Raw genomic sequence first — 57,671 nt, forward strand, 5'->3', positions numbered from 1 at the left:
AACAATCTACGATATTTTGTTCCCAATTCGATATTGATGGATGGTATGAAAAGCTGGGAGACGGCACCTTGGCAGAAGCCATTCTAGACCGTATTGTCCATGATTCGTATGACATTTTTCTTGATGGAAAAGTATCCATGCGGGAACGTTTTGGCGTTCAACAAGAAAAGGAACAGGAAGAGAGCAACGCTCTCTTGTAGAAACAATAATGAAAAACGGGTGAAACCACAAAAATACTGGTTTCACCCGTTTTTTGAAAGTGGTAAAAAGCACCGCATAAAGTGGTACATTTATCCGCAAAAGGTGGTAAAAAAGATGGCATAAGTGGTAAAAGTCGTCCGCCGTACTCACCCGGGAATGAAACGACCCGCGCTCAATTCTCGGTCTTCATCTCCAACACGCTGGACTGGATGGAAAATCAATAAAAGAAACCCGGTATAAAACGAATAAAAGACGGAGCGGACATTCATCCCGCTCCGTCTTTTAACGATGTACTTTATTCTACCATGCTTCTTCTCCGTCAGCTTCGTCATCTCCGTCATCCTGGCGTTCTTTCAGTAAATCTATCGCAGACTCCAGATACATCACATAAGCTCCTTCTTCTTCCTCTTCCACATTGCCTGGAATAAGGCGCTGCAGCCGTTCAAAATTATCGATAATCATGTAGCGGTCCACGTTGCGGCTGGTGAGGACATTATCAAGCCATTCGGTATAGTTCAGGAAGAATTCAATATTATCCATCTCGTATGTCGCTTCGAGGTTATCGAGATGGTACGCATTTTCCTGCTGCAGTCTCTCCAGCTCCTGTTCACTTTCCTGTTCTTCAAGGTCCTCCAAAAGATTCGGAAACGCATCGTATATTTCACCAACGACTTCGCGTATAATCGTTTCTCTTGCCATATCATTCACTAGTTCGTCACAACCTTCCACGTCTTGTGTTTATTCAATGTAACATATGTACCGGAGGAAGTGTAAGAAACCAGTGCGCTGTGATATGATCGTGAAAAAATGGAGGGGGAATGGGTAAATGTTTTTATACCAGATGAATGAAAGCACCACATTGAAAATGCTCGATAGGAACGATACCGAGGCATTGTTTTCTTTAACCCGGAAATATGCTGAAGAGTTGAAAACATGGCTGCCCTGGGTGGAGCATACAACAACCCCAGCCGACACGAAAGCCTTTATCCGTTCGGCGATGCAGCAGTTCGCGGACGGGAACGGCTGGCAGGCGGGGATTTGGTATGATGGTGAGTTGGCGGGGGTTATTGGTTTTCATTATATCGATGAGGTCAACCGGGCAGCGAGCATTGGTTACTGGATAGCCCCGCCCTTTGAAAAACGCGGCCTGGTCACGACATCGTGCCGGGCGTTACTGGCGCATGCGTTCGATGAGCTGGATCTGCACCGGGTTGAAATCAAAGCCGCAAAAGCCAATGAGAAAAGCCGCGCTGTCCCCGCCCGCCTTGGGTTTCAGGAGGAAGGACGGCTCCGGGGAGCGGAGCGGGTGAACGGGACGTATCTTGACGTTATCGTCTACAGCATGCTGCAGGAAGAATGGAAAAGAAGGGGATGAGGGAATTACCATTCCAATATTCCCTCATCCATCCGCTTGACGCCCCGAATGGATGTTAAGTCTTCCACGAGCTGCAGCATGGCCCGGTCTTTCTCCTTGGCTTCAATCATGACATCCACGTCCCGCCCGCACCGTTTCAGCGCCTGCAGAAACGGCTGGACAAATGAGGGGTCGACGAAGTCCGCGTGGCTTCGGAATTCCTCGTCCGACCTGGGTGAGGAAAGATGAATTTTCGGTGGTACATTCCGGTTTTCCCACGTGGCGAAAAAACGGGGAAGAATGTCGTAGAGTGATTCTTCCATCGTTTTATTAGCCTCATAGTGATGATAATCAAACATCATGGGGAGGTTCTGGGTTTCGCATATATTCAGCACTTCAGAGGCTGTATACGTTTTATCATCGTTTTCGAGAGTCATCTGTTCTTTCACGGCGGCAGGCACCTTCTTGATGTTTTCGTGGAAGCGGTCGACTGCGGTCTTTTTATGCCCGTACGCCCCGCCGACATGAAGATTGATATAAGCTTCATCCGAAAGGCCCATCGCTTCCAGCACACGGTAATGATAATTCATGTCAGTCACAGCGTTGTCGGTCACCTGACCTTTATCGCTTGTGAACAGAGTGAACTGGTTTGGATGAAAGCTGGTGCGCAGCTGATGGGTTTTGACCAGTCTTCCGATTTCTTCATAAAGATCCCGGAACGGCGTGATATAATCCCATTCCACTTCCGGATGGGTCGCCAGCGGCACTAGAGATGACGAGAAACGGTAAAGCGGAATACGGTGGGCGATATTGAAATGAAGGGCCCGGATCGTATTCTCAAGATTGCTGCGGGTGATGCGTTGGAGTTTCTCCGTCCGGTCCGGCTCCTTCATGGAAGACCAGTTTTTGTAAGTCATCGTTCCGGCAGGAGAGGCGTTCCAGAGTGATAACGCATGGGATACATAACCAAATCGTAAAATCATTGCAGGGCTCCTTTTGTGAAAGAGTAAGATCTTCGTATGTTTAACAATAGTGCTGGCATACCCGAAGCGGTGTCCTTGAAAACGTAAGATTCGCGCCGCTGTAAACACATTACGGGGAAACGGCCGGCCTTTGGTTTCTACCCGGAATTCTTATCGAAAGTCCTGTGACAACAGCGCAAAAGATAAGAGAAACCACCGCGACCTTATGGAGCTGATCGATCGTCATAGCTCCGGTGAAAAAGATGCCGAGAACGCTGGAAGACAGAATGGCACCGAGGTAACGGCTCGTCTGGAAAAGACCCGAGGCGGAGCCTGTATCTTCGGCACGAACTTGTTCAAACAGTGCCCGCTGCATGGAGATATTGTTAAAACCGCTGCTCATACCAAGTATGATCATTATCGCAATCAGCCATCCAAGCGGAGAGTGATTATGGAACGTGAGCATCAAGACCGTACCTGCGGTCAGTGTGCCCGCGCCCAGAAGAAGCGGAACCTTGGCACCAAAACGGTCAACGAGTTTTCCGGTAAGCGGAGCGATAATGATTCCCATGCCGGCGAGAGAAAGCATAACAAGTCCCGTCTTTTGTTCGTCCAATCCGCGGACCTGCTGCAGGTAGGCAGGAAGCCCGAAGAAGTACGTGTAATAGACAAGGCTGATGCAGATAAACTGAGCATAAACCAGCGTAGTGTTGTAGTTTTTCTTTAAGGTAAGAACATCGATAAAAGGCTCCTGTTTTCGTTTTTCATACAGATAAAATACAACCGCCGTCACAGCGCTGATCCCAAACATAAACCAGGCGGGGTCCTTTTCAAGCGAAAGCAGGCCGAGAATCAAGGTGACTATGGCTGCGGCGAAAAGCCCTATCCCTGAAAAATCAATACGGCGGAGGTCGATGCGTCCGCTTCTGGTGTTCGGCAGAATAAACAGGGACAAGCTGAAAGAGACGATGATAAAAGGGAAGTTAATCAAAAATATGGCATGCCAGTCCCACCAGGAGAGGAGAAAGCCTCCGATGGAAGGACCGAATGCAGCAGATGTCGTTGCAAACAGTGACAGCCCCGCCAGTGCTTTCCCCTGGCCTTGTGTCACATGCCCCCGTATCATCAACATGGCGCTTGGGTAAAGCGTGGAACTACCCAGTGCCTGAAGAGCCCGACATATGAGCAGAAACATCAGATTCGGCGAAAAAACAGCAAGCAGGGAAGCCAATGCAGAAATGGCCAGACCGCTTAAAAATAACCGTTTTGCTCCGAACATATCCCCGAGCTTTCCCATGACCGGCTGGGCGGCGGCGCTTGTTAAGTAAAAAATGGAGACGAGCCAGGAAGCCGCCGCAAAAGTAAGCGAAAACTCGTCCTGGAGCCGGGTTAATGCGACCGAAATCATGGAGGAGTTTAATGGATTTAAGAGAGTGCCCAGGCCGATTGTGACGACAAGGAGCCAGGGTCTTTTTATCGCGTTAGTCATGATAAGACCACCTGATTTATATGAAAGTGCCCCTATTCTATCATATGTGCAGGGACGGTACTGTAGTCAAACGGTAGTTTTAACTCATAAGGACATGGTAATGGAAAGGTAGAAAGACAAACAAAGGAAGATATTCATTGAGCAGGCAGGTTACAGAAATAACGGCATAGAATTCTAAGAATGGTGATGCTGATCTTATCATTATTGTAAAAGTTGTGAGGAAGAGGTGGTGGAAGTGCCGAAATGCCAAACCTGCGGTGAAACATGGAACTGGAAGGAGTCTTATTTCTATGAGCACGGGAAGTCCTGTCCGTATTGCGGAACGAAGCAGTATGCCGACCGGCAGAGCCGAAACATGCAGATGATGCTCCTCCTTCTCATCACGCTTCCTGTACTGCTTCCTGCCTTTCTGGACTTGTCCCTGCCGGTTACGTTCAGCGTCCTTCTTGGTGCCTTTCTTCTCTGCAGCGCGGTGTACCCGTTTTTGCTGCGGTTGAGCAGTAAAGAGGAGGGGACAAAGAGATGACACAAAGAAACAAAGGTATCATAAAATGGAGCGCCGCCGCAGCAGGAATCACTGCCTATGCATTCATTGTTCTTCTTATGGCTGGTTTTTTCACGGAAGCCGCCAAGCTCGAAGCTGGAGCCCCGGTTTATGACTCGGCCGAACAGGCGGTAGAAGCCCATGTAGAAGAGGATGATATCAGAAAAAGCACTGCCTGGATAAAAACACCGGGAGGAGAGTATCTTATGGTCTCCGAAGTACGGGAGCATGCTTTCAGAATGGGGAAGGTGAGGGAATCGGAAGGGAAGTTTCAACCTGCTGTATTGTCGTCTTCCATTTCTCTTTTGGCAGCAGACGGCAGCTTGCTAAAAGGCACAGCAAGCGCAGAAATTCTCCGTGGAGGTTCTTCTTCCGGCGCATACACGCTGCAAATCGGCATGGATCAACCGCATAAGCTACCGGACAGTAAGTTTGGATTTGATGTACTGGATGAAGAAGGGACCAGTTTGGTGGAATCGGTGCAATTTGTGGATGGGACGAGACAATAGCCTGTGGCACACGCTTCAAGCATAGATATTGGGGAAAACGACAATTCTTATTTAATATTTATTATAAAAAGTGTTATGATAAGAAAAAGATAAGCATGATGTTAAGCGTGTGATCGAAAGGAGACTATAATGGCTATTAACGTACAGGCGGAACCAACGCCGAATCCGAATGCGATGAAGTTTACCGCGGACCGGAATTTGTTTGAAAAAAGCACGTCGCTGAAAAAAGGTGACGACACCGAACATGAACTCGCTCAGGCGTTACTGGAACTCGACGGCGTGGATAATATTTTCGGCGTCAACGATTTTGTAACGGTGAATAAAACGATGGATGCCGATTGGGATGACCTGACTCCGAAAGTGGAACAGGTTTTTGCGGAAGCGGAATAAGTAATCGTCAGTATTGCCCCGGCCTGTCTGGATGACAGCAGACCGGGGCTCTTTTTATGGACAATTTCAGAATGAAACTGTCCATAACCTGCGGGATTTGGGACAAAATCAGTGCACAGAGCTGGGAAAGTGTCTATAACTTTATTTTACCGGACAATTAGGAAGAAAAAATGTCTACAAAACGGATATACCGGACATTTTCCGCCCGGAACTGTCCATTATCCCACTGCCTCCCCGGCCGTGTATCTATAACCGTTTATTCACCGTGAAATTTTCTTCGATCAACAGCCAGTTCTGCGGGAACTCCCAGCCGAGCACCCAGTAAAACATGCCGCGCAGCCCGTATTCTTTGATCATATTGAATTTCGCCTGCACGGTGCGCGCATCTTCAAACCAAACTTCATGCTGTGCGCCTGTTTCGTCATAATAGGTGAAATACGGGGACTGCGCGGTCTCGTCAAAGGAGATGGCTGCATTATACCGAAGCGCGAGCTGCAGTGCCTGCTGATGGTCGATTGCTTCGGCCTGCGTTTCCCCCTGCACAAACGGAAGGGTCCAGTCATAGCCGTAGAGCGGCATGCCGAGCATGATTTTATCCGACGGGATAAGGGTGAGGGCGTACTCAATGACGCGCTGCACCTGATCTACCGGGGCGACAGCGCGTGGCGGCCCGCCGGAATACCCCCATTCGTACGTCATAAGAAAAACAAAATCCGCCAGTTCCCCGTGTACAGCGTAGTCGTGTCCTTCGTATAGATCACCGGTCATGCCGGGCTCCACTTTCGGCGCAAGCGCACTGGAGAGAAGGTAGCCGTATTCATCAAGCCGCACGCGGGCCTCGCGCATCATCTCATTATACGCTTCCCTGTTCTCTGCTCCTACATATTCGAGATCAAAATCAATGCCGAGGAATCCTTTTTCCTGCATGATCTCGAGCGCTTCGTCAAGCAGACGGTTCCGGCGCTCCTCATCCTGGAGAACCGCCGAGGCAAGTTCTGTACTGAACGCGCCGTCCTCAATATTTGTGATAACCATTAAGGGGACCACTCTGTTTTCGTACGCCGTATTAATAATAGCCTGGTCGTCCATCGGAGTCAGTGTGCCATCGCGGTTCATCTGATAACTGAACAGCTGCAGATAAGTGAGGTATTCGCCGGCTTCATTAACGACGCTCGTTGATTCATCCCCTGTAATGTCAGGGTTCAGGTAAGCGCCGACGTCCACCACCGGCTTCATCGGAACAGGGCGGTCGATGTACAACGGAAAACCAACCGGGAGTACAGCCGATAACGGCAGGTTGTTCAGACGCAGGATGAAATCGAACGGGACCCCGTAGCGCTGGCTGATCTCCCAGACACTCTCCCCGGGCATGACCCAGTGCAGCCGGCCTTCAAAAGGGATGACGAGCGTCTGCCCCACAACAAGGCGCGATGCTTCCGGGATCTGGTTGGCATCTCTTATGGTTTCAAACGGCACATTATACATCTGTCCGATTCCCCATAATGACTCGCCGGGCTGGACAACATGAATCTGCATGACTTGAATCTCCTTTCCCGAACTCTTTCTCCTCTTTGCATCTTATTCTTGTTACAGAAAAAAATAACCCGCTCCAGCACAAGGTGCCGAAGCGGGCATACATTTTCACCTGCCGTTTTCCTGAGGCTTCCATTTAAACGTCTTGTCCCTGCTTTTTCTTATACACTTCCCGGGCTATTGTTTCGAGTAAGTAGATGACCGGCATCTGGGTCGTAATGTTGGATCCGTGATGGACTTCTTCTGTGACGTAATAAGGGATTGTAAGATCAGCCATGGAGGCAATGGTGGAATGTTTCGTATTGGTAATGGCGATAACTTTGCTGCCTTTTTCTTTTAGTTGATGAATGTGGGTGGTTGTATAACGATTTTCTCCAGAAACGGATAGAGCTATGGTGACACTGCGTTCCAGAACACGGGTGTGTATCGGATAGTAGGGGTCTTTAATGTATACCGAAAACGTCCCGAGGCTGGAAAAATAACGTGCCCCGTATTCCGCGAGGATACCGGAACTGCCAATGCCGATAAATAATACATGATCGGCAGGCTGAATAATGTCTGCTGCTTTGTGAATGTTTTCATCCAGGTTTCCAGCCAATGTTCGTTCGAAAAATTCACTGACGGCGTGCTTGGAATCTTTGACGGTGGCGGCTTCCGTGTTCTCAAGATGCAGTTTAAGCTTTACTTTGAATTCCGAAAAGCCTTCGCATCCGTTTTTACGGCAGAACCGGAGGATGGTTGTTGTGGAAACATGGGTAGCCTCCGCCAATTCCCGGATCCGCATGTAGGCTGCTTTTTCCATATTTTTTGTGATGTATTGATACAACGAGGTTTCCAGCTCGTTGTATGAGGCAATTTCTTCATTCGTAAACATGCGCCATCCTCCTTCTTCTATATGTGTATCATATCATAATACAGATAAAAAAACATGACGTTACGTAAATAAAACAGGAGAAGACTTTACTATATCAATTGTATCACATAAAATAATACAGGTAGAACAAATAAGGAGAGATGAATGTGACTTCACCTGTTGTAGAAGTAAACAACGTAAATAAAGTATATGGAGGCCGTGCAGAAGCTTCCTACCAGGCACTCGACAATGTTTCATTTTCCATACAGGAAGGAGAGTTTGTCGGTGTGATGGGAGCTTCCGGATCTGGTAAAACAACCCTTCTTCAAGCTATTGCTGCACTGGACCGGGTATCGAGCGGGCAAATTACGATTGCCGGGACCAATGTAACAGACATGAAAGAAAAAGAGCTCACCGATTTCCGGGCCCGCAGGCTTGGGTTTATTTTTCAGGATTTCAATCTGCTCGAAAATATGACAGTCTATGAAAATATTGCACTGCCGCTGTTTCTTCAGAATCAAAAAGGAAAAAGCGTACGGGAAAGTGTATACCGTGCCGCAGAGATGCTTGGAATGGAAGACACCTTGTCGAAATACCCGGCGATGATTTCAGGAGGCCAGAAGCAGCGAGCCGCAGCAGCAAGAGCACTTGTTCATCATCCCAGTATGATTCTTGCCGACGAGCCGACCGGTGCGCTTGATTCCGGAAATGCCAAGGGCCTTCTTGAAACATTGCAGCACTTAAACGAAACATACGATGTCACAACGATGATGGTCACTCATGATGCGTTCAGTGCCAGCTATTGTGAACGGATTTTATTCCTTGAAGACGGACGTTTGTACAAAGAAATGCAGAGAACCGGGTCACGGGAAGAATTTTTTAAACAAATACTCGATGAGCAGGCCGAAGCCGGAAAGAACAAACTGTAGGAAAAGGAGGGAACCGAATTGCTTGTCAAATTAGCCTGGAATGGCATGAAGTCAAAGCGGAAAGATTATATTATTCTTCTGACAGGGCTGGTCATGTCGATTGCCATCTTTTACATGTTTCAGACACTTGCGTTAAATAAGGATTTCACCAGTGATAATGCCATGATTTCTTCCATGCAGCTTGTCTTTCACGTTGGTTCGTTTCTGCTTGCTGTCATCACCTTTTTCTACCTTTTATATACGAACACCTTTTTGCTCTCCCTGCGGCAGCGGGAATACGGTATGTTTCTACTTCTCGGGGCAAAAAAATCCCATCTGAAGCGGCTGATGTTTCTGGAGAATCTATTGATTGGAACGGCGGCTCTTGTGGTAGGTATTGCCGCCGGGACGGTGCTCTCGGGAATCACAGCAGGAATGGTGATGGGGCAGCTGGGTGAGGATCTTGAAGGGTACCATTCGTTTTACCTTCCGTCTCTTGTTGTCACACTGTTGTTTTTCCTGCTGTTGTTTGTCGTGACGGCGGTGTGGAATCATATCAAACTCTCAAAAGTGCAGGTACTGGAGCTTGTTCACGCTGACACAACCTCCGATCGCATGCCCTCGCGGCCGAAAGTGAATATCGTTATGATGGCTGCTGGTATTATCAGCCTGACGGGAGGATGGCTGTCGTTGATTTTTATGGAACAGCTGAGGGAGAAAGGTATACTTTCCGCTGCCATCCTGACGACACTCGGAACCTATCTCCTGTTTTCATCGTTGCTGCCGGTGCTTTTGAAAGCTGTGAAAGAAAAAGGGGCGTGGAAGGAGAAGGGGATCCGCGCATTCACTCTCTCGCAGCTCACGTTCCGGGTGCAGAACCTGAAGAAATTCCTTGCAACGGCCGCGATGCTTATCGCCCTTGGTGCCGGAGCGATTTCCGGGGGAATGGCTTTTAAAAATAACGCCCCGGTGTTTGCAGAACAGGCCGGTTTCTATGATGCTGTTGTACACAACGCGGGACCGGAAGAAGAGGAGATTCTGGACGATATCACGTTTACCGATGCCCAGCAGTACCGGTACAAGAAGGCCGGAGATTACACGTTTTATCTGAAAGAAGACCTTGAAAATCAGCCCCCTAAGATGCGGACATCGTCAGGCGGGGTAAAAATACTGGACAATGGACTTCCTGAAGACCGGGAGTCCCTGGCTGACGTGAAAGCAGCCAGAGACCCGGGATCGGAGTGGACGAGGTTTCTGCAGAGCAGCTTCGCACGTGATTACTCGAAAAAACCGCTTATTGTGAACCGTTCGCTGTATGAAAGTATCGACGCGGAAGAAGAGGTCGTTTTTGCCGGAAAATCAGATGACTTCATGGCTTACCACGATGAATTTGCAGCGCTTGACCAGATCAAAGAACAAAAAATGGAAGCAGCGGAGGGAGAGCACTACTACTCGCAAAGTAAATACGGGATGTATGAAAGTTATCAGACCCTTGCCACCGGCACAGTCTTTATGGGATTTTTCCTTGGCACGGCATTTCTTGCGATGATGGCAAGCTGCCTGATGTTCAAAGTACTCTCTGGTGCGGCTGGTGATGTACCGAGGTACCGGATGCTTCAGAATATCGGAGTTTCCCGTGATCTTCTAAAGCGCTCTGTGGCAGCAGAATTGTTTATCATCTTCTTGATCCCGGCTGTTCTCGGCCTGGCTCACGTCCTTATCGGCATGAACATGTTCTCGTTCATTCTGCTTGAGCCGTACTACCGGATCTGGGTGTCGCTGCTCGTGTTCATCGTGTTGTATTTCCTTTATTACGGGCTGACGGTCAAAATGTATCAGGGTATGGTGCTGCCGCAGCGAAAGTGATGAGAAAACGTTCTGCTGCTGCGGATACCTGAGCAGGTTCACCTAAAAAACACATTGTTTTTTATAAGTAACTAATTACAACGCGTGTGAAACAGCACAGAATCCCGAAACGGCCTATGACGTCTATCTCCTCCATGATTAAATAAGGGTGGAGGTGTTACACGATGAGCAAAGGAATCAAAATTGCCACCATCGGCGGAGGATCAAGCTATACGCCGGAGCTGGTGGAAGGATTTATCAGACATTACGATGAGCTTCCGGTACGGGAACTGTGGCTCGTTGACGTAGAAGTAGGACAGGAAAAACTCGAGATTGTCGGAAATCTTGCCAAACGCATGATAGAAAAAGCAGGACTGCCGATCGATGTCCATTTGACTCTTGACCGCACGGAGGCGCTTCGCGATGCGGACTTTGTAACCACGCAGCTGCGTGTCGGTATGCTGGATGCACGGGCCAAAGATGAACGAATTCCGATGAAGTACGGTGTGCTCGGCCAGGAAACAAACGGTGCCGGTGGTCTGTTCAAAGGGCTTCGTACGATTCCGGTTATCCTGGACATCTGCCGGGACATGGAAGAACTGTGCCCGGACGCCTGGCTGATCAACTTCACAAACCCGGCGGGAATGGTGACCGAGGCCGTGCTGCGGTATTCGTCCATCACCAAAGTCGTCGGCCTCTGTAACGTTCCGATCGGAATGGAAATGGGAATCGCAGGGCTGCTTGATGTGGATCATTCCAGAGTACGGATCGACTTCGCCGGACTGAACCATATGGTATACGGGCTGAATGTCTTTCTGGACGGGGAAAGTGTGAAGGACCGCGTGATTGAGCTGTTGAGCCAGCCGGGGCAGAGCAGTTTCGTGAAAAATATCGACGGTATGAAATGGGAGCCTGAATTCCTGCGTGCGCTGAATGTTCTCACATGCCCGTATCACAACTACTATTACAAAACCGACGAAATGATTGCAAAAGACACCAAAAAAGCGGAAGAAGAAGGAACGCGGGCGGAAGTGGTACAGAAGCTGGAGTCCGAGCTGTTCGAACTTTACAAAGATCCGGATTTGTCGGTCAAACCGCCGCAGCTTGAAGACCGCGGCGGAGCGTATTACTCCGACGCCGCCGTACGCCTGATTACGTCTATTCACACAGACCGCGGCGATATCCAGCCTGTCAACGTCGTAAATAACGGGGCGATTGCCGGTATTCCGGACGAATCCGCGGTGGAAGTGAGCTGCATGATCACAAAAGAAGGGCCGAAACCGCTGAACATCGGAGAACTGCCGGTGCAGGTACAGGGTCTGGTACAGCAGATCAAATCGTTTGAACGGATCGCCGCCGAAGCCGCAGTGACAGGCGATTACGAAAAAGCTGTGCTGGCGCTTGCGATCAATCCGCTGACACCGTCCGATACAATGGCTAAGCAGATCGTGGATGATATGATGGAAGCCCATAAACCATGGCTGCCACAGTTTTTCCAGAAAGCAGAAGTATAATCCTACCGGTTGAGAGGGGGCTGTGTCCAAAGGGACAGTTCCCTTTTTTATGAAAGAGAATGCAGCGGCAGGCAGCAGCGATTGACGGCACTCGTGGACTCTACTGCTGAAAAGAGAAGAGCCAGTGTACACGGATTATGGTTTGATGGACACTACACAGTTCAAAACGAAAGATAGTGGACACGGTCGTAAATCAATGGATACTATCTGTTGCTGCAGCAGGTCTTAGTGTCCACCGGTCCCATTTCCCTGGACACTAAATATGCTGCCCGTCTAGTGTCCACGGAACTGCACCGGTCCGAAACAACCTCAGCCCGATTTTTTCATAAAGCGGGGAGTGGTGAAGGAACATATCTTTTGATAAAGTTAAATAGGATAAAATGATGGACAAGCAGAAAAAAGGAGTGTTCAGATATGGAACGGATTGTTGTATTCTGCGGCTCCAGAAAAGGGGCCTCTCCTGTGTATGAAGAAGGTGCCGCTGCTCTCGGACAGGAGCTTGCAAGGCGGGGGATTGAGCTCGTCTACGGCGGAGCATCCGTCGGCTTGATGGGAGTGACGGCTGATGCTGTGCTTGCCGGGGGCGGCCGGGTGACCGGTGTCATCCCAACCATGCTGGACGAGAGAGAAATCGCCCACCAAGGCTTGAACGACTTGATTGTTGTAGACTCGATGCATGAGCGAAAAGCCAAAATGGCGGAACTGGCGGACGGTTTCATCGCGCTGCCCGGCGGTCCCGGCACACTTGAAGAATTCGTAGAGATCTTCACATGGGGGCAGCTCGGACTGCATCAGAAGCCGCTCGGACTATTGAATATTGAACACTATTATGATCCGCTGGCCGCGTTTTTTAATCATATGACAAATCAGCAGTTTCTGGATGAAAAATACCGGTCGATGGCTTTTGTGGAATCCGATGCTTCCCGTATGATAGACCATTTCAATACTTGGCAGGCACCTGTTGTGAAGCAGTATATCGAAGAGGGGGAAACATAGTTCACCCTCCTGCGAGTGACACATTCACCGTCACGGTGTCCTGCAGCTTTTCTGCTTCTTCCCCTCCTCCGTTCAGCGACGGAGTTACTTCATAAGACAGGGTAATCTCTCCGCCGCTTCGGGAAGGGTTTTCGTGTGATAGAATGAACTGCTCTGCTCCCTCCTGCATGACAATGGTCTCTTCTGATGAAGAAAGCCTGTTTTGAAGAAGGTTGAAAAACCGGTCTTCGGGGTTTTGTGTTTCCCCCTGCCTTGTTTCCTCTTCCACTACTGCTTCTGCTTCCTCCACGGCGAGTTCCACCTTTTTTTCGATACGGATGGTTCCCATATCCATTAACTTTTCCCGCTGTATATTTTCTTCACTTTCGTTGTACTGCGACGAACTGTTCATTATACTGGACATGATAGGTGGAACCATTATACCAATGATTGTAATCGTAAGAAGAACGAAAATCATCGTGTAGCCGGATTCATTCAGCTTTGGCATGACGGTATTCCCTCCAGACTTCCGTATTCATCCGCGTCCACGTAACCATACAGTGTTGAAAGTGGTTCAGCGGAGGAAGAGCGGTTTTGTTCACGGAAAATCTCGACATGCACGCGGCCGATCTCCTCCATGTCCGAATGGCAAAGGTGGACCTCCGGGTAGTACGTTTTGTTGTTCAATTGAATCTCTCCGGGCTGATTCTGCTCGTTCTTCACTTCAAACATTACTTCTTCGGCCGCATTGACGGCTGTCAGCTCGTCTTCAGCGCGGACCGAAAACAATGTGTACTGCGAGAAAAAAGATAAAAAACTGATAAGCACTATACTTAATATGGTCAGTGAAGCAAGCAGTTCCACCAGGGTGAATCCCTGCTGACGGCAATGAGCAGCGGCTTTTTTCATCGTGTCACCTTTTTCATACATAATTTCAAGGACGGCGGGGATATATGTGATACACAGCTATTATCGGCAGACATCCGGGGTAACGTTAATTGAAGTACTGTTGACGCTTCTTTTGTCTTCGATCGTCATCGGCCTCGTCACAACGGTCCTGGTAAGCAGCGTATCATTCAATGAACGCACTCAGTCTCACGTGAACCTGCGGCAGGAAGCGAACATTATCGTAACGGAACTCCGTCAGAGACATCAAGGAGACACATACAATCTCTGCGGGCAGGACATGTTCTCAGACGGACGGTTTCATGCTGAAGACCTTTCTATTCATCATGATAACACGACCATAGCCGGTGTGTCGGACTGCGCCGGTATAAGTCCGGATGAACCGCTCGATGTGCAGTTTACGCTCGCCGATGATCACAACCAGACTTTCACCGTTGATACAGTGATTGAAGCCCGGCAGGCTGACGGAGGATCCGTCGTCACCCTCGATCCCCCGGAGCCGGGAGGAGATTTTGAAGGCATGCTCAGTGAGTTGTTTATCTTCGGTTCTTCGTTCACTTTCCAAGGGAATAATGTGTACGGAGACGGCAGTTCTGTGTTTATCCGCGATCCACTTGAGACAAGCGACTTCAATGGAGGCGCCTTTACCGGCGTTACCAATATATATATCGATGATGCAGTCACCCTGGACGGTGGAAGCGCCGGTCTTGGCTCTGCAAGGGAGCCGGGTGAGATTCATGTTAATGGTGATCTCGAGTTGTGGGGCGGCACAAGACATATTTACGGGGATGTTTATGTAAACGGTGACTTCCGGCTGAAAGACGCCCATATTCATGGCAATGTGTATGTAGACGGGGATGTGGAACTCGGCTGGACTCCCTCTTTTGAGGAAGGAAGCAGTATCTACTATTCAGGAACATTGAAAAAACCATCCAATTATCATTCTTATATTCTGGATCGAATGATAAAAGAAACATCGGTGCCGGCGGTGGATATACCGGATATGCCTTTTCCTGAACCCAAAGCAGATGAATGGTACGCTGAACAAGGGTATAATCAGAGTATTCAGCCCGAGGACATGACACTGTACGGTAGTGATATCACAATAGAGAGCTACAATGACAACGATCTTGGCCGATATGTTGATACGTTTACCAATGCCGTTGTTGTAAGCCGGGGAGATATCACGATAAGAAGCGGGGGGCTGTCTTTCAGCGGCTTTTTATACGCGCCGAATGGAGAAGTCACATTTAATGGAAGTTCATTTGAGGGAAGTGTTATCGCACGGGACGGTTTTCACGTGACAAGCGGCGGCACCGATGTGACGTTCCGCTCCATCGAACATTATATCGATAACCCGGCAGACTATCCGTTTCAAAACGGGGGAGGGACAGTAGAATGAAGAAACTTCTTTTCCTTCTGCCTGCTGTCTATGCCTTAATTTTCTGGATTATCATGCCGCTTCTGAACTTGTTTACGCCGGAAGACCCCGCCTCTCTGTCGCAGCCGGGTTCTGACTATATGCTTTTTGTCGTATTCACCGGAATCGCTCTGGGGGTTTTCGTTTATATCCTAAAGATGGTAAAAAGAAGAAAATAGCGTGTTGGAGGGTTCCATCATGAAATACGTGCTCTATGGCACCGTCACTGCCGTTGTTCTTTTTGTTATTATTATGTCGTTCCGGATGGAAACGGTTGGTCCTGCTTTTCCAGCGGTATTGCTCTGGGTTACCGTAATCATTGCCCCGTGGGTGTTCCTGTATTGGTTTATCCGTTTCGTCAAACAGTATATCAAGAATTCCGAGCAGTAAAACAAACACAGAAAGGAGACGAGTATGGGATCCTATGCGGTGGTAACAGGAAGCAGCGGCGGCTTTGGCAGCGTGTTTGTGCGGACGCTGCTCGAAAAAGGATATGACGTCATAGCGGGCGTCCGTGATACGGCAAAAGGAGAGACCCTCGTGCAGGAAGCCGAGAAGCTCGGAAAACAGGACCATCTGCACCTATGGCAGCTCGATGTGACAAATCCCGATGACATAAAACGGCTCGCCTCCTTTCTCGAAAAAACCTCCCAGTCCGTAGAGGTATTGATCAACAATGCAGGATACTGCCAGGGCGGCGTCGTGGAAGGACTATCCGAAGAGCAGTGGCAGGAGCAGTTTGACGTGAATGTATTTGGTGTCATCCGGCTGACGAAAGCGCTCCTGCCGCTGTTCCGGAAGCAGCGCGCGGGCCGGATCATTAACATAAGCAGTATCAGCGGCCGTATTGGTCTGCCGGGCATGGCTGCCTATGCGGCAGGTAAATTTGCGCTCGAAGGTTTCAGTGAGTCTCTGCGGTATGAAATGCTGCCGTTTCAAGTCTATGTATCTTTGGTTGAACCGGGCAGTTACCGTACTGGAATCTGGGAGAAAGCCCTTCAGGAAAGAGCGCATGCCGATGAAGCATATGACACACTCACGGCCAATCTTGAAAACGAAGCATCCCAGGCAGCCTCCGGCAGTTCAGACCCCGAAGCGGCAGCATCCATTTTAAAGAATATCCTGAAGGCCAAAAAACCCGCACTGCGTTATCCAATGGGAACCTCTGCTTTTTTGTATCATTTCGTGAAACCTCTGATTCCTTCCCGCCTGCTGGAATGGATTATCATCCGGCGGGTTCAGCGTTGAATCGGTTTGAAACGACAGCTGTCGTGGAAAGACAGTATCGGAAAGAAAAACAGCAAGATTTTCTCTCATAGACATATGGCTGACACATAAGTCCTATATAGTATGCAATAGAAAATCATCATAACTGCTACTTTTCACATACTATTAGTTAACTGGGAGGGAATAACCATGGATCGCTATGAAAACCAAAATCATTCGGAACCTGAAAATCAGGAGCAGGAATATCACGACCACACAAATCAGGAGCACAACCATCAGGAACGGCAGGCAGATACACATCAACCAGCAGCAGAAGATAACAGGCGTTATAAAAAAGACCGCAGAAAGGCCGGACTTACAGGTTTTATCGGTGCCGTCATCGGGGCGCTTATTGTAGCCGCCGTGATACCTTTCGTCTATGGGGATAACATGTCGTCGAGCAATGCGGCCGGTGGCAGCAGCAGTGCACAAGAAGAAACGTCAAATGCTGCCGCTCCGGAAACAACGGATATGTCCGTCCAGAGTGTAGACGTTTCCAGCGGAGTGACCGATGCGGTAGGGGGAGTATCTGATGCGGTAGTCGGTATTTTCCGGAATCAGCAGGGTGGTTTGCTGCAGGAAGGAAGTTCCGAGACGCAAGGGGCCGGTTCGGGTGTGATTTACAAAACCGAAGGCGATTCGGCTTTCGTTGTCACCAATAATCACGTCATTGAAGGTGCCAATCAGATTGAAGTAGGGCTGACTGATGAGAACCGGGTGGAAGCCGAGGTCGTCGGGACCGATTCCTTGACTGATCTGGCCGTACTTCGCATCAGTTCGGAAAATGTAAACACAGTTGCTGAATTCGGCGATTCCAGCACTCTATCTGTAGGTGAGCCTGCGATAGCGATTGGTAACCCGCTTGGCAATCTTAATGGAACAGTGACCAAAGGAATTATCAGCTCAGTCGATCGCAGCATACCTGTCGATACCAACGGAGACGGCCGGACCGATTGGACGTCTGATGTGCTGCAGACCGATGCCGCCATCAATCCAGGGAACAGCGGCGGGGCTTTGATTAACATTGAAGGTCAGGTTATAGGTATCAATTCCATGAAAATTGCACAGACCCAGGTGGAAGGCATAGGTTTTGCCATCCCTTCGAATACAGTTGTTCCGATTCTTGAGGACCTGGAAGAGAACGGAAAAGTGGAACGCCCTCAACTTGGTGTAACCATCGGTTCTCTGTCACAGATTCCAAGTTATCACTGGCAGGAGACGTTGAACCTGCCGGAAGATGTACAGGAAGGTGTATTCGTCAACAGCGTGCAGCAGGGTTCTGCTGCCGAACAGGCTGGACTTCAGCAGTATGACGTGATTACGGCGATTAACGGAAATGAGATAACGAACGGTCAGGATCTGCGGAGTTTCCTTTATAATCAAGCGTCCATTGATCAAACGATTGAAGTAACATTCTACCGGGACGGCAGCCGGCAGACGACGGAATTAACACTTGGTCAAAGCGGAACACAAATGGGATAAATAAAAAAACAGGGCTGTCTGAAACACCAAGGGCAGTCCTGTTTTCCTTTACTTTTAACGTATGGAAAGGCGGACGAAAACATGAGAAATGATGCACCGGACATACGACAAGACGTGGAGAGACGAACCCTGACTCTGCCGGATGAAACAGAACTTCCGGTTGTTGGCCAGGGAACATGGCATATGGGAGAAAATCCGGCTCAGAAAAAAGATGAAGTGCGCGCTCTGCAGACCGGGCTCGATCTTGGTATGACAGTAATGGATACAGCTGAAATGTACGGAAACGGCGGCGCGGAATATATTGCAGGCGAAGCTGTTCAGGGACGACGGGATGAAGTTTTCCTTGTCTCCAAGGCGCTTCCGGGAAATGCGGGCGGTTCCAGATTGATACAGGCCTGTGAAGAGAGCCTGAAACGGATGGGCACCGAATATATGGATCTTTACCTTCTGCACTGGCGTGGAGGTTTTTCACTGGAGGAAACCGTGGAAGGCATGGAAAAGTTGAAACGGGACGGAAAAATACGGCGCTGGGGTGTTTCCAACCTCGACACCGATGATATGGAAGAATTGTGGGAGGCAGAGAGCTCCGAGCATTGTCAGACGAATCAGGTGCTGTATCACCTCGGCTCAAGAGGCATTGAATATGACCTTCTGCCGTGGATGCGGAACAAACGTCTTCCTGTCATGGCGTACTGTCCGCTGGCTCAGGGTGGTTTATTGCGCCGCAAAATGCTTGAGCATCCAGATCTTCAGGAAATAGCAGCTGGACACAATGCCTCTGCTATGCAGATTATGCTTGCCTGGGTGATTCAGGCGGGCGATATTCTCGCTATTCCAAAAGCAGTACAGACCCAGCATGTGTATGACAACGCCCAAGCCGCATCCATCCGTTTGACGGACGAAGAATGCCGGACATTGGAGCAGGCCTTTCCGGCTCCTGACCGTAAACAGCCGCTTGACATAGTCTAAAGTTGTTTCTGAAGTCCGGGTGACGCGGACGTTGTGTCACCCGGACTCTGTTGTACAGGTGAAAATCAATACTTAACGTATCACATGTCCACCTGCTTTTCCGAAAGAGGGTTCCGCTGTTCCGGGACTCTCTTTTTATGTCTTACTCCATAGTGTGGATGAATTTAAAAAAATGTAAAAAAAGATGGGACGACGCACAGCTGACACATTATTTTTTCATGCTGGAAGAAGAAAAATAAACGGGTCGGCACGCTGCATCCCTTGTCATAACAACTTTATCCCCATTTTTATGATGAAAGAGCGCTTCCCTGCGAAGACTGAATGTAAGGGAGAACGCCGGTAAGCACGTATGTTTCCTGAGGTGAAAGAAAGGTAATAGATAGTTAACAACCTATATGAATCTGTATCAAGGAGGGCTACACCCAATGAAAGGAATTATTCTGGCAGGTGGAAGCGGATCAAGACTTTATCCGATGACAAAAAGTATGTCCAAGCAGCTGCTGCCGGTTTATGATAAACCGATGATTTACTACCCGTTATCTGTGCTGATGCTTTCCGGCATCCGGGAGATTCTTATCATTTCCACACCAAAAGACACCCCACGCTATAAAGAACTGCTCGGAGACGGCAGCCAGTTCGGTATTTCGCTGTCTTACGAGGTGCAGACGTCGCCGGATGGCCTCGCGCAGGCGTTTACTATCGGGGAATCGTTTGTCGGCAATGACCGTGTTGCCCTGATTCTCGGGGATAACATCTTTTACGGACAGGGATTCACCCCGCTCTTGCAAAAGGCAGCAGGACGCAGTGAAGGCGCGACAGTATTCGGGTACCGGGTGAGTGAACCGGAACGATTCGGCGTGGTTGAATTCGATGAAAACCAGAGGGTGAAGTCCCTGGAAGAAAAGCCGAAACAGCCGAAATCTGAATTTGCCGTAACCGGTCTGTACTTTTATGATAATGACGTGCTTGATCTCGCCAAAGAAGCACGCCCATCCGACAGGGGAGAGCTTGAGATCACTGATATCAATAAAGCATACCTCGACGCAGGAAAGCTGAATGTGGAACTTCTCGGACGCGGATTTGCCTGGCTGGATACGGGCACGCCGGAATCGTTGTTCGATGCCTCCCAATTCATTCAAACGGTTGAAAAAAGACAAGGCTTTAAAGTAGCATGTCTGGAGGAAATCGCTTTTTACATGAATTATATGGACCGTGATTCCTTATTGAAAAGAGTGTACGACATGAAAAACAGTGAATATAAAAAATACCTGCTGCGCACGGTCGAAAGAACACCGGTATCTCCCGGCATGACAGAGCAGGAAGATCCCCATAGAACGGAATTGATGAAATAATGACGCATGAAAAAACAATAATGGTTACCGGGGGAGCCGGATTCATCGGACAACACTTTGTGTCTTCTTTTGCCCGCAGGAACCCCGGTATTACGATTTTAAATGTGGATAATCTGACGTATGCCGCTAATCCCGAAAGCGTCATGCAGTTGAACCGGCTGCCGAACCACCGTTTTGTGGAAGGTGATATTACCGACCGGGACATGCTTGAGAAGCTTTTTGAACAACATGATGTGCGGGGGGTGATTCATTTTGCGGCGGAGTCCCATGTCGACCGCTCCATTGATGATCCTGATGCTTTCATCCGTACCAATGTGCACGGCACGTTCACCTTGATTGATACGGCCAAAAATTATTGGATGAAAGGTCCGAACCAGTGTTATCCAGGGTATGAAGAGGCCCGCTTCCATCACATTTCCACTGATGAAGTGTACGGAACACTTGGAGCGGAGGGACTCTTCTCTGAAACGTCTCCATATGCGCCGAGCAGTCCTTACAGCGCAAGCAAGGCCGGATCGGATATGATTGTGCAGAGTTATTACCGAACGTACGGTTTGAATACCATTATCACCAACTGTTCGAACAATTATGGACCGAATCAGCATAACGAAAAGCTGATCCCGACCATTATCCGCAAGGCGCTGAGCCTGGAGACGGTGCCGATATACGGTGACGGGCAGAATATCCGGGACTGGCTCTATGTCACCGATCACTGCCGCGGGGTGGAGCTTGCGTATTGGAACGGACGCGCGGGTGAAAGCTATAATATCGGTGGAGATAATGAGCGGACCAATCTCTACATTGCTGAAAAAATATGCACCATGCTTGATGAACGCAAAGCCGAAAAGCTTGAAGGCCGGGGGCTGGAAAGCTATATGGACTTAATCACGTATGTAAAAGACCGGCCCGGCCATGACCGCAGGTATGCTGTTGATGCCGCGAAGATAAAAGAAGAGCTGGGCTGGAAGCCGGAGGAAGATTTTGAATCCGGACTATTAAAAACGGTGGAGTGGTATATCGATGAATACGAATAATCCTCATCTTTCCGTTGTGACCCCGGTGTACGGCTGCGGAGACTGCATCATGCAGCTGTATAACCGCTTGAGCGAAACGCTTAATACTCTGACATGGCAGTATGAAATCATTATGGTGGAAGATTGCAGCCCGGATCAGTCATGGAGTGTCATTCAGCAGCTGGCCGCAAGAGACAAAAGGGTAAAAGGCATCAAGTTTGCCAAAAACTTCGGACAGCATACAGCAATCACCGCCGGTCTGGATGAAGCTCTCGGAGACTGGGTTGTTGTCATGGACTGCGATCTGCAGGATCAGCCGGAAGAGATTCACAAACTGTATAATAAAGCCTGCGAAGGATATGACGTCGTCTTTGCCCGCAGACAAGAGCGGGAAGACACCCTGCTGAAAAAGTGGGAATCCAAGCTGTTTTATAAAGTGTATGATTACTTTACGGAGAACACATCCGACCCTGCGATTGCCAATTTCAGCATCTCATCCCGGAAAGTTATCGAGAACTACCGGCATCTCCGTGAACAGAATCGGAACTTCCCGCTCTTTATCCAGTGGATGGGATTTGAGACAGCAACTGTTGATGTCGAGCACCAGCAGCGGATTTCCGGGACATCGTCCTACAATTTATCCAAGCTGATGAATCTGGCCATTGACGGTATTGTATCGCAGTCCAACAAGCCGCTGCGGTTATCGATTAAATTCGGATTCCTTCTTTCCACCGGAGCGCTTCTTTATGGTCTTTATTTAATGTATCAATATTTCTTTATGTTTGAACCGGTGCCCGGCTGGACCAGTATTATGGTCTCGATTTATTTTGTAGGAGGACTGTTGTTTGCCAACCTCGGCATACTCGGGCTTTACATGGGGAAAGTGTTCAATGAAGTCAAAAACAGACCTCTCTATATCGTTCAGGAATCAATAGGATTCAATGAAAAAAATGTAGAAAAAACGGTGCCGATGCCGGCATCGAAACAGAAATAGGAGGATACGGCTGTGAGTGAAAATATATGGAGAGAAACGCCGTGGGATAAACGCGCCCTCGGCATGGAAACGTATGAGCTGCTGGAGCATTCCGAAAAGGCGATGCAGCAGAGTGAAGCGCTGAAAGGGCATGTCACGATGAAGGTGGATCCTCTGGAGTCTAAACATCTGCTTCACGAATACGGCTTTTATTATACCGATACGCTGCTCGTTCCGGTATGCACGAGGAACCAGTTTACGACGTATGAAGACGATAAATTAACACTAGTGAAAGACGTCCCCCGGGAAGACATCATTTCTGTTTCACGGGGAGCGTATGAACACGGGCGCTTCCACCGCGATTTCAGGCTGGACCGAAGCGGTGCCGACCGGCGTTATGACAACTGGCTTGGTCAGTTATATGATGAAGGCGGCGTATGGGGGCTCGCCTATGACGGGGAACTGGCCGGGTTTTTCGCGTATTCCGGCAATCAGGTCCTGCTTCAGGCGTTTTGGCCGGAGTACCAGGGCCGGGGGCTGTCGAAGTACTTCTGGAGCAAAGCCGTCCAGAATTTATTCGATGAGGGATATGAAGAAGTGAAAACTTCCATCTCCGCAGCTAACCTCGCGATGGTAAACCTGACTGCGTCGCTTGGTTTTAAATTTAAAGACGCGGTTGACGTTTATCATAAATTGAACGAATAACGGTGGAAAGGATTTTAAGGCATGGGGTATTTGTATATTTTCGGCACCGTTATATTTACAGTATACGGCCAGCTCATGCTGAAGTGGCGTATCGGTAAATACGGCAGTCTCCCGGATGAGGTATGGGACAAGATTATATTTTTACTTAAATTATTGTTGGACCCGCTTGTGCTGTCGGGTTTTCTTTCTGCCTTTTTGGCAGCAATGTGCTGGATGGCAGCGATGACGAAGTTTGACATCAGCTACGCCTATCCTTTTATGAGTCTGTCGTTTATGCTCGTATTCATTCTGTCGATTTTTTGGTTCAACGAGCCGGTTACGTCATTCAAAGTGATTGGAATGCTGCTTGTCGTATCAGGTATTGTCGTAATGAGCCAATCCGCGTAATAGAAAGGACGACCGATTATGATTCCGTTTAATACGCCTCCAGTCACTGGAGATGAAATGTATTATATACAAGAGGCGATCGCAAACGGGAAACTGTCCGGAGACGGTCCGTTCACCAAAGCCTGCCAGACGTGGCTGGAGGAGACATTTAACACGACAAAAGCCTATTTAACGCCCTCCTGCACGCATGCGCTGGAAATGGCGGCGATGCTCGTGGAAATCGAACCCGGGGATGAAGTCATTATGCCCTCCTATACGTTCGTATCCACCGCCAATGCCTTTGTGCTGCGGGGCGCACGCATTGTTTTTGTCGATATCCGGCCGGATACCATGAATATCGATGAAACAAAAATCGAAGCGGCCGTGACAGAAAGAACTAAAGCCATCGTACCGGTACATTACGCCGGAACAGCTTGTGAGATGGACACCATTATGGATATTGCCAAGCGCCATAATCTGCATGTGATAGAAGATGCTGCGCAGGGCGTGATGAGTACATATAAAGGCAGGGCACTCGGAACAATCGGAGATTACGGGTGCTTGAGCTTTCACGATACGAAAAACTATACAAGCGGCGAAGGTGGTGCCCTTCTGCTGAACAGACCAGATAAGCAGGAGCAGGCTGAAATCATCCGGGAAAAAGGTACAGACCGTTCCAGGTTTCTCCGCGGCCAGGTGGATAAGTACTCGTGGGTGGACGCTGGTTCCTCCTATCTACCGGCAGAGTTGAATGCGGCTTACTTGTATGCTCAGCTCCAGCATGCCCAAGCCATTAATAACGACCGTCTTGCCTCCTGGGAGATGTATGCCAAAGCGCTTCGTCCACTGGAGGAAGAAGGCCTGCTGAAACGGCCGAAGGTGCCGGCGGAGTGTAAACATAATGCTCACATGTTCTTTATCAAAACAGCGGGTATTAAAGAGCGGACGGCGTTGGTGAACTGGTTGAAAGAAGCCGGCATTACGACGGCTTTTCATTATGTACCGCTGCATTCGTCGGCAGCCGGCCGGCGTTTCGGCCGTTTTCACGGCACGGACCGCTGGACGACAGGCGAAAGCGAACGACTGCTGCGTCTGCCCATGTTTTACGGTCTGCAGCAGGATCAGATAGAAGAAATTACAGAACAGGTTAGGGGTTTTTATAAGTGATGAGAGAAAGGACATGGATCCTGATTAGTGTGGGCCTGATCCTGGCTTATCTTTCCCCGCTCGTGATTCTGGGGGAGGGTGCTCATCTTCGGATTCATGACAACCTGGATTCCAATCTAATATGGTATAAGACGTTAGTAGAGAACAATGTGCTGTTTGCTCCAAATGACAAAGAAATTCCATCTATTATGAACGGACTGCCGCGGGAAGCATTAAGTGCTGAGCTAAGCATGTTTGCCCTGCTTTTTACGTTGTTTGACCCGTTCCCGGCCTACGCCGTGAATTTATTCCTTATGCGTTTCACCGCGTTTTTCGGCATGCTTCTTCTTTTGAAAAAGCACATCCTGCCAAAGACAAAGGCTGGTTCTTTTATCAGCGTGGGAACGGCGCTTGCATTTTCTCTTCCTGCGTTCTGGCCGTTCGGAGGATTAAGCTTTGCCGGCGTTCCGCTTGTGCTTTATGCGTTTTTGAACATCCGGAAACAGAAAAACCACTGGACGAACTGGCTTATTCTCATCCTTGTTCCATTCTATTCCAGTTTTATTGTATCGTTTATCTTTTTCCTTGCCATCATGGGTATCTTCTGGCTTGTGGATGCCGTGCGGTATAAAAAGCCGAACTGGAAGTTTGTCGGCGGCATTGCGTTAATGACAGCTTTATACTTAGTTAAACAGTACCGGCTCGTGTACGGCGAACTCCTGGGAAAAGGATTTACCCCGCACCGGGTGGAGTTTGACAGGGGGTACCGGGACTGGGATACGGTGATGAACTTTTTCGGCAATAACCTGCTTCACGCTCATTCCCATTCCTATGTGTATCATTACCCGTTTGCCTTTTTCACCGCGGTGTTTGCGCTTTTATTCACGGCTGGCATCATTGCTGTCCGGCGGCTGAAACGAAAGCGGCAGCCGGAACCGTTAACGCCCGGAGAAAAAGCGATTCCCGCCCTGCTGCTAATGATCGTTGTCTTTTCATTCTGGATTTCGATCTGGAACTGGGAAGGCATGCGTGTGCTGAAAGACGCTGTTGATTTGATTAATGAATTCAACTTCGGGCGGTTCCACCTTTTGAATGTAGTGACTTGGTATATCGTCTTCGCCCTCTCGCTGATGATGATCCAGCGCAGAATAAAGTTCGGCATGGTGCTCGTCGTGCTGCTTTTGATCGGCCAGGTTGCCGGGGAAACAAGCAGACACCATGAATTCAAATACCGGAGCATCGATTACCCGTCGTACGAAGAATTTTACGCAGAAGATCTTTTTTCCGATATTCAGGATTACATCGGCCAGGACCCGTCCGAGTACCGGGTGGTCAGTATCGGAATGCATCCGGCTGTGGCACAGTACAATGGATTCTATACACTCGACTTTTATGTGACGATGTATCCTCTCGAATACAAACATCAATTTGAAAACATTATCGAGGGAGAACTGGCGAAAAACGACACCCTTGAGAATTATTACAATACCTGGGGCGGCCGCGTCTACGCCTTCTCCGACGAACTGGGCAAGAATTATCTGTTTACCAAGAACAACCAGGAAACGATAAACAATCTGGATTTTGGCACGGAGGCGTTCAAGGAAATGGGAGGCGAATATGTTCTCTCCGCTGTTGAAATTGAAAATGCCGGCGAAAATAACCTGGAGCTGGAGAAAGTGTTTGAAAACGAATCAGCGGCCTGGAAGATCCGTTTGTACCGCGCCGAATCATAAGGGATGGAAAAAAGGCTGACAGATTTATTTTCAGCTCCGCTTTTCATTCGTATAATATGATTAAGATAAAGGAGCTGAAATGATGAATACAGTGACATTTGCCGATTCAAGAAGAACGCTTGCAGAAGATATGGAGACGCTTGGAAAGACCGCACGCGGCGATGAAGCGGCGACGCTCGTGATTGAAAACGCGAGACTTGTCAATGTCATGTCCGGTGAGATACAGCCGGGGATGTCTATTGCGGTGCAGGGAGAACGCATTGCCTATGTCGGATATAATGCGTCTCACACCAAAGGGCCTCATACCCGGGTGATCAACGCCGGCGGCCGCTACGTGACTCCCGGTCTGATTGACGGACACTGCCATATTGAAAGCAGTCAGATTACGCCGCGGCAGTTCGCCCGCGCCGTGCTTCCCAAAGGAACAACCGGCGGATTTTTTGACGCCCATGAGATTGCGAACGTGCTCGGTATGAAAGGACTGCGTCTGATGCTTGAGGAGCTTCGGCAGACTCCGATGGCCGGCTACATGCAGGCGGCTTCGTGTGTTCCTTCGACGAGCAGCGATGTTGAAACGAGCGGAGCGGAACTGGGTCCAGATGAAGTGGCCGAAGCATTCACCTGGGGGCCGGATATGGTTGCGCTTGGAGAAGTAATGAACTTCCCCGGCGTTGTGTTCGGTGATGAGAAAATGCTCGGTGAGATCAAGGAAACGCTGAAAGCCGGCCGGGTGGCAGACGGCCATTACACGTGGCCAAGCGGCGATTGGCGGATGTCGGCGTATGCTGCAAGCGGCATTTCGGGGGATCACGAAGTGACAAGTGCTGAAGAAGTCATCGACCGTGTGCGGCTCGGCATGTACGCTAAACTCCGACGCGGGTCGGCGTGGCATGACGTCGTGCCGACGATCACAGCCTACACGGAGCAGGGAATCGACACACGCCGGCTTATGCTTGTCACGGATGACCGCAGCCCGGAATCGTTGGTGGATGAAGGACATATGGATTTTGTCGTCCGGCATGCCATCGAACAGGGCGTACCGCCTGTAACCGCGTTTCAGATGGCCACCCTGAATACTGCCGAACGATTTGGACTGTCCCAGGATATTGGGTCGGTCACACCGGGCAGGTACGCTGATATTCTCATTCTGGATGGACCGCTTCGTGACGTGAATGTTCGAACGACCATTGCCGCTGGTGTGGAGGCCGCAGAAGACGGGGACATGTTAATTGACTGGGAAAGCAGCGGCATCCCGGATGAAGCCATGCAGTCTGTTCACCTGCAGTCGGATGTGAAAGCGGAAGATTTTCACGTTGAAGGACCAGCGGGAGAACCGGATGGAGCGTATACCGCAAGAGCCATTCAGGTACGGGAAAACCATGTCGATACGAAAGAAGAACATATCGAGGTTCCGGTTCGTGACGGGAGACTGCGTCTTCCGGAGAACAAAGATGTATGCTGGATATCGGTGATTGAACGCCACGGTCTGAAAGGATCGCAGGCGTCGGCATATCTGACAAACGTCGGGTTTACCAAACCGGCGGCGCTTGCTTCCACTACAGCGCACGATTCTCATAATCTGCTTGTAATCGGAAATAACGAGACGCTGATGGCTGAAGCCGCCAATAAAGTGATCGACATGCAGGGAGGCGTTGTGGTTGTTACCGAAAACGATACGACGGCACTGCCTCTTCCGGTCGCCGGCCTCATGTCACCGGAGCCGTTTGAACACGTAGCTGAGCAATCAAAGGGAATCAGCAGAGCCTTGGAGTCAGCAGGATGTACCATGAATTACGCCTTTATGACCCTGTCGCTGCTCGCCCTCGTGGTGATTCCGGATCTCCGCCTCTCCGATATCGGTCTCATTCAGCACACCGATGAAGGCTTCCGGCAGGTTCCGCTTCTCGTAGATGAAAATTAATACCGGCATAAGCATGGAAGAGCGGATTTTTCCGTTTTCCATGCTTTTTTTGACGCTTTGTTTATGTGCGTCAGTATGTATGGCAGTGTTTTCACAAAATGGTACTATCTTATTGAAATAAGTAGAATAATTAGAATATTATATCTGATATCTAAACATGCCTTTTTCTAATCAATACAGCCAGGTGGTTCTAAAGTTCTAATTAACAATTAGAAATCAAGCAGCAACAACCGTCACAAAATTGACACTTTTTATGAATGCGCTTACAATTTTTTATTAACGTTTCCGAAAGGAGGGACATGTTTTACTTTTACTTACCAGAAAAAGGAGAGGTGAACATGAAGGGTGTGAAAAAAGGAACGGCATTATCGATGTCACTGCTGCTTGCGTTTTCGCCGTTATCTGTCCTCGCGGATGAAGCGGACTCTAGTGAATGGATGTTCAGCGCGTTCGGTTCAAATACCGGGGAAACGTCCAATCCCGATCCGGTGATGGAAGACGATGGATCGGTCACGATTACGGCAGAAGGAGGGAAGATAGAAAGCGGGTCGGAAGGATTGTCGTATTATTTCAGGCAGCTCCCCTCTGAAGCAAACTTTGAACTGCAGGCAACCGCTGAGGTGAAAAGCTATAACAGCGGGGATGGCCAGGTTTCCTTCGGTGTGATTCTCCGCGATGAAGCCGGTGAAAATGGTGATACGAGTACGCAGACCGCAAACTATGCAGCAGCCGGAGGGCTGGGCGGAGAGATGCAGGGGTTCTATAAAAAAGGAGACAACGATTACGAGGATTTGGCTTCCTTTGATAATAAGTCACCTGCACCGGGAGAAACGTTCGACCTCCGAATTCAGAAATCAGGAGACACGTACCTGCTGGAATCCAACGGTGACACAGAGACGCTGACAGAAGAAGATATGTTTTCCGGAGAGATGACCGCCGGCTTTTATGCAGCGCGGGAAGCAGTGGTCAACTTCAGTGATTTTCAACTGGACGTGAATGACAGTGGCGTATCGGAACTGGAACTGGATGCCGGCAGTATGAAGAAGAATTATTTAATTGGCGGAGAACTGAACACAGAAGGACTGCAGGTAACTGCCGTTCTCGCTGATGGTACAACAAAAGAACTGTCGGCGGGAGATTACATCGTGTCCGGTTTTGACAGCAGCGAAGCCGGAACAAATACCATTTCTGTCAGTTATAACGGTGTGACAAAAGCAATTGATCTTACCATTGAGGAACTGTCTCTGACAGGAATGGAGATCAAGTATCATCCGGCAGAGACCTCCTATTACCTTGGAGATACCTTTGATCCGGAAGGGTTAACCGTAACCGGGGAGTACAACGACGGCTATCAGTCGGAGGAACTGGCGCCGAAAGATTACAACCTGCTGATCGATGGGGAACAGGCCGGGGAAGATTATACGTTCGAAGGTGCCGGCACAAAATCAGTCACCGTGGAAGCGGCAGGCCGGTCGAACGTGTCCACCTCTTTTGATATCAACGTATCGGATGCCGCCCTGACCGGTCTGGATATCCGGCAGCCTCCCGAAAAAACAACGTACTTTCTCGGGGAAGAACTGGATCTGGACGGCATGACGGTTTATGCCCAGTACGATGACGGCAGCAATGTCCGGTTAACGCGGGATGACCTGGAAGCCTCGGACCTGGATACCGCCACACCGGGGGAACGGCAGGTGACGGTCACCCATAAAGGAGAAACGGCCTCCTTTGATGTGGATGTGAAGGAAAAAGAGGTAACCGGACTTGGTATTACGTCTTATCCAGAGACAACCTTTGAAACCGGGGACTCTTTTTCAGCAGAAGGACTGGAAGTATCAAGGCTGTATGACAACGGTGATGAAGAGGTCCTGGATGAAGGAACGTACACCGTGGAAGAATCTGATTTTGACAGTTCCACGCCCGGAACCTATGAAATCACGATCGCACCGGAAGGTATGGAATCCATTTCTTATGAAGTAACGGTACGCGAAGCGTCGGTTCCGGAATGGCATTCCATCAACTTCGGACAGTCCGCGGGAGATGATTCAAACGATGTGGAAGTGATGGAAGAAGGTTCTTCCGTGGCTTTGACAGCCGAGGGTCCGAGTGGAGGAAAGATCACCGGCGATCATGACGGCATTTCCTATTACTACACAGTGATTGATGAAGAAGAAGACAACTTTGAATTGTCGGCTGATATTCAGGTGAACGATTATGCCAAAGATCCGCATGACGGTCAGGAATCGTTTGGTATTATGGCCCGTGATGCCATCGGAGAAGATGGAAACACGAGCGTGTTTGCATCCAATATAGCCGCAGTCGGCGGATTCAGCGGCGGCACGATGGAGGAAAACGGTACACAGCTGTTTGTACGGACCGGTGTGGAGTCTTCAGACGGAGCCGGCAGTGAAGGCATTCAGAAAATCATGCTGGAAAATGAAAAGCCGGGACCATCCAATACGCATCCGGAAGAAGACTATCACCTGACATTGTCCAAGACGAACAGCGGGTATACTGGAACACTGAATAACGGCGAAGAAGAGATTCTTTATGAACCGGATATTCTGAACGTGCAGGATGATAAAGTGTATGTCGGTTTTTACACCGCCCGGAAAGCGGATATTGTGGTCGAAAATATAGATATGAATATCAGTGCAGCAGCAACGGATACTCCGAAAGTGGAACCACCTGCTGAACCGGTGGAACCAGAGGTGGACGTTGTATCACTGGAGGAGACATCGGAAACAGACCAGTATACTGTCAGACTTCAGTCCAACGTAAACGGTACCGTTACATTGAAGCAGGGACTCGAAACGATCGCAGAGCAGGAAGAAATGGCAGCCGGGGAAATGAAGGTGATGGAGACGACACTTCCGGAAAATACGGATACGAATTTCACCTCTGTGTTCCTGCCGGATGATACGCAGCTGCTGACGTCGTATGACGAGATCGTAACAAATTTTTCTGTTACCAACCGGACGTTTGAAGGAGACATATACACGGCTCCGGACGCGGAGGCTTCCGGTGAAGGAACAGAAGCGGATCCGGTGGATCTCGATACAGCTGTTGATTTCGTCAGTCCCGGACAGACGATTCTTGTGACAGACGGGGAGTATATACGGGATGAAATGCTGATGATTGAGCAGTACCATGACGGAACCGAAGATGCCCGGAAAACACTGAAAGCAGCTCCCGGCGCAGATCCGGTCATTGATTTTGACAAGCAGTCTAAAGGGGTGGAGCTGAGCGGTAATTACTGGCACGTGGAAGGCCTTGATTTTGCCCGCTCTGCCGGCAATACGAAAGGGTTTGTCATCGGCGGCGACCATAACATTGTAGAAAACAGCCGGTTTTATGAGCACGGTGACACAGGGATGCAGATCAGTCGGACGGATTCGGAAGAAGACGATAAATCCGAATGGCCGTCTCATAACCTGGTTCTGAACAGCACGTCATTTGATAACCGGGATCCGTCGGAAAACAACGCGGACGGCTTTGCGGCCAAGTTGACGTCCGGAGAAGGCAATGTGTTCCGCGGGACGATTGCTCATAACAATATCGATGACGGCTGGGATCTTTACACGAAAGTTGGAACCGGGGCGATTGGCGCGGTAACCATTGAAGACAGTATCGCCTATAACAACGGCTTTTTAACGGACGGAACCGAAGGAACCGGGGATAAGAACGGCTTTAAGCTCGGCGGCGAAGGAGTAAACGTTCCCCATGTGATACGGGACAGCATCGCCTTTGATAACGGCGCAGCCGGGTTCACAAGCAACAGCAACCCCGCGATTATTGCCGAGGACAATGTTTCGTTTAATAACGCAGGCGGCAACCTTGATTTCTCAACGTATGATGACATTGAAGAAGAATTTGAGCTTGACCACTTTGTATCCTATCAGAAGGATTATGAAGCGGCAGACAGCTATCCGGTCTATCTTGAGTCGGACACCAACTATCTGTTTGACGGAGAAGTATCGGACAATGCTTCCGGAACGGAACTGTCGGATGACAACTTTGCCAGTCTTGAACCGGAGCTTCCATACGAGCGTGATGAGGAAGGAAATATCATCCGGGGAGACTTCCTGGAGTTCATGGCGCCTGGGGAAAACGGAGGCACAGAAACCGTGGAAGCTGACCTCCGGTTTACTCCGCCTGTCCTGAATGTGAAAGGCGGCGGCGTGGCCACCGTTCATATTGAACTGCCGGAAGGTCATGACGTTGAAGAAATACAGTTTGACTCGATCCGGCTTAATGAGGAAGCGGAACCGGTGAAGCAGCCGGGAAGCAGCAGCTATAAGGTACAGTTCAACCGTCAGGATCTGGCGGATGTCCTGGAAGAAGGAAAGCAAACAGAAGTCACAGTCAGCGGTGAACTGGCTTCCGGAGAACAATGGGAAGGAAGCACTGTGGTCAGGGTGAAAAAATAAAAGCAGAAGGCCGGATCGGGAATGGGCTTCCGATCCGGTCATATTTTTTACAGCCGCGTGAAATGATAGGATAACCGGGTGAATATGCTATCATTTAAATATTATTTCCAGCAGATGATACTGCTCCATGTTATGTTGAAAACATAGAGAACAACCTTTGTGAAAAGGAGCTGAATATATTGAAAATCATCGATGTAAAAGAACAGGCCGTTCCGATCAAATCGGATATCAGCAATGCGTTTATTGATTTCAGCAAAATGACCGCTTCGGTGGTTGCGGTTGTAACGGATGTTGTGCGGGATGGGAAAAGAGTCGTCGGGTATGGATTTAATTCCAACGGCAGGTACGCCCCGAGCGGTCTGCTTCACGAGCGGTTCATCCCCCGGCTTCTCGAAGCAGCCTCGGATGAGGTAGTGGATGAGACAGGGGAGAACCTGGATCCTTATAAAATCTGGGATATCCTTATGACAGGGGAAAAGCCGGGCGGCCACGGTGAACGTTCGGTGGCTGTCGGCACGATCGATATGGCGGTGTGGGACGCGGTGGCTAAAATAGAGGAAAAGCCGCTTTACCAGCTGCTTGCGGATCGGTACCGCGGGGGGAAGGCGGATGACAGCGTGTTTGTTTATGCCGCCGGAGGATACTATAAGCCTGGAAAAGGATACGATGCGCTTCAGGATGAAATGAAGCAGTATATGGAGACCGGCTACTCGGTTGTAAAAATGAAAATCGGCGGGGCTTCGCTTGAAGAAGACCTGCGCAGGATTGAAGCGGTGCTGGAAGTCGTGCCAAACGGGCAGTCGCTTGCGGTGGATGCAAACGGACGCTTTGATCTCGACACAGCGCTGCGATACGCCCAAGCGCTGGAACCGTATCAGCTGTTCTGGTACGAGGAAGCGGGAGATCCTCTTGATTTTGAACTCCAGAACGAACTCGGAAAACACTACGCGCCTCCGATGGCTACGGGGGAAAATCTGTTTTCCATGCAGGATGCAAGAAATTTGATCCGCTACGGGGGGATGCGTCCGGAAAAAGACTACCTTCAGTTTGACTGCGCCCTGAGTTACGGGCTTGTGGAATACCGCCGGATCCTTCAGATGCTCGAGGAACACGGCTGGTCCCCGCGGAACTGCATCCCGCACGGCGGCCATCAGATGTCACTGAACATTGCAGCCGGACTCGGACTTGGCGGGAACGAATCGTACCCCGGTGTATTTGAACCATTCGGCGGATTCGCGGATAACCAGCCGGTCGAAAACGGACGCGTTTCGCTCCCGGACGTGCCCGGGATCGGTTTCGAAGCCAAATCCAACCTGTACCAGCTGCTCAAAACTGTTGCGCAATAAGGAAAAACATCATATTTCCTCAAAATAGAAAACGCACCCGGCTGTCTTTTGATGACAACCGGGTGTTTTTGTTTCGTCAGTATCCACTATCAAATGAAAAAGAAGAATTAGTGTCCTCGAAACGGTGTCTTGAGGGACATTACGGCTTACATTCTGTGCAGTGATGGCTGTTAATGGGTGATGGGAACCACTAATCGTCTGATCGGGAGTTATAGTTTCCATCGAAGCCATCTCCGTGGACACTATACGCTGTCCCCGGCCATGTAGTGTGCATATCCATTCCAGCCCCCTCTTCATTACCTAAGGTGTAAAAGCCGGTTGCAGCAGCGGTTCAACGGCTCCTTCTTTTCCAAATGCCTTTGAAACCAAAAAAGCTCCTGAGAAGTTGTGTCTGATTTTTGAACACAAATGTCTGAATTTTTTATTACGAAATGTAAACGGATACAATATTATAGATATATAAACAGAAAGCGCTTTCAAATTTATTAAAGGGGAGAGTGAAGCATTTGAAAAAAGTATGGTTGCTGATGTGTGCTGCTCTTATGATTGTATTTATTGCTGCCTGTGCTGGAAGTGGTACCGGAGGGGGCCAGGAAGCCGGAAGTGACTCCGGCAGTTCTGGTGGAAGCTCAGAAGGCGGCGGTTCGGATGAAGGCAGTTCCGACGGGGAGATAGAACTCCGAATGTCCTGGTGGGGATCGCAGGCCCGTCATGACATGACAGAAGAAATTATCACAATGTATGAAGAAGAAAACCCGAACGTCACGATTAATACGGAATTTTCCGGTTTTGATGGTTATTTTGAACGAATGGCCGCTCAAGCATCCGGCGGCAACCTGCCGGACATCATGCAGCAGAACTTCGGGGAGTACGTAAACCAGTATGCCGGCGAAGGGCTTCTTGCAGATCTCGGCCCGTATATTGAAGATGGCACAATCAATCTGGAAGGGGTGGAAGACACCGTCGTTGAAAGTGGTCAGGTCGACGGCACCCAGGTTGGAATTCCGACCGGAACCAATGCCATGATGGTTGCCTACAACCCGGAAGCATTTGAGGGCACAGATGTTGAAATGCCGTCCAATGACTGGACGTGGCAGGAATATATGGATATCACTTCCGGCATCTCGGAAGCAACCGGTCAGTACGGTGTGAGTTACACAGAACCTGACAACTTCTTTGAATACTATCTGCGGGAAAACGGCAAAGCCATGTTTAACGAAGACGGTACGGGACTTGGATATGAAGATGATCAGCTCCTGGCTGACTACTTCTCGATGATGAAGCAGCAGATTGATAATGAAGTCAGCCCGGACTACAGTGTTGTCGATCAGATTCAGGGTCTTGAAGATGAGCTGATTACAAGAGGCGAGACCTCCATTCATATCAAGAACTGGTCAAACCAGTTCCAGACGCTCCAGAATACAACAGATACGCCGCTGGAAATCGCTATGATGCCTGGGGAAAACAATGATCAGGGCATGTTCCAGAAGCCGTCCATGCTGTGGTCCATCGGAGAGAACTCGGAACACAAAGAACAGGCGGCAGACTTCATTAACTTCTACACCAACACAGTCGAAGTGTTTGAAGTAATCGGAGGCGACCGCGGCGTACCGATTAAACCGGATGTTCGTGAAGCACTGAGGGAAAGCGGTTTGACTGAAGCTCAGGAAAAAATATTCGATTACCTTGATGTTGTAGCGGAAAACAGTTCGGCACCGGACACCAACTTCCCGGCTTCTGCGTCAGAAGTGCTGCAGGCGCTCAAAGACACCGATGAAATGGTAATGTACGGGGAAATGACGCCTCAGGAAGGCGCCGAACATTTCAGACAGGAAGCAGAGTCTATATTGTCAGAACAATAGGGAAAAAGCAGGGGTCCTGTGCTCCAGACAAGTTCAGGACCCCTTTTCATTTACTGATGAAAGGAGTGGCATAGATGCAGCAGACACACACAGAAGAAACACAGTTTCCCAACACCCCGAAGCGGAACCCCTCATCAAAAAAGCAAAAGAAGCCGGTCAAAGATGTAGACAATAAGATGGGGTATCTGTTTCTTAGTCCGTTTATTTTCGGAACGATAGCATTTATGCTGTTTCCTATGATGTATTCGCTGTATTTATCTTTCACGGATTTCAACCTCGTTGGCAGCCCGCAGTGGGCGGGACTGGCCAACTATAAAGAAATGTTTACAAATGATCCGGTGTTCTGGGAATCGATGCGGGTAACATTCTTTTACGCCGGAACGGCTGTGCCGTTCAGGCTTATCTTCGCCTTATTGATTGCCCTCGTTTTAAACAGGGTAGTGGAGATGGTCGGTATTTACCGGACCCTCTTGTACCTGCCGTCCATCGTAGGCGGAAGCATCGGGGTATCCATTATGTGGAGACAGTTATTCGGAAACGACGGTGCGATAAACTCCATGCTGGAGAGCATCGGCCTTTCGGGCCATTCCTGGCTGGGTGATCCGAATACAGCGATTTGGACACTTGTTATTCTTTACGGATGGCAGTTCGGTTCATCGATGATTATCTTCCTCGCAGGTCTTCGTAATATTCCCGGGATTTATTATGAAGCGGCAGAAGTGGATGGGGGCACTCCGCTGCAGAAGTTTTTCAGAATTACGCTCCCCATGCTGACGCCTGTCATTTTGTTTAACGTAATTATGCAGGTTATCCACGGGTTTATGGCGTTCACACCGGCCTTTATCATTACCGAAGGCGGACCGGTTAACAGCACCCTGCTGTATGTGCTTTACATGTACCGTCAGGCGTTCCAGTTCTTTGATATGGGCTATGCTTCGGCGCTTGCCTGGGTGATGCTCTTGATCATTGGTATTTTCACAGCGATTATTTTCAAAAGTTCCGACTACTGGGTTCATTATGATGGGTAATATCAGGGGGTGTAATGCATGACGTATAAAACAAAGAATCGACTGAAAAAAATCACACAGCATACGCTGCTGGGACTTTTTACACTGGTTATGCTTTATCCTCTCATTTGGATGCTGGCCAGTTCCCTGAAAGAAAGTTCGAATGTGTTTGTGAACGCCCACAGTCTTATTCCGGAGTCCTGGGAATTCTCGAACTATGTAGAGGGGTGGAAAGGCTTTGCGGGCATTTCTTTCACCACCTTCTATAAAAATACGTTTATTATCGTAGGTATTTCGACCATAGGAAGTATTGTTTTCTCGGCGGTAGCGGCATATGGATTTGCAAGAATTAATTTTACAGGGCGGAAAGTATGGTTTGCCCTCATGCTTATGACGATGATGCTTCCTTTTGAAATGGTGATGATTCCGCAGTATATCATGTTCAACTGGTTTAATTTAATTGACACGTACCTGCCGCTGATTCTGCCGACCTTTTTCGGGTATCCGTTCTTTATCTTTCTCATGATCCAGTTTATCCGGACGATTCCGCCGGAACTTGATCAGGCAGCCCGAATTGACGGTTGTAACACGATTTCCATCTTTATTCGAATCATTGTTCCATTGATTGTTCCGGCGATGATGACATCAACGATCTTCTCCTTCTACTGGCGTTGGGACGACTTTATGGCACCACTTATCTATCTGCAGACACCGGAAAAGTATCCAGTATCGCTTGCGCTGAAACTGTTTTCCGATCCGCAGGCGGTGACCAACTGGGGCGCACTGTTTGCGATGACGACCTTGAGTCTGCTGCCGATTTTCATTATCTTCTTTTTCTTCCAGCGCTATATCGTGGACGGGATCAGTACAAGCGGACTAAAAGGATAACCCTTCATTGACTTTCGTTTGATAACGCTTACAATAAAAGTTGATAACGATTTATTTTAAACAGCAGAATGAGGTGTGTGATGTGAAACGATATGTAGTCTGCGGGATGAGTAACCGGGCACTCGGGATGTTTATCAAACCAATGCTTAAGACATTCTCTGACTCGTGTCAACTGGTGGGGATGCTCGATGTGGATGAGGTAAGATTTGAGGTGTGCAGGCAGCAATATCCCGAAACGACCGAAGTTCCGGCATTCAGTGCGGGTGAATTTGACCGGATGGTGGAAGAAGTCCGGCCGGATGCGGTGATTGTGACGAGCCGGGATGATACGCATGTGGATTTTATCATTCAGGGGCTGCGGCATGATCTGGAAGTGGTTTCTGAAAAGCCGATGGCCGTTACAGCGGATGAATGCCGGCGCATCATGGAAGCGGAAGAAGAAAGCAGAGGGCACGTCAACGTTACGTTTAACTACCGATACAACCCGTATCATATGAAGATTAAAGAGTTGATTGATTCGGGAAAAATCGGGCGGGTAACGTCGGTGGATCTGAACTGGTACATCGACACCTATCACGGGTCTTCTTATTTTCAGCGCTGGAACCGGTACCGCGAACACTCCGGGGGATTGTCCATCCACAAAAGTTCGCATCATTTTGATCTTGTTAACTGGTGGATTGATCAACAGCCCGAAGAGGTCTTTGCGTACGGCGCTCTGAATTATTACGGCAGCGATAGTGTGCATAACCCGCGGAAAGAAGACGGAAGACACTGCGCCACCTGTGATGTGAAGCTGGACTGCCCTTATTACACGCGGTGGAACACGAGAAGTAACACAGCATCCGTACAAGATGATCATATCAGTTCAGACATGAAAAGACGGGAAGGCTACACAGGCTACAGGCCGGATAAGTGCGTGTTTGATTCTGATATTACGATTGAGGACACATACACAGCCGTTGTGAAATACAGTCAGGGATCCCTGCTGAATTACTCAGTGAATTTTTCCCTGCCATATGAAGGCTACCGCCTTGCGATTAATGGCACAGAAGGCCGCCTGGAAACGATGGAGTATCATGCGCCGTCGCGTGTTCCGTTCCCTGTGCAGGAGCAGACGATTGATTATTTTCCGCTTTTTGGCTCAAAGGAAACGATTCATGTCGTTGAACGCGAAGGCGGCCACGGCGGCGGGGATCCGGTTCTTCAGGAAGACATTTTTCTCGGGGAGAATCCGAAACGTCCGTATACTATTCTTTCCGGAAGCTGGGACGGGGCACTTGCTGTTGCAGCAGGGGAAGCGGTCTGGAAATCAGCGCATGAGAACCAACCGGTGCGGGTGGAAGATCTGCTGGCTGCAACCGAAGTAATGAAAGGAAGGGGAGATTGACGTGAAAAGAGATGGTTTGTTGTTCATGTTCATCATTTCTTTCTGCCGCTGGGTCTGTTATTTTTTCTATCTGAATGTGATGTGGGCAGCCTGTACACTGCTCGGCGGCATTATTTTCGGTATTGCCCCGAGCACAGTGGCTTTGTTTTCGGTGGCGCGCCGGACCTGTCTTGGCGAAGAAGAAGTGAAAGTATTCCGCACGTTTTGGAAGAGTTACAGAAAGGAGTTCTTCAAAGCCAACGGTCTCGGGCTCTCGCTCATCGGATTCGGACTTCTCTGGTATTTCAACCTGAATTTCTTCCGGAGCTTTGACGGCACCTTGTTCACGGCTATGAATGTGTTCATGATGGTTACAGGAATTGTCTTCATCTTTATGCTTCTCTATATATTTCCAACGTACGTCCATTACAGGATGAAGCTCTTTCAGTATATTAAATATTCTATTGCACTCAGTTTTCTCAATACCGCTAATGTACTGTTGATTATTATTTCGTTACTCGCCGCTTACTATTTTTTCATTTCGTTCCCAGGTTTTATTCCCATTTGCGGGGTCAGTCTGCTTGCCCAGATTAACATGTGGCTTGTGTATCAGTCCCTGAAAAAGATGCAGGTGGAAAAAGCGGCTGGTCATTCTTACGAACACGCACCGGCATGATGGTGCTTTGATATGTACCGCCGATGCTGCAGGAAGAAGGGATTCTGTGTATCAACAAGTGAACAAATACCTCGAGAAAGCTCTGCCGTTTTTGATTCCTTTCGTGCTGCTGCTTGGCATTACTGTGTTGTCCGGTGCGCAGGTGCTTTCGGACTGGGTGAAATGGATCTTTGCTTTTATCAGTTTTTCGAGCTGTCTGAAGCTCAATCTTCAGCAGATGAAAGAAGCCTTTCTCCGGCCGCTTCCTATCATCACGGCGATGATTCTGCTGCAGGTGGTGATGCCTGTTGCTGCGTACGGTGCGGGTCTTCTTTTTTTTACAAATGATATCCTTCTGATTACCGGGCTTGTTTTGGCGTTTTCTATACCAACGGGTGTCATTACTATTATGTGGAGCGATATTTATGGCGGGAATACCGGGCTGACGGTCGCTGTTGTTATTATTAACACATTGATTTCTCCGCTTCTCGTTCCTTCCATATTGAGCATTCTTGTTGGAACCGAAGTGGCAATGGATGTGCCGGGTATTATGCTTGGACTGCTCTGGATGGTAGTTGTTCCTTCCATGGGTGCTGTCCTGTTTAACCGTTTGAACGAAAAGCGGGCGCATCAGGTTGGAACAACCGCCGCCCCTTTTTCCAAAATAGGGGTGTTATTTGTCATTTTGATAAACAGTGCTGTCACTGCCCCTTACTTTCAAACGATTTCCATGCGTTTGATTTTTTTGTTTCTTATTGTTTTACTCCTCGCCTGTGCAGCATACGGACTTGGATTTTTGGCAGCGAGGCTGTTTGGATGGAGCCGTCCTACCGCTGTCAGTTTGATGTATAATGCGGGAATGCGTAACACCGGCGTCGGAGCCGCGATTGCTGTTACCTACTTTCCTCCGGCGGCAGCACTGCCTGTGGTTCTGGCGATTGTTTTTCAGCAGTTTTTGGCAGCTTCGGCCGGAAGGTTGGTGAATAAACATAAAAATAAAGCAGACGACGGGGATCGCCGTTTACAGCACGCAGAACTGTAGAAGAAGGGATGCTAAGTGAAAAAGGAATGCTCCAGTCTGACGTATAAGGCGCTTGCCGCTTTTTTTATTCCACTCGGTCTATCCTCCAGCTTGACTTCTCTAACCCATATTATTATTAACGGCACGCTGAGCAGAGCGGATAATGCAGCTTTCATTGTAGCTTGTTATGCCGTTGCCTTTTCGATGTTTGGTATTGTAGAAAAACCGATGATTGTATTCAGACAGACAAGTTCGGCTCTTGTCCGGGATAAAAGAACATTCCAACCGCTGTTTGTCGTATTCATCTACGTGACAGCCGTTATGATGGTACTTAGTATGATAATCAGCTTCACGCCGCTTGGAAGGTGGATGTTTATCCACCTTTTTAATGCGGACGACGATATGGTGCGCACGATTTCGTTGACGTTTTTTGTGATCACGTTTGTGATTATTTTTTCAGGGATACGAGGTATTTACCAAGGCGTCATCATCCGGCACCTCGAGACGAAATGGCTCACGATTGGAGTCATTGTAAGGGTTGCCGCCATGTTTCTCATTGCGTGGTGGTTTGTGGCAGCTGAAAACATCACGAGTATGGCCGGTGCCGTCATCTTTTTGACAGGGATGTTTATCGAATGCGTCATTAGTGTATGGAAAGGACATACCATATTAAAAAATACTCCTGAGAGCGGGGGGACATTGTATAAAAAAGAAATCATGCCGTTTTATCTTCCGATGGTCGTGTATTTCTTGTTTCAGACGATGCTGCAGCCGCTCGTTTATATGTTTCTGGCCCAGACAAGGGATATGGAACTTAGTATCGCTTCGTTTGCACTCGCATTTACGATTTCCCAGTTCATGCTCAGTTTTTTTATGTATACCCACCAAATTGTGCTACAATTCTACCAAAGGGATCATTCCAAAGTATGGATGTTCACGATATTTCTGAGTGTGATTCCGGCATTATCGCTGCTTGCTGTGACACTTACACCGGCAGGGGGATGGTTCATGAACGTTGTAATGGGAGCTGACCCCGGTCTGGCTGGGCCGACGCTGATGGTGCTGCAGTTCTTCATTGTGAAGGTGCTTGTTTTTCCGTGGGTGGATTTTTTTAACGGATTTATTATGCTGGAACGGCGGACACCAAGAATGATGGTCAGCCAGACTGTTAATATCATCATAGTTTGTATCGTTCTCGCCTTTCTTGTAAACGCTTTCCCTGAGTGGAATGGAATAAGCGGAGCGGTAGCTGCTTCCATTGGAGAAATGGCAGGTTTGATCACGGTCATCTGTCTTGTCTACGTGCGAAAAAGCAGCAGTCAGCAAAAAATGTCCAGGGGCGTGTAAAGCCGATTGAAGGGGGGAGGATGAGGATTAATACAGGCGGCTGGCGTAGGTTTTATCGATTGAAAACATGGCTGAAATTGTTTCACCCTACTAGTATTTTTAATCAGTTTACCAAGATTCGTAACAAACTGTTTTCGCTCACGTTTTTATTAATGGCTGTATTCGGGGTGCTTGGACTTTTCATTTTTTATTTATTATCGGAGATTTATGAGAATAAGATTTATGAAGAAGCGGCGGGTAATCTTCATCTGGCTTCCAATGTGCTGGATAATGAGCTGAAAAACATGGAAGATTATTCATTTCAGATTGTTACGAATCCAACCATTCAACTCTATATGGAACAGCTGAATGCAGGCAGTAATGGCTACAATTCCTACAGGATACGAATGGAGCTTTTGAACCGGCTGAATTTATATGTGAACCAGCAATCCTATATTTCCTCTATGATTACGGTGGATGGGAATGGCAATATCATCAATGCTGGTTTTTCTCCGGATATTGATTTGAATATGGAGAAGTTGACGGAGCGGATTCAAGAAGCGGGAGGAGGACATGTGTGGAAGGGGTTTCCTGAGGAAGAGGTTCTCGTTTCCGCCCGGGAGATACGTAAAAAGGAAAATCTGTCTCTCGACCATCTTGGATATATGATTACCATGATTGATCTGGAGGCAATGATTAACCGGACTCTTAATATTACGTCGGATAAAAGCTTTGTCATAGCAAATGAGAACAATATTCTTCATTCGGATACGTTTGAGGCAGACGCAATTGATACGTTTTTGGATGTATCCGGTACCGAGAATTATGCTGTCACCGATGTGGGGGAGGACGAATTTTTTGTTACGCATGAAACATCCCGTTATTATGATCTAACATACTATAATACACTTCCATTTGAAGATGTAGACAGTCAGAAAAGCTTAATTTATCAATTGATGGCCGGTTATATGGTGCTGGTGGCCGTGATTGCGATTTTTATCAGCCGGCAGTCGGCCAAAGCTATTTCGAGACCGATCGAAGAGCTCACCAGACGGATGAAAAAAGTCCAGCAGGGCGAATTTGATCAGGTAGAGAACGAAGAGCCTGCTTATCTCCGGGACGAGATAGGGGATCTGCAGCGGAATTTTCATATTATGCTGAATAAAATCAACGACCTGATCAAGGAGAACTATACAAAACAACTTGTCATTAAAGAAACAGAATATAAAGCGCTGCAGTCCCAGATTAATCCGCATTTTCTGTACAATACACTCGATTCCATTCATTGGATGGCAAAAATGAGGCAGGAGACACAAATTTCAAGTATGGCGGAAGCGCTGGGCAATATGATGCGCAATATTATCAGCAAAAAGAAGCCATTAATCCAGGTGGATGAGGAACTCGAAATTGTGGAGAACTACATTACCATCCAGAAGTTCCGTTACGGGGAACGGCTCCAATTTTCCCTGGATCAGGAACCGGGAACCGGTGATTTAAACATTCCGAAACTTACCATTCAACCGATTGTAGAAAATGCTATTCAGCACGCACTGGAAGAAATGATGGAGCCATGTACCATCCGGGTGGGAATTGTCCGGCAGGAGGAGGCACTGGCAGTCATTGTCCGTGACAGCGGTCCCGGCATTGATGAACAGAAGATCCGGCAGATTCATGAAGGGGTTGTGAAACCGAAAGGCTCCGGTATCGGTTTATATAATATCAACGAAAGGATTCATCTCATGTTTGGGGAAGATGGTGGTGTGACGATAGAGAACGCAGAAGAAGGAGGAACGGTGATTACGATTACACTGCCTTATATGAGGGGGGAGCAGGATGTATGAAGTAATGGTTGTTGACGATGAAACGTTCATTCTTGAAGGTATCACGTCCATGGTGAACTGGGAGAAATGCGGCACGCGCGAACCGGTGAAAGCATTCAATGGTCAGATGGCATATGATTTGATTCAAAAAAACCCTCCGGATATTGTTTTGACGGATATTAAAATGCCCGGTTTAAACGGCATTGAACTCATTGAAAAAGTCCACGATACGTTTCCGGCTGTGCGGTTCATTGTGCTTTCCGGGTACGATGAATTCGAATTTGCGAAAACAGCGATGAAATGCGGAGTGAAGCACTATCTGTTGAAGCCGAGTAATGAGGAGAAAATCGAGGAAGCGGTGGGGGAAGTTGTACAGGATCTCGATCAGGCTGGAGAAAAAGAAGCATTTATAGAAAATATGAGAGATCATCTGAATAACATTATCCCAAAAGCTAAAGAACAGTTTCTCCGTGAGTTTATCATCAACAAAAAATTTGATATTAAAGAATGGAGGTACTACCAGGAACTATTCGGCTTTGAAACACAGTGGAAATCGTTCCGCCTCATCGGTTTTGTCCTGGATGACAGTGTGGAATATGAATCACTGTTTATGCTGAAAGAAATGCTGAAGAACGAAATATCCGGGTGCCAGGACATTCTGCTTGCAACTATTATTTCCGAACGAATTGTCCTGCTCGTTGAAGACAGTGGTGTACAGACCCTTATTGATCATATCAAGAACGTGAAAGAAGACTGGAAAGCTCTGCAGCAATCCTCGTTTACCACGTCTGTAACGAGCACAGGCAGCATTACCGATCTGCATTTGCTTTATCAGGAAATTCTCGAAGGATTATCCCACCGGTTTTATCTTGGTAGAGGAGGTATCGTGACGTCAGAGGATATAAAAGATGAAAACCACGAGTTTAAAGGACTGACGATGGATCACGAATCCCTTCTTGTGGCTGTACGAAGCGGTAATCAGGAAGAAGCGTCGGAATACCTGGATTATTTTTTCCAGGCACTGAAAAAAGCCAGGTTTGATGTTCAGGTTGTCCGCTCGCACTGTCTGGAGTTATATATGTCGTTGATACGCCAGACCGACAGTGCCTCGATGGGACAGTTATTTGACCATGTAACGATGTTTCATACGTTCACAACTCTCCCGGAGATGGAGGAGTTTATGAAAGAAACCGCGGTAGGCATTGCAGCACAGAATTACAAGCATCAAAAACATACCCAGAATCAACTCGTTAAAGAAGTGATGAATTACGCAATAAAGCACTTGGATGACGAATCCCTCTCCATTTCCGGCATTGCTTCTGATGTGTTTTATATGAACTCGGATTATCTTGGAAAGTTGTTCAAAAAAGAGACAGGGGAGAAATTCTCTACGTATTTGATGAAAGAGCGGATGGAGAGAGCCAAAGGCCTTATGAATCAAACGGAAGAAGTGAAAATGTTCGAAGTTGCAGAAAAAGTAGGATTCGGCAACAATCCCCGTTATTTCAGCCAGGTCTTTAAAAAGCACACCGGGCACACCCCTTCTGAATATAAAAAGGAAGGTTGAAAAGCAGCTTCCGAAATTGAGAAACAAATGACTCTTTAATAAGACATGGGGCGTGAAAAAGTATACCATGGAACTATATAACCTTCGCGAGGGAAAGAAGGAGAGATTGGGTATGATGAACCATTCGAACACCCTTCATTTTGAACCAGAACCAAAACCTGAAGCGGTCGTCGGACCTGGAGAGTTCAAAATCGCGGCAATAGGCCTTGAACACGGACACATTAATAATATGTGCGCGAAACTTGAACAGGCCGGTGCAGAAGTGAAATGGGTGTATGACTCAGATACGGAGAAATTGAAAGCGTTTCAGGAGAAGTTCCCACAGGCGCAGGCGGCATCTTACAAAGCGGAGATTCTGCAGGACGCGGAAGTACAGCTTGTGGCTGCAGCACCCATCACCTCCGAACGCGGAGATCTGGGGCTTGTTGTGCAGGACGCCGGCAAACACTTTTTCACCGCCAAGGCGCCGTTTACAACGATGGAACAACTCGAACGGGCCAAAGCGAAAACGGAGGAAACAGGGCTGAAATGGGCGGTGAATTACAGTGAACGGGTCTCTGTGGAAAGCGCTGTTTTCGCTGAACAGATTATCAACAAAGGAGCCATCGGCCGTGTCGTTCAGGTTATCGGCACCGGACCGCACCGGCTGAACGCACCCGCACGACCGGAATGGTTTTTCAAAAAAGATCAGTACGGCGGGATTTTGTGTGACATCGGGAGCCATCAGATTGAACAGTTTCTCACCTTTACCGGAGCCACAGATGCCAAAGTGCAGGCGAGCAGAACGGCCAATTACGTCAATAAAGATCATCCTGAAATGGAAGATTTCGGAGATGCCACACTGACAGGCGATAATGGAGCCGGGAATTATTTCCGCGTCGACTGGCTGACCCCGGACGGTCTGCGTTCCTGGGGAGACGGACGTACCATCATTCTTGGCACGGAAGGTTTCATAGAATTACGGAAGAATATCGACATAACCAACGATGAAAACGGAGAGCATCTATTTTTGGTGAATCAGCAGGGAGAAAAGCATTATTCCCTCGCAGGGAAAGTTGGTTTCCCTTACTACCACCATCTAATTCTCGACTGTCTTGAACATACCGAACGTGCGATGACGCAGGAGCATGCGTTTAAAGCAGCGGAACTCTGCCTGACTGCTCAGGAAAAGGCGGTCCGGATGGAATAAATAGGAGGAGGAGCTTATGGAACAATCGGTTTCGATCGTACTCGTCGGCATCGGCGGTTACGGCAACAATTATCTGAAAGTATTATGGGAAGAGTCCATGTTCAACCGGATTCAGGGCGTTGTGGATATTGCCCCGGAGAACAGCGACTATTATGAACAGTTAAAAGAGGCGGACGTTCCGGTATTTTCGTCGATGGAAGCCTTCTATGAGAAGCATGAAGCGGATATGGCTGTTATTTCCACACCGATTCACTTTCATACCGCGCAGACGATATGCGCTCTGGAGAATGGAAGCCATGTGTTGTGTGAAAAGCCGATGACTCCTTCTCTGGAGGACGCAGAAACGATCATCCGTTTGAAAAAGGAGAAGAATGCGTTCGTGGCGGTCGGATTTGACTGGTCCTTCAGCCGGATTATCCAACAGGTGAAACAGGACGTTCTATCTGGAAGATTCGGCGAAGCCCGGCGCATGAAAACGCTCGCCCTCTGGCCGCGCACGGAAGCGTACTATGAACGGGCTTCCTGGGCCGGGAAAAAATACGCCGCCGACCGGACACCGATTTTCGACAGTGTTGTCAACAATGCCACGTCCCACTTTCTTCATAACATGTTCTACATTCTCGGCTCGCGTGCTGAACGCAGTGCGCCTTTGAAGGAACTTACAGCGGAACTGTACCGTGCCAACGATATTGAAACGTTTGATACGTGTGCATTAAAAGGCGAAACCGAAGGCGGCGTCCCGATATACTTTCTCGCATCCCACGCCGTTACAGAAGAGATTGGTCCGGTCATCCGCTATGAATTCGAACACGCCGTGTTGACGTACGTTCATCATGAGCAGGAGCTTAAGGCGGAGTTCACAGATGGTACGGTGGTGACGTACGGCAATCCGGAAAACGAACGGAGCTTCAAGCTGTACCACTGCATGGAAGCCGTGCAGGAGCAGCGGACCGAAACACTATGCGGTCCGGAAGCCGCGCTCAGCCACCTTCATGCCATCAACGCCCTGCATGAATCGGTACCGGAAGCACAACGTTTCCCGGAAGAAATAGCGAAGTACGATCCAGATACCAGGCTGCATTACGTGGAAGGGCTGGATGAACTGCTGACGCAGTGCTACGAAGACTGGCAGCTTCCGAGTGAGAAAGGGGCAGCCTGGACCAGGCAGGGCCGCACGATTTCCATCCCGGCTAGCAGCCTTTCACAGACGTAACAGGGGAAGAAATATATAGTATAAAAATATCCGAACAACGGCATTTGAGACCGCGTTCGGATATTTTTGTATGTGTTCGGCTTTTTTCGTGGAAGCATGTGCTTTCAGGTCTTGCAGAGTGTGTCATGAGGCACTTTTTCAAGTGACGGGCTGGACAAACGTCGTTATGCACCGGCTGTAGTTACGTTTGATCCGATGGGTTTCGTCGAAAACGTCATTATGAACCTGCCATGGTTGCGTTTGTCCCACATGAAACAGGGCAAACGTAACTATAACCGGTTTATGCTGCGACAGGACAGACAGAAGGATTCCGTGATAGGATAAAAGAACAGCCCATCAGCAGCAAAGGAGTTCACATCATGGAAGAAGGAAAGATTCTCATTGTCACGGCGGTGGACAAAGAAGCGGAAGTTATACATAAAGGATTAGAGAACGACCCACGGTTTGTCGTGGAAGCGGGGGGAGCCGGGATGGCGGAAGCAGCTGTCAGTACAGCATCCGCTCTGCAGAACGAAACGTACAAAGCTGTTATTAACGCAGGGATCGCGGGCGCTTTTCAGAACTCGGAAGGTATCGGATCCATTGTGGCCGCCAGCGAAATTATTGCAGCGGAAGCAGGGGCGGAGGCACCGGATGGTTTTCTTTCGATGGAACACCTCGGTCTTGGAGCGTCCCGTTACCACTGCGATCCGGCAATGGTAGAGCAGATGCGGGAGCAGGCGGAAAAAGCCGGCATGCATGCGTGCACCGGTCCGATTTTGACGACCATGACAGCAACCGGCACCCATGCCACCGCCGATAGGCTCCGCGATCGTTTTCCAGGCGCCCGGGCGGAAGCGATGGAAGGGTTCGGCGTAGCCGCTGCGACCCGCAGACAGAATATTCCTGTCTTTGAAGTGCGCGCTGTATCCAATGCTGTCGGCCCGCGCGACCGCGATAACTGGGACATCCCCGCAGCACTTGCAGCACTCGAACAGATGAGTCCGATTTTACGGGAGGTTTTTTAATATGAATATTGCTTTTTCCTCATGTCCAAATGATACATTTACATTCCATGCCCTTGTCCACGGCCTCGTCCCGGATGCGCCGCCGGTGGAGGTGACGTATGCCGACATAGACCAGACAAACTACTGGGCTGCCAATCAGGAAGGGCCGGAAGTGATGAAAATATCCTTCGCTGCTCTGCCGTGGGTGCTCGATCATTACCGTCTTCTCTCCTGCGGCGGCGCCCTTGGAAGAGGGTGTGGTCCGCTTGTTTTGACGAAAGAAGATCAAAACGATCCGCGGTTTCTGGAAGGAAAGACAGTGGCTGTTCCGAGCGACCGCTCAACGGCGTATCTGCTGTTTCGGCTCTGGACGGCGCAGAATCTGAACGAGGCGGTCGGCGACATCCGAATTATGCCGTTTGATGACATCATGCCCGCTGTCGAGCGCGGCGAGGTTGACGCCGGTCTGGTCATCCACGAAGCCCGTTTCACGTATCACAATTACGGCCTCCATATGCTTCAGGATCTCGGAGAATGGTGGGAAACTGACACCGGTTTTCCGATTCCGCTCGGCGCCATTATCGCCCGGCGGTCAGTGGACCATCAAAAAGTGGAAGAATGGATCCGTGAATCCGTCGACCACGCCTGGGCGCATCCCGAAGATTCAAACGACTATGTCATGGAACATTCCCAGGAAATGGCGCCTGAGGTCGCGCAGCAGCACATCGATTTATACGTCAATGAATTTACAAGGAATCTCGGCGAAGACGGATGGGCAGCCGTCCGCGTCTTTCTTGAACGAGCCGCCGACGAAGGACTCGTCCCTGATTTCCCAAGAGAAGCATTGACGGAAAAAGAATAACCATATCAATCAGCATTCCAATACGGAGTGCTGATTTTTTTAAAATTTTATGTTAACTATTCTAACGTATATGAAAGTGAAACAAAGAACGAAGCCGAAAAAGTGTCAAAAGAAGCTGAAACAGAAAAAAACCTGTGGTAGAGGGACGGAGAAAGGAGACGGACGCGAGCCGTAATAAGTTAGACGGAACAGACCTGTTTCGTCTGCTGTCTTTTTTTACAAAAAAACTCCAGGTGTTCAGCCAATATATACAATGACGCTCCCGGGAGCAGGCCGTAAGATATAACTATCAAAACAAGAAGCACCAAGCCGGTACCGGGCTTAAAAAGGTGGCTGGAGGAAGGAGAATAAAATGGAAACGGAAAAACAGCAGGCGATAGCTTTCAGTCAATTGAGCAAAGTGTTTCAAAATGGCACAGCTGCACTGGATCGATTGAACCTGACCATTGAAGAAGGGGAATTTATTACATTTCTCGGTCCGTCGGGGTGCGGAAAATCCACCGCCCTGCGGATGGCAGCAGGATTGGAAGAACCAAGTACAGGCGCCGTGAATGTATTCGGCCGCTCGCCGAAAGACACGATTGAAAACACGAACGATATTGCTTTTGTCTTCCAGGAACCGAATCTTCTGCCGTGGCGGAAAGTACTGGATAATGTCATCCTTCCGCTGGAACTTCGGGGGATTTCTAAAAAGGAAGCAAGAGAAGAAGGACTCCGGGTGCTGGATATGGTCGGCTTGAAAAAGTATGCGAAAGTGTTTCCAAGAGAACTTTCCGGAGGAATGAAAATGAGGGTTTCGATTGCCAGAGCACTGGCTGCCAAGCCGAAACTACTGTTAATGGATGAACCGTTCGCGGCACTTGATGAAATGACCCGGCAGCGGCTGCAGCTTGAATTGTTGGAAATTTGGGAAAAAGAGAAAACGACGATTTTGTTTGTTACCCACAATGTATTTGAAGCGGTCTACCTATCGACGACCATTGCGGTTATGTCCGCCGGGCCGGGACGTTTATCTTCTGTCATCCAGGTGGATCTTCCCCGCCCGCGGCAGTCGATCAGCAGAACGGACGAGTTATTCTCCGCTTATGTCAAAAAGGCATCGGATCAGCTGGAGGACAGTCTGGATGAAAGGGAGGATGTATCATGAGTATGACGCCCGCGGAAGCGGCAGGAAACCATGTCACCGCAAAAGCGGAAAAAGTGAAAAAGACAAAGCCGGTACGGGAAACATTCAAGCAATATATTCTTGGTCCTGTGATTGCGTTTGTACTTTTTATCGCGTTGTGGCAGGCGGTACCGGCACTGCTCGGAATGCCGCATTACATTCTGCCTAAACCGACGGATGTCATCTCCGCTGCTGTAAGTGACGGGGCACTTCTGTGGGAGGCAGTGCAGATTACCGTATTTGAATCGGTGATCGGGTTTCTGCTTAGTGCGGTGATTGGTATTGCGGTATCCATCTTACTGGCAAGCTCCAAAATCATTGAACGAAGTATCTATCCATACGCCATCATTCTGCAGACGCTGCCTGTCGTAGCTGTCGCCCCGATTGTGGTGATATGGTTCGGAGCAGGATTTAATGCGATTGTTGTTGTATCGTTTTTGATCGGATTTTTCCCGGTCATTTCCAATACATTGATGGGTCTGAATTCGGTGGATAGAGAAAAAGACGACCTGTTCTCGCTCTATAATGCCTCCAAATGGCAGAAAATGTGGAAGCTGCGTCTCCCTTCGGCCATGCCGTTTATTATGGCAGGTCTGAAAATTTCCTGCACCTTATCCATTGTCGGAGCCATCGTCGGTGAATATGTAGCAGGAGTAGGCGGTGGAGAAGGTGGTCTCGGATATGCCATCACGGTTTCTGCGATTCAGGTGAATACGGCTTTTATCTTTGCCTGTGCCATTGCGGGAGCTCTGCTCGGTATTACGTTCTATCTTCTGATCAGTCTGCTTTCAAACAAAATACTCGGTTCCTGGCATGAATCTGCTATGAAAAAATAATTATTTTCACAAAAGAAAAGAGGAGTTTATATGGGGAAAAAACAGATAACTTCCAAAATGAGGTGGCTGCCGGCAGGTTTTGTGCTGCTTGTGACACTTGCCGCGTGCGGCGGAGGAGAATCGGAAGAAAGCGGGACAGCAGGTGCTGAATCAGAAGGAACTGAAGAAGCGACACTCGTATTAAACTGGTTCCCAAAAAGTCAGATGGGGGGCTTTTATGCTGCAAAGTCTCAGGGGTACTTTGAAGAAAACGGTCTCAATGTGGAAATTCAGCCGGGGGGACCGGAAGTATCAACGATCCAGATGGTCGCTGCCGGTGATGCGGAATTCGGTCTGGCGCACGCCGACCAGCTGCTGATGGCAAGAAACCAGGGAATGGACCTCGTAGCACTGGGGGCCAGTCTTCAGAATAGTCCGCAGGCATTTATGTATCATGCCGATGCAGGGATGGACGGATTTGAGGACCTGAACGGCCGGAAGGTGTATGTGGAGGCGGGCATTCCATACTGGGAATACCTGAAGAGCCAATATGACCTGAGCGGTGTCGAACAATTAACGTATACCGGGGAGTATACGCAGTTCATGAGTGACCATCAGTCTGTCAGTCAATCGTTTGTGACATCGGAACCTTACTTTATGGAACGGCAGGACGTGGACGTAGAGACCACTCTTATTTCCGAATCTGGGTATGACCCATACAATGTTGTTCTGTTTGTCACACGGGATTATCTGGAGAACAATGAAGCAATGGTGGAAAATTTCATGCAGGCGTACCGCCCGGGCTGGAATTACTATGAAGACAATTACGAAGAAGTTAATGAAGTGATCCATGAAGCAAATGAGAACATTGCACCCGAAGAGTTGAAGTTCGAAAGTGAACAGCAGCATGATTTCGTCTACGGTGGTGCTGCCGAAGAGAACGGAGTTGGACACATGACTACTGAGCGCTGGCAGGAGCTGATTGATCAGTTATATGAACTGGATCTACTGGATGAACAAGTCGAGCCGGAAAAAGTATTTACAACGGAATATTTAACCGAGTAGCCTGAGCTTTTCAAAAGAAGTGTAAATAATCTGACATTATTCATGACAGGTTGCAGGAAGTTATATAGGATAAGACGTAACAAAAGACCGCCGTACTGTTTTTCACCATCAATGTTGGTTGGAATAGAGAGAAGATTGTTTGATTCCGGGCCGTAGAGACTGGAAGGAACCGGAGAGAGGGGGTAGTCATGAAGGGCTATGAACCTTTCTCCGTTTTTTTAACCGGAAAAGGGGAGAAAAAGCATGACAGCCATACTGATACAACAGGCCGAAATTGTCACGATGAATGAAAAAATGGAAATCCGGTACGGAGATATCTGGATCAAAAACGACCGTATCGTAAAAATAGGGGAGCATTTAATAGAGGAAGTGGAGCCGGGGACTAAAATCATTGAAGCCGAAGGCAGAACAGTTCTCCCCGGATTTATTCAGACGCATACCCACTTATGCCAGGCGCTGTTCCGCGGCCAGGCTGATGATATGGAACTGATGGATTGGCTGAAGCAGAGAATATGGCCGCTTGAAGCGGCTCACGACCACGATTCTCTCTATCATTCAGCAAAGCTGGGAATTGGAGAACTGATACAGGGCGGTACAACAACCATCATGGATATGGAAACCGTACACCACACGGATGCTGCTTTTGAGGCGATGGCTGAAACTGGAATCCGTGCACTGTCCGGAAAAGTCATGATGGACGTCGGGGATGAACTCCCTCCAGCTCTTCTGGAACAAACCGATGCTTCCATTGCAGAGAGCATCCGCCTTCTTGAAAGGTGGCACGGGTACGACAATAACCGGATACAGTATGCATTTTGTCCGCGGTTTGTTGTTTCCTGCACGGAAACGTTATTAAAAAACGTCCGGGATCTATCCAAAGATTATGACGTAATGGTGCATACCCACGCTTCTGAAAACCAGGGGGAAGTCACTATTGTAGAGCAGCGGCACGGGATGAGAAATGTGGAGTACCTCGACCATATCGGCCTTGCCAACGAGCGGCTCGTTCTTGCGCACTGCATCTGGCTGAATGATCAGGAAAAAAATATTATCCGGGACAAAGGAGTGAAAATGACCCACTGTCCGGGATCTAATCTTAAACTGGCTTCCGGAGTGGCTGACGTCCACGGTTTAAATGACATGGGAGCATCTATCAGTCTGGGAGCGGATGGAGCACCGTGCAACAACACGATGGATATGTTTCAGGAAATGAAGCTTGCCGCGCTGCTGCCCAAACCTTTTCACGGACCTTCGGCTGTGCCGGCTCTTGATGTGTTGAAGATGGCGACCATTCAAGGAGCAGAAGCACTTGGTCTGCAGCATGAAACAGGCAGTCTGGAAGAAGGGAAAAAGGCCGACATGATTCTTTTGGATCTGCAGCAGTTTCATAGTTATCCTTCTCAGACGGTAGACCCGGTTTCAAGAATCGTTTACTCCGCTTCGGCGGCGGATGTTGATACGACAATCATTGACGGGCGGGTAGTCATGGAAAACCGCATCATGAAAACGATGGATAAGCGCCGTGTGCTGCAGGATGCCGATGAAGCCGTTTCGCGTTTGGTTCACCGTACCGCTCATTTAATGCAGGAGGAATGATGTATGGAAGATATACATGCGGTACTGGAAGTGTTGGAGAACCAAACGGTTCGATCTGTGCTTGCAACCATTGTGCATGTTGAAGGCTCCGCTTACCGAAAAGAAGGAACAACGATGCTCGTGCAGGAGGACGGGATGCAGACCGGGCTGCTCAGCGGGGGGTGTCTCGAAGAAGATATCCATACCCGCTTTGAAGCAGTGTGGACAGGTGGTTCAAGCGTCATCACCTACGACATGAGAGGGTTTGATGACCTTTCCTGGGGCCGGGGAACAGGGTGTGACGGGATCATTCAAGTACTGCTTGAACCAGTGAACAGCAGATTGTACCACGACTTGATGAAAATGAAAGAACACCTGAATGCCGGTAATGCCGTTCTCATGGTGAAACAACTCCCGGCAGATTCCGGTTCTGCTGCGACGCTTTTTGAATGCACAGGGTCCGTATTCGGCAACTGGAACGGGACGGCGCCTGCATGGATTAACGCTGCCCGAAGCGGGATGCAGAACCGGGAAGATGCAGAGGAGGAAGAAGCATTATATGTCCATCTTTTTTCTCCAAAGCCACGGTTGTTTGTATTCGGTGCGGGAGACGACACGTGCCCGCTTGTTCATCTGGCTGCTTTCGCCGGCTTTGATGTAACTGTGGCTGACTGGCGTCCGGCCAAATGCAGCAGGAGACGGTTTCCGGATGCGCGTAACCTCTTCACAGGTTTTCCGGAGGATATGAAACACGAACTTGATATAAAGCGAGGGGACTTTGCCGTGGTCATGACTCATGACTTCAAACGGGATAAGGAACTTCTCGCGTATCTTCGAAAAAGACAGCTTTCCTACCTTGGGGTGCTTGGTTCCCGCAAACGGACGTCTTTGCTGCTGGATCAAAGCGAGGTTCCCGGGGATGTAAAAACTCCGGTCGGATTTTCGATTGCAGCGGAAGGACCTCATGAGATTGCCGTCAGTATAACGGCGGAGTTGATTGAACGTTTTAAGTCCCTTACTTCCGGATCGGAAGGGATGATGGTATGAAAGAAGAACACGTCACCGGCATTCTTCTTGCGGCCGGCAGCAGCAGACGCATGGGTCAGCATAAACTGGCGCTCCCTCTGGGAACTTCCACGGTCGGAAGCATGAGCCTGAGGGCAGCCACGCGTTCTTCCCTGCAGCAGACCCTTGTCGTTACCAAGACACTTGATCCGCTGGAGTGGCTCCTCCCTGAACGCCTGGAAGAACAGAAAAGGTGGGAAACAATCCGAAGCCGTTTTGCAGAGCGGGGGCAGTCTTATTCGCTTCGAAGCGGGGTGCAGGCCGCAGAAGACCGAAAAGCAGAAGCGGTAATGGTACTGCTCGGCGATCAGCCTCTCTTTCCTTCAGCTTGGATCGATGAATTAATCCATCAGCATATCAGGAGCCAGCCGGATTTTACCGCTTCATCCATTGGAGGGAAAATACGTCCGCCGGTCATTTTCTCACGGAGACTTTTTTCCTCATTAAAGCAGATACGCGGGGATAAAGGTGCTCGTCAGCTTCTCAAGTCTCTTCCTTCCGGCGCAGGGATTACTGTTTCGTTTCGGGACGAAAAAGCTTTTTATGACGTGGACACAAAGGAGGAATATGAATGGCTGTTGAACGATATGCCGGTTCCGTTTCTCACGTAGACACACCGCTCATCCGTTTTCCGCGGACGCTTGAAGAAGCTTGGGAAAAAAAGCAGGAAAACGGTGCAGATGCTTCCTACATCGCCGGAGGAACGGTCATACAAATGCAGCGCGGACAGGGATACCCGTGCTCTCCAGTGTTGATCAGTCTTGAAACGATTGAGGGGTTAAAAGGGATTACCATCCATGGAGATTATCTTGAAATCGGACCGTTGACGACGCTTGAAGCATGCCGCCGGAGTCCGCTGCTGCAGCAGCATGCACCCTGCTTGGTAGAGGCATTGATCTCTGTTGCCGCTCCGGGGGTGAGAAACCGGGGTACGATTGGCGGAAATATTATGTATGGAAAAGGGGATACGCTTCCTGCGCTGCTCGTACTAGATGCCTCTGTTTCCTTTTTTGACAACAGCGGATTTCAATCGCTCCCGCTTCTTTCGTTTGTAAACAAAGGAGAAACCAGTCCGGACCTGTTGAGCGGTATAAAGATCCCCCTTCCAACAGATACAGAACGCACCATTTCCTTCTTTAAAAAAACCGGCCGCCGGGAAGCTTTCTCGTTGTCTGTAATCAATGCAGCGTGCCGTCTCGTATTGGATGAGGAAAAGAAGGTGGAGGAGGTACGACTGGCCGCAGGGGGAGCAAATGTGCCGCCGCAGTGTTTGACGGAGGCAGAGAACACCCTGAGGGGAGAAATGTTGTCCACGAAGACGCTTAGGAACCTGCATGAGACATTGTCCGCGTCCTTTCATCCTTCCGGGGATTCATATTGTTCAGGACGTTATAAACAAAAAGCCGCAGCACACCTGATTCTATCTCATCTCTACGAAAATATGGAACAAAGCCCGATGGAAAGGAGGGGGGAAGATGCATGACACCAAAACACCTGAAATAAAGCCAGGCAAGCGGACGCGCCCCGATGGTAAACCGAAAATCACAGGCCGTCTGAAATATTTAACGGATCTGCACGTGAATGGCATGCTGTATGGCAAAGTGAAACGAAGTGAATACCCGCATGCCCGCATCACCGGTATTTTCACTGAAAAGGCGGAAGCCCTTCCAGGGGTAAAGGCGGTCATAACGCATAAGGATGTGCCGGCACTCAATGCTTTTGGCATTGTGCTGCCGGACCAGCCGGTACTGTGTAGTGACACCGTCCGATATACCGGGGACGCCGTAGCCGCAGTTGCTGCAGATACAATCGAAGAAGCGGAGGCAGCTCTTGCATTCATTGAGGTGACTTATGAACCTCTCCCTGTTATGGATGCACCATCCAAAAGTCTGGATGAAGACGCGCCTCTTCTCCATGCCGGGGGCAATATTCTTCATCATAATCAATACAGCCAAGGGTGTGTCGACAGCGGATTCGATCAATGCAGCGCTGTCGTGGAAGAGACGTACGATGTTCCCCGTCAGATGCATACCTATATGGAAACCGAGGGAGGCGTGGTTGTTCCGGAAGAGGACGGAGGAATTTCGGTTTATATGGGCACGCAGCACGGCTTTAAGGA

The 57,671-nt window shown here is 49.0% G+C and carries 53 protein-coding genes (1 of these 53 running past the window's edge); 46 read left to right on the top strand and 7 right to left on the bottom strand.

From position 1 onward, the window contains the following. The coding region (locus tag BM058_RS00005) for an ATP-binding protein (protein ID WP_177195360.1) at positions 1–200 on the top strand (200 nt) is incomplete at its 5' end. 301 nt (positions 201–501) lie between these two features. On the opposite strand, the gene BM058_RS00010 is transcribed toward BM058_RS00005, so the two are convergent. Further along, positions 502–900 (bottom strand): hypothetical protein, encoded by a 399-nt coding sequence (locus tag BM058_RS00010; RefSeq protein ID WP_407690154.1) that lies wholly within the window; start codon positions 898–900, stop codon positions 502–504. Between the two features lie 127 nt (positions 901–1,027). Between BM058_RS00010 and BM058_RS00015 the strand changes: the two genes are divergently transcribed. Further along, the gene (locus tag BM058_RS00015) at positions 1,028–1,576 is read left to right on the top strand and encodes a GNAT family N-acetyltransferase (RefSeq protein WP_090924992.1); all 549 of its coding nucleotides are present in this window, start codon (positions 1,028–1,030) and stop codon (positions 1,574–1,576) included. A 5-nt stretch (positions 1,577–1,581) separates the two neighbouring features. On the opposite strand, the gene uvsE is transcribed toward BM058_RS00015, so the two are convergent. Together uvsE and BM058_RS00025 are read right to left on the bottom strand one after the other, a co-directional pair. Further along, positions 1,582–2,538: a UV DNA damage repair endonuclease UvsE gene (gene uvsE / locus BM058_RS00020; protein WP_090924993.1), complete on the bottom strand. Its 957-nt coding sequence runs from the start codon at positions 2,536–2,538 to the stop codon at positions 1,582–1,584. Positions 2,539–2,647: 109 nt separating this feature from the next. Beyond that, a complete protein-coding gene (locus tag BM058_RS00025; RefSeq protein ID WP_090924994.1) occupies positions 2,648–4,006 on the bottom strand; it encodes an MFS transporter in 1,359 nt (452 codons plus the stop codon). Positions 4,007–4,241: 235 nt separating this feature from the next. Here BM058_RS00025 and BM058_RS00030 point away from each other — a divergent pair, with 235 nt between their 5' ends. From BM058_RS00030 to BM058_RS00040, 3 genes are all read left to right on the top strand, one after another. Continuing rightward, a complete protein-coding gene (locus BM058_RS00030) occupies positions 4,242–4,532 on the top strand; it encodes a TIGR04104 family putative zinc finger protein (protein ID WP_177195361.1) in 291 nt (96 codons plus the stop codon). After that, on the top strand, positions 4,529–5,059 hold the full coding sequence (locus tag BM058_RS00035; RefSeq protein ID WP_090924996.1) for a hypothetical protein: 531 nt from the start codon (positions 4,529–4,531) through the stop codon (positions 5,057–5,059). The genes BM058_RS00030 and BM058_RS00035 overlap by 4 nt, the downstream gene beginning before the upstream one ends. A gap of 129 nt (positions 5,060–5,188) precedes the next feature. Continuing rightward, complete coding sequence (locus BM058_RS00040) at positions 5,189–5,449, top strand: NifU N-terminal domain-containing protein (RefSeq protein ID WP_090924997.1); 261 nt, start codon at positions 5,189–5,191, stop codon at positions 5,447–5,449. Between the two features lie 246 nt (positions 5,450–5,695). Here BM058_RS00040 and BM058_RS00045 read toward each other — a convergent pair whose 3' ends face one another. Beyond that, entirely contained in the window at positions 5,696–6,985 is a 1,290-nt protein-coding gene (locus tag BM058_RS00045; RefSeq protein ID WP_090924998.1) for a glycosyl hydrolase family 18 protein, read from the bottom strand. 133 nt (positions 6,986–7,118) lie between these two features. Continuing rightward, positions 7,119–7,856, bottom strand: a complete 738-nt coding sequence (locus tag BM058_RS00050) for a MurR/RpiR family transcriptional regulator (RefSeq protein WP_090924999.1) — start codon at positions 7,854–7,856, stop codon at positions 7,119–7,121. Positions 7,857–8,002: 146 nt separating this feature from the next. Between BM058_RS00050 and BM058_RS00055 the strand changes: the two genes are divergently transcribed. From BM058_RS00055 to BM058_RS00070, 4 genes are all read left to right on the top strand, one after another. Next, the gene (locus BM058_RS00055; protein WP_090925000.1) at positions 8,003–8,764 is read left to right on the top strand and encodes an ABC transporter ATP-binding protein; all 762 of its coding nucleotides are present in this window, start codon (positions 8,003–8,005) and stop codon (positions 8,762–8,764) included. 18 nt (positions 8,765–8,782) lie between these two features. Continuing rightward, positions 8,783–10,609, top strand: coding sequence for an ABC transporter permease (locus BM058_RS00060; protein ID WP_090925001.1), 1,827 nt, complete (start codon positions 8,783–8,785; stop codon positions 10,607–10,609). A 164-nt stretch (positions 10,610–10,773) separates the two neighbouring features. After that, positions 10,774–12,102, top strand: coding sequence for a 6-phospho-beta-glucosidase (locus BM058_RS00065; RefSeq protein ID WP_090925002.1), 1,329 nt, complete (start codon positions 10,774–10,776; stop codon positions 12,100–12,102). A gap of 414 nt (positions 12,103–12,516) precedes the next feature. Further along, complete coding sequence (locus BM058_RS00070; protein WP_090925003.1) at positions 12,517–13,098, top strand: LOG family protein; 582 nt, start codon at positions 12,517–12,519, stop codon at positions 13,096–13,098. Between the two features lies 1 nt (position 13,099). Here BM058_RS00070 and BM058_RS00075 read toward each other — a convergent pair whose 3' ends face one another. Then, complete coding sequence (locus tag BM058_RS00075; protein ID WP_090925004.1) at positions 13,100–13,585, bottom strand: hypothetical protein; 486 nt, start codon at positions 13,583–13,585, stop codon at positions 13,100–13,102. Continuing rightward, positions 13,573–13,986 (bottom strand): type IV pilus modification PilV family protein, encoded by a 414-nt coding sequence (locus tag BM058_RS00080; protein WP_177195363.1) that lies wholly within the window; start codon positions 13,984–13,986, stop codon positions 13,573–13,575. Before BM058_RS00080 ends, BM058_RS00075 begins: the two co-directional genes overlap by 13 nt. A gap of 46 nt (positions 13,987–14,032) precedes the next feature. On the opposite strand from BM058_RS00080, the gene BM058_RS00085 reads away from it, so the two are divergent. The 37 genes from BM058_RS00085 to pucD all read left to right on the top strand — a co-directional run. Then, positions 14,033–15,385 (top strand): collagen-binding domain-containing protein, encoded by a 1,353-nt coding sequence (locus BM058_RS00085; RefSeq protein ID WP_090925006.1) that lies wholly within the window; start codon positions 14,033–14,035, stop codon positions 15,383–15,385. Beyond that, on the top strand, positions 15,382–15,582 hold the full coding sequence (locus tag BM058_RS00090) for a hypothetical protein (RefSeq protein ID WP_090925007.1): 201 nt from the start codon (positions 15,382–15,384) through the stop codon (positions 15,580–15,582). The genes BM058_RS00085 and BM058_RS00090 overlap by 4 nt, the downstream gene beginning before the upstream one ends. Positions 15,583–15,601: 19 nt before the next feature. Then, a complete protein-coding gene (locus BM058_RS00095) occupies positions 15,602–15,793 on the top strand; it encodes a hypothetical protein (RefSeq protein ID WP_090925008.1) in 192 nt (63 codons plus the stop codon). 24 nt (positions 15,794–15,817) lie between these two features. Beyond that, the gene (locus tag BM058_RS00100) at positions 15,818–16,651 is read left to right on the top strand and encodes an SDR family NAD(P)-dependent oxidoreductase (RefSeq protein WP_090925009.1); all 834 of its coding nucleotides are present in this window, start codon (positions 15,818–15,820) and stop codon (positions 16,649–16,651) included. A 168-nt stretch (positions 16,652–16,819) separates the two neighbouring features. Further along, on the top strand, positions 16,820–18,151 hold the full coding sequence (locus BM058_RS00105) for a S1C family serine protease (protein ID WP_090925010.1): 1,332 nt from the start codon (positions 16,820–16,822) through the stop codon (positions 18,149–18,151). Between the two features lie 81 nt (positions 18,152–18,232). Further along, on the top strand, positions 18,233–19,120 hold the full coding sequence (locus tag BM058_RS00110) for an aldo/keto reductase (RefSeq protein WP_090925011.1): 888 nt from the start codon (positions 18,233–18,235) through the stop codon (positions 19,118–19,120). A 425-nt stretch (positions 19,121–19,545) separates the two neighbouring features. Beyond that, the gene (gene rfbA, locus BM058_RS00115; RefSeq protein WP_090925012.1) at positions 19,546–20,472 is read left to right on the top strand and encodes a glucose-1-phosphate thymidylyltransferase RfbA; all 927 of its coding nucleotides are present in this window, start codon (positions 19,546–19,548) and stop codon (positions 20,470–20,472) included. Beyond that, the gene (gene rfbB / locus BM058_RS00120; protein ID WP_090925013.1) at positions 20,472–21,506 is read left to right on the top strand and encodes a dTDP-glucose 4,6-dehydratase; all 1,035 of its coding nucleotides are present in this window, start codon (positions 20,472–20,474) and stop codon (positions 21,504–21,506) included. Before rfbA ends, rfbB begins: the two co-directional genes overlap by 1 nt. Continuing rightward, the gene (locus tag BM058_RS00125; RefSeq protein ID WP_090925014.1) at positions 21,493–22,479 is read left to right on the top strand and encodes a glycosyltransferase family 2 protein; all 987 of its coding nucleotides are present in this window, start codon (positions 21,493–21,495) and stop codon (positions 22,477–22,479) included. The genes rfbB and BM058_RS00125 overlap by 14 nt, the downstream gene beginning before the upstream one ends. A 12-nt stretch (positions 22,480–22,491) precedes the next feature. Continuing rightward, positions 22,492–23,163, top strand: coding sequence for a GNAT family N-acetyltransferase (locus BM058_RS00130; RefSeq protein WP_090925015.1), 672 nt, complete (start codon positions 22,492–22,494; stop codon positions 23,161–23,163). 21 nt (positions 23,164–23,184) lie between these two features. Further along, positions 23,185–23,550, top strand: coding sequence for an EamA family transporter (locus BM058_RS00135; protein ID WP_090925016.1), 366 nt, complete (start codon positions 23,185–23,187; stop codon positions 23,548–23,550). A gap of 18 nt (positions 23,551–23,568) precedes the next feature. Further along, positions 23,569–24,696, top strand: coding sequence for a dTDP-4-amino-4,6-dideoxygalactose transaminase (gene rffA, locus BM058_RS00140; RefSeq protein WP_090925017.1), 1,128 nt, complete (start codon positions 23,569–23,571; stop codon positions 24,694–24,696). Further along, positions 24,696–26,408, top strand: coding sequence for a DUF6044 family protein (locus BM058_RS00145; protein WP_090925018.1), 1,713 nt, complete (start codon positions 24,696–24,698; stop codon positions 26,406–26,408). The genes rffA and BM058_RS00145 overlap by 1 nt, the downstream gene beginning before the upstream one ends. Before the next feature lie 79 nt (positions 26,409–26,487). Then, positions 26,488–28,329, top strand: coding sequence for an adenine deaminase (locus tag BM058_RS00150; protein ID WP_090925019.1), 1,842 nt, complete (start codon positions 26,488–26,490; stop codon positions 28,327–28,329). Between the two features lie 338 nt (positions 28,330–28,667). After that, on the top strand, positions 28,668–32,759 hold the full coding sequence (locus BM058_RS00155) for a bacterial Ig-like domain-containing protein (protein ID WP_090925263.1): 4,092 nt from the start codon (positions 28,668–28,670) through the stop codon (positions 32,757–32,759). A 179-nt stretch (positions 32,760–32,938) separates the two neighbouring features. Further along, positions 32,939–34,105 (top strand): mandelate racemase/muconate lactonizing enzyme family protein, encoded by a 1,167-nt coding sequence (locus tag BM058_RS00160; RefSeq protein WP_090925020.1) that lies wholly within the window; start codon positions 32,939–32,941, stop codon positions 34,103–34,105. Between the two features lie 506 nt (positions 34,106–34,611). Beyond that, positions 34,612–35,967 (top strand): ABC transporter substrate-binding protein, encoded by a 1,356-nt coding sequence (locus BM058_RS00165; RefSeq protein ID WP_090925021.1) that lies wholly within the window; start codon positions 34,612–34,614, stop codon positions 35,965–35,967. A gap of 176 nt (positions 35,968–36,143) precedes the next feature. Next, positions 36,144–36,995 carry a carbohydrate ABC transporter permease gene (locus BM058_RS00170; protein ID WP_245736765.1) on the top strand — a complete coding sequence of 284 codons (852 nt, stop codon included), beginning with the start codon at positions 36,144–36,146 and terminating at the stop codon, positions 36,993–36,995. 18 nt (positions 36,996–37,013) lie between these two features. Continuing rightward, positions 37,014–37,862, top strand: a complete 849-nt coding sequence (locus BM058_RS00175; protein ID WP_090925023.1) for a carbohydrate ABC transporter permease — start codon at positions 37,014–37,016, stop codon at positions 37,860–37,862. 82 nt (positions 37,863–37,944) lie between these two features. Beyond that, positions 37,945–39,249, top strand: a complete 1,305-nt coding sequence (locus BM058_RS00180) for a Gfo/Idh/MocA family protein (RefSeq protein WP_090925024.1) — start codon at positions 37,945–37,947, stop codon at positions 39,247–39,249. Position 39,250: 1 nt separating this feature from the next. Next, entirely contained in the window at positions 39,251–39,904 is a 654-nt protein-coding gene (locus tag BM058_RS00185; RefSeq protein WP_090925025.1) for a YesL family protein, read from the top strand. Between the two features lie 46 nt (positions 39,905–39,950). Further along, complete coding sequence (locus tag BM058_RS00190) at positions 39,951–40,925, top strand: bile acid:sodium symporter family protein (RefSeq protein WP_090925026.1); 975 nt, start codon at positions 39,951–39,953, stop codon at positions 40,923–40,925. A gap of 15 nt (positions 40,926–40,940) precedes the next feature. Next, on the top strand, positions 40,941–42,251 hold the full coding sequence (locus tag BM058_RS00195) for a hypothetical protein (RefSeq protein WP_090925027.1): 1,311 nt from the start codon (positions 40,941–40,943) through the stop codon (positions 42,249–42,251). Between the two features lie 20 nt (positions 42,252–42,271). After that, positions 42,272–44,071, top strand: coding sequence for a cache domain-containing sensor histidine kinase (locus BM058_RS00200; protein WP_090925028.1), 1,800 nt, complete (start codon positions 42,272–42,274; stop codon positions 44,069–44,071). Next, on the top strand, positions 44,064–45,617 hold the full coding sequence (locus BM058_RS00205; RefSeq protein ID WP_090925029.1) for a response regulator: 1,554 nt from the start codon (positions 44,064–44,066) through the stop codon (positions 45,615–45,617). The genes BM058_RS00200 and BM058_RS00205 overlap by 8 nt, the downstream gene beginning before the upstream one ends. Before the next feature lie 115 nt (positions 45,618–45,732). Beyond that, entirely contained in the window at positions 45,733–46,806 is a 1,074-nt protein-coding gene (locus tag BM058_RS00210; protein ID WP_090925264.1) for a Gfo/Idh/MocA family protein, read from the top strand. A 16-nt stretch (positions 46,807–46,822) separates the two neighbouring features. Next, positions 46,823–48,019 carry a Gfo/Idh/MocA family protein gene (locus BM058_RS00215; RefSeq protein ID WP_090925030.1) on the top strand — a complete coding sequence of 399 codons (1,197 nt, stop codon included), beginning with the start codon at positions 46,823–46,825 and terminating at the stop codon, positions 48,017–48,019. A 359-nt stretch (positions 48,020–48,378) separates the two neighbouring features. Next, positions 48,379–49,026: a futalosine hydrolase gene (locus BM058_RS00220; protein ID WP_090925031.1), complete on the top strand. Its 648-nt coding sequence runs from the start codon at positions 48,379–48,381 to the stop codon at positions 49,024–49,026. 1 nt (position 49,027) lies between these two features. Beyond that, on the top strand, positions 49,028–49,867 hold the full coding sequence (locus BM058_RS00225; protein WP_090925032.1) for a 1,4-dihydroxy-6-naphthoate synthase: 840 nt from the start codon (positions 49,028–49,030) through the stop codon (positions 49,865–49,867). 352 nt (positions 49,868–50,219) lie between these two features. Continuing rightward, positions 50,220–51,014, top strand: a complete 795-nt coding sequence (locus tag BM058_RS00230) for an ABC transporter ATP-binding protein (protein ID WP_090925033.1) — start codon at positions 50,220–50,222, stop codon at positions 51,012–51,014. Next, complete coding sequence (locus BM058_RS00235) at positions 51,011–51,868, top strand: ABC transporter permease (RefSeq protein ID WP_245736743.1); 858 nt, start codon at positions 51,011–51,013, stop codon at positions 51,866–51,868. The genes BM058_RS00230 and BM058_RS00235 overlap by 4 nt, the downstream gene beginning before the upstream one ends. A 30-nt stretch (positions 51,869–51,898) precedes the next feature. After that, positions 51,899–52,912: an ABC transporter substrate-binding protein gene (locus tag BM058_RS00240; protein ID WP_090925034.1), complete on the top strand. Its 1,014-nt coding sequence runs from the start codon at positions 51,899–51,901 to the stop codon at positions 52,910–52,912. 243 nt (positions 52,913–53,155) lie between these two features. Then, positions 53,156–54,508 carry a 5'-deoxyadenosine deaminase gene (locus BM058_RS00245; RefSeq protein ID WP_090925035.1) on the top strand — a complete coding sequence of 451 codons (1,353 nt, stop codon included), beginning with the start codon at positions 53,156–53,158 and terminating at the stop codon, positions 54,506–54,508. Positions 54,509–54,511: 3 nt separating this feature from the next. Then, positions 54,512–55,534, top strand: coding sequence for an XdhC family protein (locus BM058_RS00250; RefSeq protein WP_090925036.1), 1,023 nt, complete (start codon positions 54,512–54,514; stop codon positions 55,532–55,534). Next, positions 55,531–56,163: an NTP transferase domain-containing protein gene (locus BM058_RS00255; RefSeq protein ID WP_090925266.1), complete on the top strand. Its 633-nt coding sequence runs from the start codon at positions 55,531–55,533 to the stop codon at positions 56,161–56,163. Before BM058_RS00250 ends, BM058_RS00255 begins: the two co-directional genes overlap by 4 nt. Next, positions 56,124–57,035, top strand: a complete 912-nt coding sequence (locus tag BM058_RS00260; protein ID WP_090925037.1) for an FAD binding domain-containing protein — start codon at positions 56,124–56,126, stop codon at positions 57,033–57,035. Before BM058_RS00255 ends, BM058_RS00260 begins: the two co-directional genes overlap by 40 nt. Beyond that, a protein-coding gene (gene pucD, locus BM058_RS00265; protein ID WP_090925038.1) for a xanthine dehydrogenase subunit D crosses the window boundary here: on the top strand, positions 57,028–57,671 show its 5' portion. It continues 1,615 nt past the right edge of the window; only the first 644 of its 2,259 coding nucleotides appear in the window; it begins with the start codon at positions 57,028–57,030; the stop codon falls past the right edge of the window. The genes BM058_RS00260 and pucD overlap by 8 nt, the downstream gene beginning before the upstream one ends.

Origin of the sequence: Salibacterium qingdaonense (genome assembly GCF_900114715.1) — a bacterium.
Lineage (GTDB): Bacteria > Bacillota > Bacilli > Bacillales > Marinococcaceae > Salibacterium > Salibacterium qingdaonense.

Bases quoted from the DNA above. Each gene is read 5' to 3' on its own strand.
- BM058_RS00010 (WP_407690154.1), bottom strand. From the start codon at position 900: ATGGCAAGAGAAACGATTATACGCGAAGTCGTTGGTGAAATATACGAT.
- BM058_RS00015 (WP_090924992.1), top strand. From the start codon at position 1,028: ATGTTTTTATACCAGATGAATGAAAGCACCACATTGAAAATGCTCGAT.
- uvsE (WP_090924993.1), bottom strand. From the start codon at position 2,538: ATGATTTTACGATTTGGTTATGTATCCCATGCGTTATCACTCTGGAAC.
- BM058_RS00025 (WP_090924994.1), bottom strand. From the start codon at position 4,006: ATGACTAACGCGATAAAAAGACCCTGGCTCCTTGTCGTCACAATCGGC.
- BM058_RS00035 (WP_090924996.1), top strand. From the start codon at position 4,529: ATGACACAAAGAAACAAAGGTATCATAAAATGGAGCGCCGCCGCAGCA.
- BM058_RS00040 (WP_090924997.1), top strand. From the start codon at position 5,189: ATGGCTATTAACGTACAGGCGGAACCAACGCCGAATCCGAATGCGATG.
- BM058_RS00045 (WP_090924998.1), bottom strand. From the start codon at position 6,985: ATGCAGATTCATGTTGTCCAGCCCGGCGAGTCATTATGGGGAATCGGA.
- BM058_RS00050 (WP_090924999.1), bottom strand. From the start codon at position 7,856: ATGTTTACGAATGAAGAAATTGCCTCATACAACGAGCTGGAAACCTCG.
- BM058_RS00065 (WP_090925002.1), top strand. From the start codon at position 10,774: ATGAGCAAAGGAATCAAAATTGCCACCATCGGCGGAGGATCAAGCTAT.
- BM058_RS00070 (WP_090925003.1), top strand. From the start codon at position 12,517: ATGGAACGGATTGTTGTATTCTGCGGCTCCAGAAAAGGGGCCTCTCCT.
- BM058_RS00075 (WP_090925004.1), bottom strand. From the start codon at position 13,585: ATGCCAAAGCTGAATGAATCCGGCTACACGATGATTTTCGTTCTTCTT.
- BM058_RS00080 (WP_177195363.1), bottom strand. From the start codon at position 13,986: ATGAAAAAAGCCGCTGCTCATTGCCGTCAGCAGGGATTCACCCTGGTG.
- BM058_RS00090 (WP_090925007.1), top strand. From the start codon at position 15,382: ATGAAGAAACTTCTTTTCCTTCTGCCTGCTGTCTATGCCTTAATTTTC.
- BM058_RS00095 (WP_090925008.1), top strand. From the start codon at position 15,602: ATGAAATACGTGCTCTATGGCACCGTCACTGCCGTTGTTCTTTTTGTT.
- BM058_RS00100 (WP_090925009.1), top strand. From the start codon at position 15,818: ATGGGATCCTATGCGGTGGTAACAGGAAGCAGCGGCGGCTTTGGCAGC.
- BM058_RS00105 (WP_090925010.1), top strand. From the start codon at position 16,820: ATGGATCGCTATGAAAACCAAAATCATTCGGAACCTGAAAATCAGGAG.
- BM058_RS00110 (WP_090925011.1), top strand. From the start codon at position 18,233: ATGAGAAATGATGCACCGGACATACGACAAGACGTGGAGAGACGAACC.
- rfbA (WP_090925012.1), top strand. From the start codon at position 19,546: ATGAAAGGAATTATTCTGGCAGGTGGAAGCGGATCAAGACTTTATCCG.
- rfbB (WP_090925013.1), top strand. From the start codon at position 20,472: ATGACGCATGAAAAAACAATAATGGTTACCGGGGGAGCCGGATTCATC.
- BM058_RS00125 (WP_090925014.1), top strand. From the start codon at position 21,493: ATGAATACGAATAATCCTCATCTTTCCGTTGTGACCCCGGTGTACGGC.
- BM058_RS00135 (WP_090925016.1), top strand. From the start codon at position 23,185: ATGGGGTATTTGTATATTTTCGGCACCGTTATATTTACAGTATACGGC.
- rffA (WP_090925017.1), top strand. From the start codon at position 23,569: ATGATTCCGTTTAATACGCCTCCAGTCACTGGAGATGAAATGTATTAT.
- BM058_RS00145 (WP_090925018.1), top strand. From the start codon at position 24,696: ATGAGAGAAAGGACATGGATCCTGATTAGTGTGGGCCTGATCCTGGCT.
- BM058_RS00150 (WP_090925019.1), top strand. From the start codon at position 26,488: ATGATGAATACAGTGACATTTGCCGATTCAAGAAGAACGCTTGCAGAA.
- BM058_RS00155 (WP_090925263.1), top strand. From the start codon at position 28,668: ATGAAGGGTGTGAAAAAAGGAACGGCATTATCGATGTCACTGCTGCTT.
- BM058_RS00170 (WP_245736765.1), top strand. From the start codon at position 36,144: ATGGGGTATCTGTTTCTTAGTCCGTTTATTTTCGGAACGATAGCATTT.
- BM058_RS00175 (WP_090925023.1), top strand. From the start codon at position 37,014: ATGACGTATAAAACAAAGAATCGACTGAAAAAAATCACACAGCATACG.
- BM058_RS00200 (WP_090925028.1), top strand. From the start codon at position 42,272: ATGAGGATTAATACAGGCGGCTGGCGTAGGTTTTATCGATTGAAAACA.
- BM058_RS00205 (WP_090925029.1), top strand. From the start codon at position 44,064: ATGTATGAAGTAATGGTTGTTGACGATGAAACGTTCATTCTTGAAGGT.
- BM058_RS00210 (WP_090925264.1), top strand. From the start codon at position 45,733: ATGAACCATTCGAACACCCTTCATTTTGAACCAGAACCAAAACCTGAA.
- BM058_RS00215 (WP_090925030.1), top strand. From the start codon at position 46,823: ATGGAACAATCGGTTTCGATCGTACTCGTCGGCATCGGCGGTTACGGC.
- BM058_RS00220 (WP_090925031.1), top strand. From the start codon at position 48,379: ATGGAAGAAGGAAAGATTCTCATTGTCACGGCGGTGGACAAAGAAGCG.
- BM058_RS00225 (WP_090925032.1), top strand. From the start codon at position 49,028: ATGAATATTGCTTTTTCCTCATGTCCAAATGATACATTTACATTCCAT.
- BM058_RS00230 (WP_090925033.1), top strand. From the start codon at position 50,220: ATGGAAACGGAAAAACAGCAGGCGATAGCTTTCAGTCAATTGAGCAAA.
- BM058_RS00235 (WP_245736743.1), top strand. From the start codon at position 51,011: ATGAGTATGACGCCCGCGGAAGCGGCAGGAAACCATGTCACCGCAAAA.
- BM058_RS00240 (WP_090925034.1), top strand. From the start codon at position 51,899: ATGGGGAAAAAACAGATAACTTCCAAAATGAGGTGGCTGCCGGCAGGT.
- BM058_RS00245 (WP_090925035.1), top strand. From the start codon at position 53,156: ATGACAGCCATACTGATACAACAGGCCGAAATTGTCACGATGAATGAA.
- BM058_RS00250 (WP_090925036.1), top strand. From the start codon at position 54,512: ATGGAAGATATACATGCGGTACTGGAAGTGTTGGAGAACCAAACGGTT.
- BM058_RS00255 (WP_090925266.1), top strand. From the start codon at position 55,531: ATGAAAGAAGAACACGTCACCGGCATTCTTCTTGCGGCCGGCAGCAGC.
- BM058_RS00260 (WP_090925037.1), top strand. From the start codon at position 56,124: ATGGCTGTTGAACGATATGCCGGTTCCGTTTCTCACGTAGACACACCG.